This is a genomic window from Streptomyces longispororuber (assembly GCF_024448165.1).
Lineage (GTDB): Bacteria > Actinomycetota > Actinomycetes > Streptomycetales > Streptomycetaceae > Streptomyces > Streptomyces longispororuber_A.
Genome location: NZ_JAMOLN010000067.1, coordinates 1 through 43,139 on the forward strand (window position 1 = coordinate 1; position 43,139 = coordinate 43,139).

The 43,139-nt window shown below is 72.0% G+C and carries 41 protein-coding genes; 28 read left to right on the forward strand and 13 right to left on the reverse strand.

Going from position 1 to position 43,139, the window contains the following annotated elements:
- From M4J07_RS19870 to M4J07_RS19915, 10 genes are all read left to right on the forward strand, one after another.
- Positions 1-1,255: glucarate dehydratase family protein (locus tag M4J07_RS19870; protein ID WP_255973755.1), on the forward strand; the 1,255-nt coding region annotated here is incomplete at its 5' end.
- A 67-nt stretch (positions 1,256-1,322) separates the two neighbouring features.
- Positions 1,323-2,729, forward strand: coding sequence for an MFS transporter (locus M4J07_RS19875; protein ID WP_374215060.1), 1,407 nt, complete (start codon positions 1,323-1,325; stop codon positions 2,727-2,729).
- A gap of 78 nt (positions 2,730-2,807) precedes the next feature.
- Complete coding sequence (locus M4J07_RS19880) at positions 2,808-3,908, forward strand: carbohydrate kinase family protein (protein WP_255973756.1); 1,101 nt, start codon at positions 2,808-2,810, stop codon at positions 3,906-3,908.
- Between the two features lie 82 nt (positions 3,909-3,990).
- Positions 3,991-4,449, forward strand: a complete 459-nt coding sequence (locus M4J07_RS19885; RefSeq protein WP_255973758.1) for a MarR family winged helix-turn-helix transcriptional regulator — start codon at positions 3,991-3,993, stop codon at positions 4,447-4,449.
- 116 nt (positions 4,450-4,565) lie between these two features.
- The gene (locus M4J07_RS19890; protein ID WP_255973760.1) at positions 4,566-5,600 is read left to right on the forward strand and encodes a PhoH family protein; all 1,035 of its coding nucleotides are present in this window, start codon (positions 4,566-4,568) and stop codon (positions 5,598-5,600) included.
- A 15-nt stretch (positions 5,601-5,615) separates the two neighbouring features.
- Positions 5,616-6,113 carry an rRNA maturation RNase YbeY gene (gene ybeY / locus M4J07_RS19895; RefSeq protein WP_255973761.1) on the forward strand — a complete coding sequence of 166 codons (498 nt, stop codon included), beginning with the start codon at positions 5,616-5,618 and terminating at the stop codon, positions 6,111-6,113.
- Positions 6,110-7,396, forward strand: coding sequence for a hemolysin family protein (locus M4J07_RS19900; RefSeq protein ID WP_255973763.1), 1,287 nt, complete (start codon positions 6,110-6,112; stop codon positions 7,394-7,396). Before ybeY ends, M4J07_RS19900 begins: the two co-directional genes overlap by 4 nt.
- Positions 7,393-7,749: an MmcQ/YjbR family DNA-binding protein gene (locus tag M4J07_RS19905; RefSeq protein ID WP_255973765.1), complete on the forward strand. Its 357-nt coding sequence runs from the start codon at positions 7,393-7,395 to the stop codon at positions 7,747-7,749. Before M4J07_RS19900 ends, M4J07_RS19905 begins: the two co-directional genes overlap by 4 nt.
- Before the next feature lie 144 nt (positions 7,750-7,893).
- Positions 7,894-8,247, forward strand: a complete 354-nt coding sequence (locus tag M4J07_RS19910) for a cytidine deaminase (protein WP_255973767.1) — start codon at positions 7,894-7,896, stop codon at positions 8,245-8,247.
- Between the two features lie 363 nt (positions 8,248-8,610).
- A complete protein-coding gene (locus tag M4J07_RS19915; RefSeq protein WP_374215061.1) occupies positions 8,611-8,979 on the forward strand; it encodes a transglycosylase family protein in 369 nt (122 codons plus the stop codon).
- Between the two features lie 10 nt (positions 8,980-8,989).
- On the opposite strand, the gene M4J07_RS19920 is transcribed toward M4J07_RS19915, so the two are convergent.
- Both M4J07_RS19920 and M4J07_RS19925 read right to left on the reverse strand, forming a co-directional pair.
- A complete protein-coding gene (locus tag M4J07_RS19920) occupies positions 8,990-9,328 on the reverse strand; it encodes a P-II family nitrogen regulator (RefSeq protein ID WP_255973769.1) in 339 nt (112 codons plus the stop codon).
- Positions 9,325-10,656, reverse strand: a complete 1,332-nt coding sequence (locus M4J07_RS19925; protein WP_255973771.1) for an ammonium transporter — start codon at positions 10,654-10,656, stop codon at positions 9,325-9,327. The genes M4J07_RS19920 and M4J07_RS19925 overlap by 4 nt, the downstream gene beginning before the upstream one ends.
- Positions 10,657-10,776: 120 nt before the next feature.
- On the opposite strand from M4J07_RS19925, the gene era reads away from it, so the two are divergent.
- On the forward strand, positions 10,777-11,727 hold the full coding sequence (era, locus tag M4J07_RS19930) for a GTPase Era (protein WP_255973773.1): 951 nt from the start codon (positions 10,777-10,779) through the stop codon (positions 11,725-11,727).
- Here the strand turns inward: era and M4J07_RS19935 are convergent.
- Positions 11,724-12,560, reverse strand: coding sequence for a helix-turn-helix transcriptional regulator (locus M4J07_RS19935; protein ID WP_255973775.1), 837 nt, complete (start codon positions 12,558-12,560; stop codon positions 11,724-11,726). The genes era and M4J07_RS19935 overlap by 4 nt on opposite strands.
- 127 nt (positions 12,561-12,687) lie before the next feature.
- On the opposite strand from M4J07_RS19935, the gene M4J07_RS19940 reads away from it, so the two are divergent.
- Positions 12,688-13,542 carry an NAD-dependent epimerase/dehydratase family protein gene (locus M4J07_RS19940; protein WP_305127928.1) on the forward strand — a complete coding sequence of 285 codons (855 nt, stop codon included), beginning with the start codon at positions 12,688-12,690 and terminating at the stop codon, positions 13,540-13,542.
- A gap of 287 nt (positions 13,543-13,829) precedes the next feature.
- On the opposite strand, the gene M4J07_RS19945 is transcribed toward M4J07_RS19940, so the two are convergent.
- From M4J07_RS19945 to M4J07_RS19965, 5 genes are all read right to left on the reverse strand, one after another.
- On the reverse strand, positions 13,830-14,636 hold the full coding sequence (locus M4J07_RS19945; protein WP_255973777.1) for a GNAT family N-acetyltransferase: 807 nt from the start codon (positions 14,634-14,636) through the stop codon (positions 13,830-13,832).
- A gap of 10 nt (positions 14,637-14,646) precedes the next feature.
- Positions 14,647-15,888, reverse strand: a complete 1,242-nt coding sequence (locus tag M4J07_RS19950) for an MFS transporter (protein WP_255973779.1) — start codon at positions 15,886-15,888, stop codon at positions 14,647-14,649.
- Positions 15,885-17,204: a GH1 family beta-glucosidase gene (locus M4J07_RS19955; protein WP_255973781.1), complete on the reverse strand. Its 1,320-nt coding sequence runs from the start codon at positions 17,202-17,204 to the stop codon at positions 15,885-15,887. Before M4J07_RS19955 ends, M4J07_RS19950 begins: the two co-directional genes overlap by 4 nt.
- Positions 17,205-17,290: 86 nt before the next feature.
- Entirely contained in the window at positions 17,291-17,557 is a 267-nt protein-coding gene (locus M4J07_RS19960) for a protealysin inhibitor emfourin (RefSeq protein ID WP_255973782.1), read from the reverse strand.
- A 33-nt stretch (positions 17,558-17,590) separates the two neighbouring features.
- A complete protein-coding gene (locus M4J07_RS19965; RefSeq protein WP_255973784.1) occupies positions 17,591-18,676 on the reverse strand; it encodes a M4 family metallopeptidase in 1,086 nt (361 codons plus the stop codon).
- 288 nt (positions 18,677-18,964) lie between these two features.
- On the opposite strand from M4J07_RS19965, the gene leuA reads away from it, so the two are divergent.
- From leuA to M4J07_RS20000, 7 genes are all read left to right on the forward strand, one after another.
- A complete protein-coding gene (gene leuA, locus M4J07_RS19970; RefSeq protein ID WP_255973786.1) occupies positions 18,965-20,686 on the forward strand; it encodes a 2-isopropylmalate synthase in 1,722 nt (573 codons plus the stop codon).
- Between the two features lie 207 nt (positions 20,687-20,893).
- Complete coding sequence (locus M4J07_RS19975) at positions 20,894-21,571, forward strand: TerB family tellurite resistance protein (protein WP_255973787.1); 678 nt, start codon at positions 20,894-20,896, stop codon at positions 21,569-21,571.
- A 386-nt stretch (positions 21,572-21,957) separates the two neighbouring features.
- Positions 21,958-24,063, forward strand: coding sequence for an MMPL family transporter (locus M4J07_RS19980; RefSeq protein ID WP_255973789.1), 2,106 nt, complete (start codon positions 21,958-21,960; stop codon positions 24,061-24,063).
- A 58-nt stretch (positions 24,064-24,121) separates the two neighbouring features.
- Entirely contained in the window at positions 24,122-25,501 is a 1,380-nt protein-coding gene (locus tag M4J07_RS19985) for a sensor histidine kinase (RefSeq protein ID WP_255973790.1), read from the forward strand.
- Positions 25,498-26,172: a response regulator gene (locus tag M4J07_RS19990; protein WP_255973792.1), complete on the forward strand. Its 675-nt coding sequence runs from the start codon at positions 25,498-25,500 to the stop codon at positions 26,170-26,172. The genes M4J07_RS19985 and M4J07_RS19990 overlap by 4 nt, the downstream gene beginning before the upstream one ends.
- Positions 26,173-26,254: 82 nt before the next feature.
- Positions 26,255-27,505: a sialidase family protein gene (locus tag M4J07_RS19995; protein ID WP_255973794.1), complete on the forward strand. Its 1,251-nt coding sequence runs from the start codon at positions 26,255-26,257 to the stop codon at positions 27,503-27,505.
- A 70-nt stretch (positions 27,506-27,575) separates the two neighbouring features.
- On the forward strand, positions 27,576-28,109 hold the full coding sequence (locus M4J07_RS20000) for an isochorismatase family protein (protein WP_255973795.1): 534 nt from the start codon (positions 27,576-27,578) through the stop codon (positions 28,107-28,109).
- Positions 28,110-28,116: 7 nt separating this feature from the next.
- On the opposite strand, the gene M4J07_RS20005 is transcribed toward M4J07_RS20000, so the two are convergent.
- From M4J07_RS20005 to M4J07_RS20025, 5 genes are all read right to left on the reverse strand, one after another.
- Positions 28,117-28,464 (reverse strand): VOC family protein, encoded by a 348-nt coding sequence (locus M4J07_RS20005; protein WP_255973797.1) that lies wholly within the window; start codon positions 28,462-28,464, stop codon positions 28,117-28,119.
- On the reverse strand, positions 28,461-29,480 hold the full coding sequence (locus M4J07_RS20010) for an oligopeptide/dipeptide ABC transporter ATP-binding protein (RefSeq protein WP_255973799.1): 1,020 nt from the start codon (positions 29,478-29,480) through the stop codon (positions 28,461-28,463). The genes M4J07_RS20005 and M4J07_RS20010 overlap by 4 nt, the downstream gene beginning before the upstream one ends.
- Positions 29,477-31,507, reverse strand: coding sequence for a dipeptide/oligopeptide/nickel ABC transporter permease/ATP-binding protein (locus tag M4J07_RS20015; RefSeq protein ID WP_255973801.1), 2,031 nt, complete (start codon positions 31,505-31,507; stop codon positions 29,477-29,479). Before M4J07_RS20015 ends, M4J07_RS20010 begins: the two co-directional genes overlap by 4 nt.
- Before the next feature lie 85 nt (positions 31,508-31,592).
- Complete coding sequence (locus M4J07_RS20020; protein WP_255973803.1) at positions 31,593-32,552, reverse strand: ABC transporter permease; 960 nt, start codon at positions 32,550-32,552, stop codon at positions 31,593-31,595.
- Positions 32,553-32,591: 39 nt separating this feature from the next.
- A complete protein-coding gene (locus M4J07_RS20025; RefSeq protein ID WP_255973805.1) occupies positions 32,592-34,217 on the reverse strand; it encodes an ABC transporter substrate-binding protein in 1,626 nt (541 codons plus the stop codon).
- Between the two features lie 186 nt (positions 34,218-34,403).
- Here M4J07_RS20025 and M4J07_RS20030 point away from each other — a divergent pair, with 186 nt between their 5' ends.
- From M4J07_RS20030 to M4J07_RS20075, 9 genes are all read left to right on the forward strand, one after another.
- The gene (locus M4J07_RS20030) at positions 34,404-35,150 is read left to right on the forward strand and encodes a FadR/GntR family transcriptional regulator (RefSeq protein ID WP_374215062.1); all 747 of its coding nucleotides are present in this window, start codon (positions 34,404-34,406) and stop codon (positions 35,148-35,150) included.
- Positions 35,147-37,057 carry a beta-galactosidase gene (locus M4J07_RS20035; RefSeq protein ID WP_255973809.1) on the forward strand — a complete coding sequence of 637 codons (1,911 nt, stop codon included), beginning with the start codon at positions 35,147-35,149 and terminating at the stop codon, positions 37,055-37,057. The genes M4J07_RS20030 and M4J07_RS20035 overlap by 4 nt, the downstream gene beginning before the upstream one ends.
- An 81-nt stretch (positions 37,058-37,138) precedes the next feature.
- Entirely contained in the window at positions 37,139-37,594 is a 456-nt protein-coding gene (locus M4J07_RS20040; RefSeq protein WP_255973811.1) for a MarR family winged helix-turn-helix transcriptional regulator, read from the forward strand.
- A 27-nt stretch (positions 37,595-37,621) separates the two neighbouring features.
- On the forward strand, positions 37,622-38,080 hold the full coding sequence (locus M4J07_RS20045) for a MarR family winged helix-turn-helix transcriptional regulator (protein ID WP_255973813.1): 459 nt from the start codon (positions 37,622-37,624) through the stop codon (positions 38,078-38,080).
- Positions 38,081-38,154: 74 nt separating this feature from the next.
- Positions 38,155-38,961: a dienelactone hydrolase family protein gene (locus M4J07_RS20050; RefSeq protein WP_255973815.1), complete on the forward strand. Its 807-nt coding sequence runs from the start codon at positions 38,155-38,157 to the stop codon at positions 38,959-38,961.
- A 372-nt stretch (positions 38,962-39,333) separates the two neighbouring features.
- The gene (locus tag M4J07_RS20055; RefSeq protein ID WP_255973817.1) at positions 39,334-40,464 is read left to right on the forward strand and encodes a PP2C family protein-serine/threonine phosphatase; all 1,131 of its coding nucleotides are present in this window, start codon (positions 39,334-39,336) and stop codon (positions 40,462-40,464) included.
- Between the two features lie 501 nt (positions 40,465-40,965).
- The gene (locus M4J07_RS20065) at positions 40,966-41,181 is read left to right on the forward strand and encodes a hypothetical protein (protein WP_255973819.1); all 216 of its coding nucleotides are present in this window, start codon (positions 40,966-40,968) and stop codon (positions 41,179-41,181) included.
- 135 nt (positions 41,182-41,316) lie between these two features.
- Complete coding sequence (gene recO, locus M4J07_RS20070; RefSeq protein WP_255973821.1) at positions 41,317-42,066, forward strand: DNA repair protein RecO; 750 nt, start codon at positions 41,317-41,319, stop codon at positions 42,064-42,066.
- A 43-nt stretch (positions 42,067-42,109) separates the two neighbouring features.
- On the forward strand, positions 42,110-42,961 hold the full coding sequence (locus M4J07_RS20075; protein ID WP_255973823.1) for an isoprenyl transferase: 852 nt from the start codon (positions 42,110-42,112) through the stop codon (positions 42,959-42,961).
- Positions 42,962-43,139: the final 178 nt, after the last annotated feature.

The following is a 43,139-nucleotide window of genomic DNA, read 5'->3' on the forward strand; positions in this document are numbered from 1 at the left end:
CCTCGTCGCCGACCCGCCGCTGCTGAACACCCAGGGCGTCCATCAGCCGTACACGCCCCGGCTCATCGTCGAGGTCGTCACGGCGGACGGCGTCACGGGCGTCGGCGAGACGTACGGCGACGCCAAGTACCTGGAGCTGGCGCGGCCCTTCGCCGAGAAGCTGATAGGCCGTCAGGTGTCGGACCTGAACGGCCTGTTCGTGGTCGCCGACGAGGTGGCCGTGGACGACGCCCGGGTCGACGACCAGGTCGACGTCGGCGGCCTGCGCGGCGTGCAGACCGCCGACAAGCTGCGGCTCTCGGTCGTCTCCGGGTTCGAGGTCGCCTGCCTCGACGCGCTCGGCAAGGCGCTGGGTCTTCCGGTGCACGCCCTGCTGGGCGGCAAGCTGCGCGACTCCGTGGAGTACAGCGCGTACCTCTTCTACAAGTACGCCGACCACCCCGAGGGCGTCGCGAGCGAGAAGGACGACTGGGGCGCCGCCCTCGACCCGGCCGGCGTCGTCGCGCAGGCCCGCCTCTTCAACGAGCGGTACGGCTTCGAGTCCTTCAAGCTCAAAGGCGGCTGCTTCGCCCCCGACGAGGAGATCGCCGCGATCCGCGCCCTCGCCGAGGCCTTCCCCGGCAAGCCGCTGCGCCTCGACCCGAACGGCGCCTGGTCCGTGGAGACCTCGCTGAAGGTCGCCGACGAGCTCCGTGACGTACTGGAGTACCTGGAGGACCCCGCGCTCGGCACGCCCGCCATGGCCGAGGTCGCCGCCCGCGCCGGGGTGCCCCTCGCCACCAACATGTGCGTGACGACGTTCGCGGAGATCGAGGAGGCCTTCACCAGCGGGGCGGTACAGGTCGTGCTCTCCGACCACCACTACTGGGGCGGCCTGCGCAACACCCAGCAACTGGCCGCCATCTGCCGCACGTTCGGCGTCGGCGTCTCCATGCACTCCAACACCCACCTCGGGATCAGCCTCGCCGCCATGACGCACGTCGCGGCCACCGTGCCGAACCTGCACCACGCCTGCGACTCCCACTACCCGTGGCAGTCCGAGGACGTCCTCACCGAGCGCCTCACCTTCCAGGACGGCCGCGTCACCGTCTCCGACGCGCCCGGCCTCGGCGTCGAACTCGACCGCGACCGCCTCGCCGAACTGCACCAGCGGTGGCTCGACGACTCCTACGCCGCGATGCGCGACCGCGACGACGCGGCCGCGATGCGGGTCCTCGACCCGGAGTGGGTGACACCGCCCGTGCCCCGCTGGTAGCCCGCCGCCCCCGGTCCGGCCGGTCCAGCGGGTCCGGCCGGTTCAGCCGCACGAAGGAGTGCCGCTCGTGTCCCCAGCAGTCCCCGCTTCCGTCGAACATCCCCCCGCCGTGCAGTCGGCCGTCCACAAGATCTTCCGGCGGGTCGTCCCGCTCTTCTTCGTCATGTTCGTCGCCAACTACATGGACCGGGTCAACCTGGGCTTCGCCCAGGACCAGCTCCGGGCCGACGTAGGGCTCTCCGCCGCCGCCTTCGGACTCGGCGCCGGCATCTTCTTCATCGCGTACGCGCTCTTCGAAGTGCCCAGCAACATGCTGATGGAGCGCTTCGGGGCGAAGGTCTGGCTCACCCGCATCATGATCAGCTGGGGCGTCGTCGCCACCGCCATGGCCTTCGTGGACAGCGCCGGCATGTTCTACGCGCTGCGCTTCCTGCTGGGCGTGGCGGAGGCCGGGTTCTTCCCCGCCGTCATCTACTACTTCTCCCGCTGGCTGCCCGACTCGCACCGCGGCCGCGCGACCTCGGTCTTCCTCATGGGATCGGGCACCGCGACCGTCATCGTCGGACCGATCTCCGGCGCGCTCCTGGAGATGCACGGCATCTGGGGCCACTCCGGCTGGCAGTGGATGTTCTTCATCGAGGGCGTCGTGTCCGTGGTGCTCGGCTTCGTCGTGTACCGGTTCCTCGACTCCAGTGTCGAGAGCGCCACCTGGCTCACCCAGGACGAGAAGGACGGCCTCGTCGCCGTCATCGACGCCGAGCAGCAGGAGCGGCAGTCCGGCCGCGGGACCGCGCGCGTCTCCCGGTGGAAACTGCTCGCCGACCCGCAGATGCTGCTGTTCCTGTGGATCTACTTCGCGATCAACGTGGCCCTGTACGCGGTGACGTTCTGGCTGCCCTCGATCGTCGACGACATCGGCGGCCTCAGCGAGTTCCAGGTGGGGCTGCTCACCGCCGTGCCGTGGCTGTTCGCCATCGCCGCCGTCTACGTGTCCGGGCGGCTGTCCGACCGGCTCGGCAAGCGGCGGCCCGTCCTGGTGGCGCTGCTGCTCGTCGGCGGCACCGGGACCCTGCTCGCCGTGCTGGTGTCGCCGTGGGCCGGACTCGGGGCGCTGTGCGTCGCCGCGGTCGGGTTCAAGCCCGCGTCGCCGATCTTCTGGACCATCCCGCAGAGCTACCTCGACGCGCGGGCCGCGGCGCCCGGCATCGCCCTCATCAACTCCATCGGGAACCTGGGCGGGTTCGTCGCCCCGACCGCGTTCGGGATCATCGAGGACGCGACCGGGTCGACGAAGGGCGGACTCCTCGGGCTCACCGTGATCGGGTTCCTCGCCGCGCTGAGCGTGCTCCTCGTCCGGGGCGGCGGCCGCAACGACACCGTTCGCGGGGCGCGGCGCCGGGCGGCACGCCCCGCGCGCGGCGCGACCGGCACCGTCGCGCGGACCGCCGCGGGACCGGAGGGCGCCGGCGCGTGACGGGCTGATGTCACCTGCCGTGGTACGGGCCCCCTTCGTGCACACTGTCCGGACCCGTACCACTGCAGGGAGCGTGATGTGACTTCCCCGGAACCGGCCCACACGGACCCCCTCGCGGCGCTGCGCACGCCCGACGACCCGGCCTGCGACGTGTACCTCACCGGCACCGTCTTCCTCGACATCGTCTTCACGGGCCTGGACAGCGCGCCGGTGCGCGGCACGGAGTCCTGGGCGCGGGGCATGGGATCGAGCCCCGGCGGCGTGGCGAACATGGCCACCGCGCTGGCCCGGCTCGGGCTGCGGACGTCGCTGGCCGCCGCGTTCGGCGACGACCACTACGGGGAGTACTGCTGGGACACGCTGGAGCGGGGCGAGGGCATCGACCTGGGCTACTCGCGGACCGTGGCCGGCTGGCACTCGCCGGTCACCGTCTCCATGGCGTACGAGGGCGAGCGCACCATGGTCAGCCACGGCCACGAGCCGCCGCCCGCCGAAACCGCCCCGAAGTGCCCGCCGAGAGCCCGGGCGGCCGTCGCCTCCCTGACGCCGGGCATCGCGGCGCCGTGGGTCGGCGAGGCCGCGCGGAAGGGCACCAGGATCTTCGCCGACGTCGGCTGGGACGAGACCGGCCGCTGGGACCTGGCCGCGCTCGGCGACCTCGGGCAGTGCGAGGCGTTCCTGCCGAACGCGGAGGAGGCGATGCGCTACACCGGCACGTCCTGTCCGCGGGCCGCCGCGCACGCGCTGACCGACCACGTGCCGGTGGCCGTGGTGACGCTCGGCGCCGACGGGGCGTACGCGGTGGACGGCAGGACCGGGGAGACCGCGTCGGTCCCGGCCATCGAGGTGGCGGCGCTCGACCCGACCGGGGCCGGTGACGTGTTCGTGGCGGGCTTCGTCACGGGCACCCTCGCGGGCTGGCCGCTGGCGGACCGGCTTGCGTTCGCCGGACTCACGGCGGCGCTCTCCGTCCAGGAGTTCGGCGGCTCGCTGTCGGCGCCCGGCTGGTCGGAGGTCGCCGCGTGGTGGCGGCAGATCCAGGCGTACGAGGAGCGCGGGGCGCAGGACCCGGCGGCCCTGGAGCGGTACGCGTTCCTCGGCCCCCTGCTGCCGGAGACGTCCCGGCCGTGGCCGCTGCGCAGGGCCGTGCCGACGATCGGGTTCGGCGGCGCCGCCTGAGGCGCGCGCCCGGCCCGGGGCATGGTGGAATCTCCGTTCGGGTACGGGCGGGCCGGGCCTTGGGCGAGGGGTGCGATGCGTGATGGCCGGATCGGGTGACGTGGACGCGGTGGTGCGGGAGCTGCTCCTGCTCATGCCGCGGATGGCCGGGCGCGTGAAGCGGATCCCCGTACCGGAGGCGCTGCGCTCGCAGGCGCTGGCGCCCCGCCACCTGTCCCTGCTGGCCTGCCTGCTGTTCGACGGCCCCATGACCGTCAACGAGCTGGCCGCGCGCCTGGAGGTGGCGCCCACCACCGTGAGCCTGATGGCCGGCGACCTGAGCGGCAAGGGAATCCTGGAGCGCCGCGAGGACCCGGCCGACCGGCGGCGCAGGATCGTCGCCATCGCCCCGGACCAGCACGAGGCGATCGCGGCGTGGCTGGCGCCCGGCGCGACGGCCTGGCAGCGCGTCCTGACGCCCCTGACGCCCGAACAGCGCCGGTTCTTCGTGGACACCCTGCGGGCGTACGAGGAGGCCGTGACGCAGGAGGGCACGGGCTGACGGCCCCGGTCGGACCGCGTCCGGAAAAGCCTTCGGACCTGTCAGTGGCGCGACGTAGGCTGGAACGCATCAGACCACGGCTGTCACAAGGAGACTGCGGCCCTCAGAGCCCGCCCATGACGCAGACACCATCCAGCGCCCGCGCACGGTTCACGGTTCCGGCGAAGCACCCCATGGTCGAGGTGCTCGGATCGGGTGACGCGCTGCTGCAAGTGATCGAGAAGGCCTTCCCGGAAGCCGACATCCACGTCCGGGGCAATGAGATCAGTGCGACCGGAGAGCCCGCCGAAGTGGCCCTCATCCAGCGCCTGTTCGACGAGATGATGCTGGTCCTGAGGACAGGGGCACCGATGACAGAGGACGCCGTGGAGCGCTCCATCGCCATGCTGAAGGCGACGCAGAACGGGGAGGGCGCGGGTCAGGAGACCCCCGCCGAGGTGCTCACACAGAACATCCTGTCGTCGCGCGGCCGCACCATCCGCCCCAAGACGCTGAACCAGAAGCGGTACGTCGACGCGATCGACAAGCACACGATCGTCTTCGGCATCGGCCCGGCCGGCACCGGCAAGACCTATCTGGCCATGGCCAAGGCGGTCCAGGCCCTGCAGTCCAAGCAGGTCAACCGGATCATCCTGACCCGGCCGGCCGTGGAGGCGGGCGAGCGCCTCGGGTTCCTGCCCGGCACGCTGTACGAGAAGATCGACCCGTACCTGCGCCCGTTGTACGACGCGCTGCACGACATGCTCGACCCCGACTCGATCCCGCGGCTGATGGCGGCGGGCACCATCGAGGTCGCCCCGCTGGCGTACATGCGCGGCCGCACGCTCAACGACGCGTTCATCATCCTGGACGAGGCGCAGAACACGAGCCCCGAGCAGATGAAGATGTTCCTGACCCGGCTCGGCTTCGAGTCGAAGATCGTGATCACGGGCGACGTGACGCAGGTCGACCTGCCGAACGGCACGAAGTCCGGTCTGCGCCAGGTGCAGGACATCCTGGAGGGCCTCGACGACGTGCACTTCTCGCGCCTGTCGTCCCAGGATGTCGTCCGGCACAAGCTGGTCGGCCGTATCGTCGACGCGTACGAGAAGTACGACACCGAGCACGGTACGGAGAACGGCTCGCACAAGGGCCGCCCCAGAGGGAAGTAGAGAACCAACAGCGCCATGTCGATCGACGTCAACAACGAGTCAGGAACCGAGGTCGACGAGCAGGCGATCCTCGACATCGCCCGCTACGCCCTCGCGCGGATGCGCATCCACCCGCTCTCCGAGCTCTCGGTGATCGTCGTGGACGCCGACGCCATGGAGCAGCTGCACGTCCAGTGGATGGACCTGCCGGGGCCCACCGACGTCATGTCCTTCCCGATGGACGAGCTGCGGCCGCCCACGAAGGACGACGAGGAGCCCGTCCAGGGGCTCCTCGGCGACATCGTCCTGTGCCCCGAGGTCGCCAAGAAGCAGGGCGAGGACGCGCCCACGCAGCACTCCATGGACGAGGAGCTCCAGCTCCTCACCGTCCACGGCGTGCTGCACCTGCTCGGGTACGACCACGAGGAGCCCGACGAGAAGGCCGAGATGTTCGGGCTCCAGGCCGCCATCGTGGACGGCTGGCGTGCGGAGCAGGGACACACGGGGCCGTCGCCGGCGCCGACCGTGTCATGAGCCTCTCGCTGATCGCGGGCGCCGTCGCGCTGGTCGTGGTGGCATGGCTCGCCGCGTGCGCCGAGGCCGGCATCGCCCGCACGTCCAGCTTCCGCGCCGAGGAGGCCGTCCGGTCCGGGCGGCGCGGCAGCGCCAAGCTCGCGCAGGTCGCCGCCGACCCGACGCGCTATCTGAACGTCGCGCTCCTGGTGCGCGTGGCCTGCGAGATGGCGGCCGCCGCGCTCGTCACGTACGCCTGCCTGGAGGAGTTCACCGCGACCTGGCAGGCGCTGCTCGTCGCCATCGGCGTGATGGTCCTCGTCTCGTACGTGGCCGTCGGCGTCTCGCCGCGCACCATCGGCCGGCAGCACCCGCTGAACACGGCCACCGCCGCCGCGTACGTGCTGCTGCCGCTGGCCCGCATCATGGGGCCGATCCCGCCGCTGCTGATCCTCATCGGCAACGCGCTGACGCCGGGCAAGGGCTTCCGGCGCGGCCCGTTCGCCTCCGAGGCCGAGCTGCGCGCCATGGTCGACCTCGCCGAGAAGGAGTCCCTGATCGAGGACGAGGAGCGCCGCATGGTGCACTCCGTCTTCGAGCTCGGCGACACGCTGGTGCGCGAGGTCATGGTGCCGCGCACCGACCTGATCGTCATCGAGCGGTCAAAGACCATCCGGCAGGCGCTCACGCTCGCGCTGCGCTCCGGGTTCTCGCGGATCCCCGTGGTGGGGGAGAGCGAGGACGACGTCGTCGGCATCGTGTACCTGAAGGACCTGGTCCGCAAGACGCACATCAACCGCGACTCCGAGGCCGAGCTGGTGTCGACCGCCATGCGCCCCGCGGCCTTCGTGCCCGACACGAAGAACGCCGGGGACCTGCTGCGCGAGATGCAGCAGCTGCGCAACCACGTCGCCGTCGTCATCGACGAGTACGGCGGCACGGCGGGCATCGTCACCATCGAGGACATCCTGGAGGAGATCGTCGGTGAGATCACCGACGAGTACGACCGGGAGCTGCCGCCCGTGGAGGAGCTCGGCGACGACCGGTTCCGGGTCACCGCGCGCCTCGACATCGGCGACCTCGGCGAGCTGTACGGCATCGAGGAGTTCGACGACGAGGACGTGGAGACCGTCGGCGGACTGCTCGCCAAGGCGCTCGGCCGGGTCCCCATCGCCGGGGCCTCGTCGGTGGTGACCCTGCCCGACGGGCGGGTGCTGCGGCTGACCGCGGAGGCCGCGGCCGGCCGGCGGAACAAGATCGTGACGGTGCTCGTGGAACCCGAGGGGGAGGAGCCGGCGGCATGACACCGCAGGAGCTGCGCACGCTGTGCCTGTCGTTCAACGCGGCGGTGGAGGAGTTCCCGTTCACCCCGGAGGCGTCGGTCTTCAAGGTGCTGGGGAAGATGTTCGCCCTCAGCCACCTGGACGGGCGGCCCCTGACGGTCAACCTGAAGTGCGACCCCGAGGACGCGGTGCGGCTGCGCGCCGAGTACGAGGGCGTCATCGTGCCCGGCTGGCACATGAACAAGCGGCACTGGAACACGGTGACCGTGGGCGGACTCCCCGCGTCCGTCGTCCGTGAGCTGGTCGAGGACTCGTACGACCTGGTGGTGGCGGGGTTGCCGCGGGCGGAGCGGTTGCGGCTCGACCGGCCGTGAGTGGGCCTCCGGCGGGGGGCGGGTCCCGTCTGCGGGCCGGTGGGGCTTCTCGCGCGGTTCCCCGCGCCCCTGGAGCATGCGGCTCCGCCGCGGGGCCGTGCCCCGCCGAGCCGGAGGCCGGTGGGGCTTCCTTATGCTCAGCCCATGACTGAGAGCACCGACCTCGGCCCCGAGGACCGCAAGATCGTCACCCTGGCCCGCTCCGCGCGGGCCCGCAACGGTGTGCCCGAGGGGGCGGCCGTGCGGGACGAGACGGGGCGTACCTACGTCGCGGGGACCGTCGCCCTCGACTCCCTCAAGCTGAGCGCGCTGCAGACGGCCGTCGCGATGGCCGTGGCCTCCGGTGCGCAGTCCCTGGAGGCGGCCGCCGTCGTCTCGGCCGCGGACGCCCTGGCGGGCGAGGACGTCGCCGCCGTGCGTGATCTGGGCGGGGCCGGGACGCCGGTGTTCCTCGCGGCGCCGGACGGCACCGTCCGGGCCGCCGTCGAGGCGGGCTGAGCCGGGAGGCGTGCGTCACAGGGAACCCCGCTTGCCCAGTAATGAGGCGGTTCATGCCTGAACGGCGTGAAGACGGTCACGTCGGCGTCGGGCCGGGACTTTGGTCCCGGCCCGACGTGTCTCGCGAGGGAGGCGTCCTGGCCTTGTGGGGCAAGGGGTGAGGGACCTTCGGCCCGAGTCTTTGGTCCCGCCGCCGCGACGGGCGAAAGAAGGACCAAAGTCCCGTCGGTGGGACTTAGGACCCATGGGGCAAACCCGGACAGGCCGGTCATGGTGGATCCGTTGCCAGGCGCCGAAGCGCTCACAGCGTCCCGTCACCGGGAGGCGCCGGGCACCCCCCGTCCCCGAACGAAGGCTTTCTACGTGTTCACCTCTGCCCGCAAGACCTCGTCCCGCGTCCGTCGTCTCGCCGTCGCCGGTGTGCTCACCGGCGCCGCCGGCGCGATGGTGATCGTCGGCACCGGCTCCGCCTCCGCCGCGACCGCCGCCGCCCCGACCGGCTCCTGGGACTCCGTCGCGCAGTGCGAGGCCGGCGGCAACTGGTCCGCCAACACCGGCAACGGCTTCTACGGCGGCCTGCAGTTCACGCAGTCCACCTGGGCCGCCTACGGCGGCACCCAGTACGCCCCCAGCGCGCACCTCGCCAGCAAGGCCGAGCAGATCACCGTCGGCAACAAGGTCCTCGCCAGCCAGGGCGCCGGCGCCTGGCCGAACTGCGGCGTCAGCCTCTGACCGGGCTGACTCAGACGGCGTCGGGGCCCCGCTCGCCCGTCCGCACCCGCACCACGGTGTCGACGGGCACGGCCCAGACCTTGCCGTCACCGATCTTGCCGGTCCGGGCGGCCCGCACGATCGCCTCCATCGCGGCCTCGGCGTCGTCGTCCCCGACGACGACCTCGATCCGCACCTTGGGCACCAGGTCGACCTGGTACTCCGCGCCCCGGTACACCTCGGTGTGCCCGCGCTGCCGCCCGTAACCGCTGGCCTCGGTCACCGTCAGGCCCTGCACGCCCAGCTCCTGCAGCGCCGTCTTGACCTCGTCGAGACGGAACGGCTTGACGACCGCGGTGATCAGCTTCATGACTGCTTGGCCTTTCCGGCGACGGAGACGGGAGCGTGGGCGGGGTGCGCCGAGGCGCTCAGGACGCCGTGATCGTACGCACTCTCCGCGTGCACCGTCTGGTCCAGGCCCGTCAGCTCCTCCTCGGCCGCGGCCCGGAACCCCAGGAACCGGTCGACGGCCCTGCCGAGCCCGTACGTCACCGCGAACGTGTACGCCGCCACGACCAGCACGGCGACCAGCTGCTTGCCGAGCTGCCCGAACCCGCCGCCGTAGAAGAGGCCCTCCTTCGCGCCCGACCCGGTCATCGCCGACGTCGCGAACAGGCCGATCAGGACCGTGCCCACGACACCGCCGACGAAGTGCACGCCGACCACGTCCAGTGAGTCGTCGTAGTCGAAGCGGAACTTCCAGGCGACGGCGTACGAGCACACGACACCGGCCGCGAGCCCGACGACGGCCGCGCCGGGCACCCCCACGACGCCGCAGGCCGGGGTGATCGCGACCAGCCCCGCCACCGCACCGGACGCCGCGCCGAACGTCGTCGGGTGCCCGTCCCGCCGCTGCTCCACGAACAGCCAGCCCAGCAGTCCCGTGCAGCCCGCGATCAGGGTGTTGAACAGGGAGGCCGCGGCGAGGCCGTTCGCGCCGAGCGCCGAACCGCCGTTGAAGCCGAGCCAGCCGAACCAGAGCAGGCCCGCGCCCATGATCACCATCGGCAGGTTGTGCGGGCGCATCGCGTCCTTCTTGAAGCCGAGGCGCGGCCCGAGCACCAGGCACAGGGCGAGACCCGACGCGCCCGAGGCGATCTCGACGACGAGGCCGCCCGCGAAGTCGAGGGCCCCCAGGTGCTGCGCGATCCAGCCGCCAGGACCCCACACCCAGTGCGCGACGGGAACGTATACGAGCAGCGCCCACAGCGGTACGAAGACCAGCCACGCCCCGAACCTCGTGCGGTCCGCGACGGCTCCGCTGATCAGCGCGGTGGTCAGGATCGCGAAGGTCAGCTGGAACGTCGTGAAGAGGAAGGTGGGGACCGTGCCGGTCACCGAGTCCGGGCCGATCCCCGCCATGCCCGCGTGCTCCAGACCGCCGATCAGGCCCGCGAACGCGTCGTCGCCGAACGCGAGCGAGTACCCCGCGACCAGCCACACCACCGTCACGAGCGCGATGGACACGAAGCTCATCATCAGCATGTTGAGGACGCTCTTCGTGCGGACCATGCCGCCGTAGAACAGGGCGAGGCCCGGCGTCATGAGGAGGACGAGGGCCGTGGCGGCGAGCAGCCAGGCGGTGTCACCGGTGTCGAGGGCGGCTTGCGCGGCGAGGGGCACGGTCGTGGCAGGCATGCGGGCCAGCGTCACCGGCCCGCGTTTCGGAATCCGCACCCCGGCGTTTCCGCCGTGTTTCGTGTTGCCGAGGGGTTACCGGGACCTCACGGTGCTGCGGCGCTTTCCGGATCAGGGACAATGGGCGCCATGAGCGTTCACACCCCCGCACCCGGATCCGCGCACCGCGCCGGCTTCGCCTGCTTCGTCGGCCGCCCCAACGCGGGCAAGTCCACCCTCACGAACGCTCTGGTCGGCAAGAAGGTGGCCATCACCGCCGACCAGCCGCAGACCACGCGGCACACCGTGCGCGGCATCGTCCACCGCGACGACGCGCAGCTGATCCTGGTGGACACCCCCGGTCTGCACAAGCCGCGCACCCTGCTCGGCGAGCGGCTGAACGACGTCGTGCGCACCACGTGGGCCGAGGTCGACGTCATCGGCTTCTGCCTGCCCGCGAACGAGAAGCTCGGCCCCGGCGACCGGTTCATCGCCAAGGAACTCGCGTCCATCAAGAAGACGCCGAAGATCGCCATCGTCACCAAGACCGACCTCGTCGACAGCAAGCAGCTCGCCGAGCAGCTCATCGCCATCGACCAGCTCGGCAAGGAGCTCGGCTTCGAGTGGGCCGAGATCATCCCGGTCTCCGCCGTCGGCGACAAGCAGGTCGACCTGCTGGCCGACCTCATCGTCCCGCTGCTCCCCGAGGGCCCCGCGCTCTACCCGGAGGGCGACCTCACCGACGAGCCCGAGCAGGTCATGGTCGCCGAGCTGATCCGCGAGGCCGCGCTCGAAGGCGTCCGGGACGAGCTGCCGCACTCCATCGCCGTCGTCGTCGAGGAGATGCTGCCGCGCGAGGACCGCCCCGCCGACAAGCCGCTCCTCGACATCCACGCCTTCGTCTACATCGAGCGGCCCAGCCAGAAGGGCATCATCATCGGCCCCAAGGGCAAGCGCCTCAAGGACGTCGGCATCAAGTCCCGCAAGCAGATCGAGGCGCTGCTCGGTACGCCCGTCTACCTCGACCTGCACGTCAAGGTCGCCAAGGACTGGCAGCGCGACCCGCGCCAGCTGCGCAAGCTCGGCTTCTAGGCGCTGTCGCTGGGGGACAGGTCCTGGACGCCGATCACCCGCAGCAGTTCGAGGCGCTCGTACGTCTCCGTGCCCGGCCGTGCCGAGTGCACGACGAGCATCTGGCCGTGCCCGTCGCCGGTCAGCACCTCGCAGTCGAGGTCGAGGACGCCGACCACCGGGTGCACGAAACGCTTCGTCGCCGCGCGCCGCACCAGCACCTCGTGCTCCTGCCAGAGCGCCTCGAACTCGCCCGATCCCGCCCGCAGTTCGGCCACCAGGGCGGCCGGGCCCGGATCGTCCGGGCGGGCGCCGGTGACCGCCCGCAGCGTCGCCACGTGGGTGCGGGCGTGCTGCTCGTGGCTCTCGGCCGGGAGCAGGGTGCGGCTCGCCGGTTCCAGGAAGAACCGGCGGATCATGTTCACCCCGGCGTTGTCGCCGGACAGGGCCACCGCCATGGCGTTCTGCGCGAGCACCTCGCCCCAGTCGCTCAGCACCTGGGCCGGCAGATCGTGCAGCCGGTCCAGGATCATCAGCAGGCCCGGCCGCACATGGCCCGACGACGTGCCGGGCCGCGGCGGCTCCTCGCCCGCCAGATGGAACAGGTGGTCCCGCTCGTCCGCCGTCAGCCGCAGCGCGCGGGCCAGGGCGGTCAGCATCTGGCGCGACGGATGCGAGCCGCGGCGCTGCTCGAGCCGCGTGTAGTAGTCCGTGGACATCCCGGCCAGCTGCGCCACCTCCTCACGGCGCAGGCCCGGCGTACGGCGGCGCAGTCCCTCGGCGAGGCCCACGTCCGCGGGGGACAGGCGGGTGCGGGAGCGGCGCAGGAAGTCGGCGAGTTCGGCTCGGTTCACGCTTCCAGCATCACGCGGATCCCGGGCCGTATCCAGGGAGTGCCGCTCCCTGGATAACCGCGTCTCTCCCGCCGCGACCGCAGAGCATCCAGGCTCTGAGCATGGCTACGACGACGAGGAGGCGGCCATGCTGATTCTGGTGACCGGAGCGACAGGGCAGGTCGGACGGCGCTTCGTGCCGAGGCTGCTGCAGAACACGGCGCCCGGCGACGAGGTGCGGGTGCTCGTACGGGACGCGGCGCGCGGTGAACGGTTCGCCGAGCTCGGCGCGCAGGTGCAGGTCGGCGATCTGCGCGACACGGATGTGCTCGGCAAGGCGACGGCCGGGGTGGAAGCGGTGGTGAACGTCGCGGCGGCGTTCCGCGGGGTGCCCGACGAGGAGGCGCAGGCCGTCAACCGGGACGCCGCGATCGAGCTCGGCCGGGCCGCGGTGGCCTCCGGCGTGCGGCGGTTCGTGCAGGTCAGTACGGGGCTCGTGTACGGGGCGGGGCGGGGCCGGCCGCTGGTCGAGGGTGACGAGACGGTGCCCGGTGGTCATCTCTGGGGCGCCTACCCGCAGTCGAAGTGGGAGGCGGAGCGTGCGCTGGGCGCCATGGACGGGCTCGACGACCTGCGTATCGGGCGGCTCCCGTTCGTGTACGGCGACGGGGATCCGCATCTGGACAACGTGATGGACTGGGCGCCGAACTGGCCCGCCATGCAGCGGTTGCACATGGGTCACCACGCGGATGTCGCGCAGGGTCTGCAGCGCCTTCTCTACGCGCCGGGCGCGACCGGCGTCTACAACATCGCCGACGACGCGCCCGTCACCACGGTCGATCTCTTCCAGCTCAATGGGGTGCCGGTGCCGCGGGAGGCGTACGACAAGGATGCGGCGGACCCGTGGCACAGCGTGATGTCGACGACTCGCATCCGCCACGAGCTGGGCTACCGCCCGCTGTTCCCGTCCGTGTGGACGGCCCGGGATGCGGGTGCCCTTTAGGGGTGCGGGGAACTGCGCGACCAGCCCCCACCGGCGGCCACCCGGGGAACGGCCTCGGGGCGCCGCCCCGGACCCCGCTCCTCAAGCGCCAGCGGGGCTTGATCCGGCTCGCCCAGGGGCGCGGGGAACTGCGCGACCAGCCCCCACCGGCGGCCACCCGGGGAACGGCCTCGGGGCGCTGCCCCGGACCCCGCTCCTCAAGCGCCGGAGGGGCTTGATCCGGCTCGCCCAGGGGCGCGGGGAACTGCGCGACCAGCCCCCACCGGCGCTCAGCCGGGGAACGGCCTTCATGGGCCGGAGGCGATCAGCGCCGTGCCCACCGGGCGGAAACCCAAGCGGGCGTACAGGCGCGCCACATCGTCATCCCCGGCCGAGAGGAACACCGTCCCCACGCCGGAGGCCACCGCGTGAGCGACCAGCGCCGACGTCACCGCGAGACCCAGCCCCCGCCGCCTCGCCGCGGGCAACGTACCGACGCCCGCCACCTCGGTGACGTCACCGACGGGCAGGTGCAGGCCGGAGCTGAGCACCACCCCGTTCTCCACCGCCGCCGCGACGACGACCTGCCCTGCCCGGATCCGGTCCTGGTATCCGGGCAGGGCGCCGTCCGTCGCCCGCGCCGCGATCTCCGCGGTCAGTTCGGCGGCCCCCGCCGTGCCGACCGCGGTCCCGGGATGCGCGAAGGCCACATGGGGCAGGGCCAACGCCCCGGCCAGGAAAGGGTCCTGGGCGGACAGGATCCGGACCAGCGGGTGCGGTTCACCCAGGGCCCCGCCCTCCCGCGCCATCAGTGGATGCGCGTGCACCACGAGTCCCGAGGCCTCCACGGCCTCCCGCAGCCCCGGCGTCGTCTCCGCCACCCACTCGAACGCCTCGGGAGCCCCCAGCTCCCGCTGCCGGGCCCGGACGGCGAGCACGTCGGAGACGGTGGGCGGCGGAGCGTCCGCACGGAGCGCGGGCCGGGCGTAGTAGGGCCAGCCGGCGCCCTCCCGGACGAACAGGGTGAGGGAGCCGAAGTCCTCCACCCGGGCGGCGGCCCGCGGCACCGTGTCGTAGTACCGCTCCAGCTGGTCCAGAAGATGTTCCGCAGACATGGCGCGGACCCTATGCGACGCCCTTGATCCGCCGCACCAGAATTGCCCCGGCGAGCCCGATCCCCGCCGCCACCAGGTACAGCACCCGGTATCCGCCGAGGTGGTTGACGAGCGGGGCGGCCAGCACCGGGGCCGCCACCTGCGGCAGCGAGTTGGCGATGTTGATGACGCCGAGGTCCTTGCCGCGGTCGAGGGCCTTCGGCAGGACGTCCGTCATCAGCGCGAAGTCGACCGAGGTGAAGACGCCGAAGCCGACCCCGAGGACGGCCGCCGCGACGAGCGCCCCGGTCCAGGTCTGCCAGCCGGACAGCACACCCGTGGCCACCGCCATGAGCACGCCCGACCAGAGCACGAACGGTTTGCGGCGGCCGATCCGGTCCGACCAGGCCCCGCCCACCACCACCGTGGCGAGCAGCGTCACCCCGTTCACCGCGGTCAGGATCAGCACCCCGGTGTCGGGGTCGTCGTAGTGCAGCCGGTCGCGCAGGTAGTAGAAGAGGTAGAGAAGGACCAGGGCGTTGCCGAGGTTGATGAGGAAGCGGGTCAGCCACGCCCACGCCAGGTCCGGATGCCTGCGCGGGCTCAGCCAGAAGCCCGCCGCGAACCGGCGCCAGGACCAGGCCGGACGGGCGGCCGGGTCGAGCCGCAGGTCCGGGTGGCGCAGTACGTACGGGGCCACGCCCAGCAGGGTGAAGGCCGCGCACGCCACGTACCCGGCCCCGATCCCGCCCGCCGCCGTCGCCAGCCCGGTCCCGGCGACCACGCCGAGGATCTGCGCGACCCCCAACCAGCCGCCCACGGCGCCCCGTTGGAGCCGTGGCACCCGGTCGGGCACGGCCGCGGTGACCGCCGCGAACGATGCGTTCAGGGTCAGCTGCGCCAGGCACCAGCCCGCGAAGAGCACCCACAGGGTGTCGGCGCCCGCCAGCACCAGCAGGGACAGCGCGCCGCCCGCCGCGCCCGCCACGATCCACGGCGTCCGCCGCCCGTACCGGGACACCGTGCGGTCGGAGAGCGCGCCGAACAGCGGGTTGGCGGCGAGCGAGACCACCGCCCCGACGCCCGTCACCCAGGCGAGCAGCGACTCCTTCGACAGGCCGGTGCCGGGCGCGAACTGCTCGGCCTGCTTCGCGAGGAGGATCTGCAGCGGGCCGTACCAGCCCACCCAGATCGCCCCGTTGGCCAGCGCGAGGGCCGCCGTCCAGCCCCGCCCGACCCGGTCGACGGGCTCGTCGAGGGCGAGGGCCGTCATGCCCGCTGCGCCCGCAGCGCGTCGCGCAGCCAGCCGTACGACGCCTTCGGCGTGCGCACCTGCGTCGCGTAGTCGACGTGGACGAGCCCGAAGCGTTTCGTGTAGCCCTCCGCCCACTCGAAGTTGTCCATCAGTGACCAGACGAAGTAGCCCCGCACGTCGACGCCCGCCGCCAACGCCCGGTGCAGCGCCCGCAGATGGCCGTCCAGGTACGCGATCCGCTCCTGGTCGTCGACCCCCTCGTACGCGCAGCCGTTCTCGGTCACGACGAGCGGCGGCAGCCGGTCGCCGTAGCGGTCGCGGAAGCCGGTGAGGAGTTCGGTGAGTGCGTCCGGCACCACCGGCCAGTCGAAGTCCGTCACCGGATGCCCCTCGATCCTCCTGACGGAGAAGGGGAGTTCGGCGGGGAGGGTGAGGCCGGAGAACTCCACGTCGGCGGCGCCGGGCGCGCCCACCTTCGTCGGCTGGTAGAAGTTGATCCCGTACCAGTCGAGGGTCCCGTCGGAGATCAGCTTCAGATCGGCCGCGACGTCGTCGCCCGGCATCAGCTCGGCGAATCCGTCGGGGTACCGGCCGAGCAGCAGCGGGTCGGCGAAGAGCCGGTTCAGGATCACGTCGTACAGGTCCGCCGCGGCCACGTCGGCCGGGTCCTGCGACGCGGCCCAGGTCGGGCCGTGGGAGTTGGCGATCCCGATGTCGGTCGCGCCGGCCGCGCGCAGCGCCCGCGCCGCCAGACCGTGCGCGAGGAGCTGGTGGTGGGCCACCGGCAGCGCGTCGAACAGCAGCTTCTTGCCGGGCGCGTGCTCACCGAGGGCGTGGCCCAGCACGGTGTGCTCGGCCGGTTCGTTGAGGGTGATCCACTTGTCGACCCGGTCGCCGATGCGCCCGGCGACCGTCGCCGTGTACTCGGCGAGGCGCGACGCGGTGTCCCGGTCGAGCCAGTCGAGCCCGGCGGGCAGGTCCCAGTGGAAGAGCGTCGGCACCGGGCGGACGCCCTGCGCGCACAGCTCGTCGACGAGCCGGTCGTAGAAGTCGAGGCCACCGGGGGCGAGCACCCGTGGCCAGGAGACCGAGAAGCGGTACGCGTCCACGCCCAGGTCGCGGACGAGCGCCACGTCCTCGCGGTAGCGGGCCACGTGGTCGCAGGCCACCGCCGCCGTCGAGCCGTCCCTGACCCGGCCGGGCTCCGCGGTGAAGGCGTCCCAGATCGAAGGCGTCCGTCCGTCGACGGCGCCCTCGATCTGGTGGGCCGATGTGGCGACGCCCCACAGAAAACCGGGCGGGAACGTCGGAAGCGCGTCCTGGGTGGCTGTCATGGGCGCGATCATCCGTACCGGTCAGTACGAAGTCAACGCCCATGCAGCGAACAGGAGTTGTGCCCTCGTTTCCCTCAGGGCTTCCCTCAGGCCCCTTCCTTCAGGACCCGGCTGATCAGCTTGCGCTGTTCGTCGGTGAGCCGGGGGTCCGCGCAGTACACGGTCCGCCCGTCCACGGTGATGGTGTAGCTGAATCCGTCCGGCACCCCTATGGGGGGCGTGCCCCGGCCCGCGGCCAGCGCCTTCTCGGCCAGGACCTGCCACTCGTGGGCGTCGGCCCGGCCCGCCGTGTCGACCTCGGCGTGCCGGTCGATGCCGGCGAATCCGCCCGTGCGCGTGACGTGGATACGCATGGGTCCCTGTCTACCCCGAAAACGGCGTGCCGGTCAGTGCGTGGGCACCCCGACCTGTTCCCACGCCTTCAGGACGGCCTGGTGCTCCTCGGCGCCGCCGTAGCGGGCCTGCGCGGCCTTGACCGTCGCCTTGGCGAAGTCCGCGAACGAGCAGTCCTGCTTCAGCTCGCCGCCGGTCAGCGTGTCGTACCAGATCTGCCCGGCCCGCTCCCACGCGTGCCCGCCGAGCGACTCGGCCAGGATGTAGAACGCGTGGTTGGGGATGCCGGAGTTGATGTGCACGCCGCCGTTGTCCCGGCCGGTGCGCACGTAGTGGTCCATGTCGGCGGGCTGCGGGTCCTTGCCGAGCACGTCGTCGTCGAACGCCGTCCCCGGGGCCTTCATGGAGCGCAGGGCCACGCCTGTGACGCGCGGCGCGAGCAGCCCGGCGCCGATCAGCCAGTCGGCCTCGGCGGCGGTCTGGCCCAGCGTGTACTGCTTGATGAGCGAGCCGAAGACGTCGGACATCGACTCGTTCAGGGCACCCGGCTGGCCGAAGTACGTCAGGTTCGCCGTGTACTGGGTGACGCCGTGGGTGAGCTCGTGGCCGATGACGTCGACGGGGATGGTGAAGTCGAGGAAGATCTCGCCGTCACCGTCGCCGAACACCATCTGCTCGCCGTTCCAGAAGGCGTTGTTGTAGTCCTCGGAGTAGTGCACCGTCGCGTTCAGCGGCAGGCCGTTGCCGTCGATCGAGTAGCGGGCGAACTTCTCCAGGTACAGCTCGAAGGTGGCGCCGAGACCGGCGTACGCGCGGTTGACGGTCGCGTCCTTGCCGGGCTTGTCGCCCTCGCCGCGCACCTTGCGGCCGGGCAGGTTGGTGCCGTGCTTGGCGTCGTAGACGGTGCGGTGCGGCTTCTGCGCGGCGGCTTCGGGCGGCGGCGCCACGGAGGGTGCGCCGATGACGGTCGTCATACGGCGGTGGGTGCGCTCGAACGCGTCGCGCTCCAGGGTCCTGCGGGCGCGGGCGGCGATCGCGGAGTCCTCGGCCTGGGCGGCCTTGTCGAGGACGTGAGGCGGCACGATGGTGCAGAACACGGGCTCGAACCCCGTCGGGTTCCCCGTTGGGTTGGCGGTCATGCGAGGCAATGTGGCACTGGGTCATGCCGCTGTCACTACCTGCAACCATGATTACTGAAATAGAGGTATTGATCACCTCTTACCCGTTACCTGTCGGCGGTCCCGCATACTGATACGGGCCTCCGCATCCGGAGCGGCTGGGCTAAGGTGCTGAGCATCATGCGATTCGGGCTGCTTCTCCTTAGCTGCCGCGGCGAGGGCCTGTAGTCGAGGCCGACCCCCTCCCCGCGGAGTTTGGCGTTGCGCCGTCGGCCGCCTTACCGGCCACCTCTGAGGAGCCCCCGCATCATGCCGAACCGCCAGCAGCCCAGCAGCATGCCGATCCGCAAGTACGGCCAGTACGACCAGGTCGACATCGCCGACCGCACCTGGCCGAACCGCCGGATCACCACCGCTCCCCGCTGGCTCTCCACCGACCTGCGTGACGGCAACCAGGCCCTGATCGACCCGATGTCGCCCGAGCGCAAGCGCCGGATGTTCGACCAGCTGGTCAAGATGGGCTACAAGGAGATCGAGGTCGGTTTCCCCGCCTCCGGCCAGACCGACTTCGACTTCGTACGTTCGATCATCGAAGACCCGGCCGCCATCCCGGACGACGTCACGATCTCCGTACTGACCCAGGCCCGCGAGGACCTGATCGAGCGGACCGTCGAGTCCCTGAAGGGCGCGAAGCGCGCGACGGTCCACCTGTACAACGCGACGGCGCCGGTCTTCCGCCGGGTCGTCTTCCGCGGCTCCAAGGACGACATCAAGCAGATCGCCGTCGACGGCACGCGGCTGGTCATGGAGTACGCGGAGAAGCTGCTGGGCCCCGAGACGGAGTTCGGCTACCAGTACTCCCCGGAGATCTTCACCGACACCGAGCTGGACTTCGCCCTGGAGGTCTGCGAGGCCGTCATGGACGTCTACCAGCCGGGTCCGGGCCGCGAGATCATCCTCAACCTGCCCGCCACGGTGGAGCGTTCGACGCCCTCCACGCACGCGGACCGCTTCGAGTGGATGCACCGCAACCTGACCCGCCGCGAGCACGTGGTCCTCTCCGTCCACCCGCACAACGACCGGGGCACCGCCGTCGCCGCCGCCGAGCTGGCCGTGATGGCCGGCGCCGACCGCGTCGAGGGCTGCCTGTTCGGCCAGGGCGAGCGGACCGGCAACGTCGACCTGGTGACGCTGGGCATGAACCTGTTCTCGCAGGGCGTCGACCCGCAGATCGACTTCTCCGACATCGACGAGATCCGTCGCACGTGGGAGTACTGCAACCAGATGGAGGTCCACCCGCGCCACCCGTACGTGGGCGACCTGGTCTACACGTCCTTCTCCGGCTCCCACCAGGACGCCATCAAGAAGGGCTTCGACGCGATGGAGGCCGACGCGGCCGCCAAGGGCGTCACGGTGGACGACATCGAGTGGGCCGTCCCGTACCTGCCGATCGACCCGAAGGACGTCGGCCGCTCCTACGAGGCCGTCATCCGCGTCAACTCGCAGTCCGGCAAGGGCGGCATCGCGTACGTCCTGAAGAACGACCACAGCCTGGACCTGCCGCGCCGGATGCAGGTCGAGTTCTCCAAGGTCATCCAGGCGAAGACGGACGCCGAGGGCGGCGAGGTCACGCCCAAGGAGATCTGGAGCACCTTCCAGGACGAGTACCTGCCCAACCCGGACAACCCGTGGGGCCGCATCCAGGTCAAGACCGGCCAGACCACGACCGACACGGACGGCGTCGACACGCTGACCGTCGAGGCCGAGGTGGACGGCGCCGAGCAGGTCCTGGTGGGCACCGGCAACGGTCCGATCTCCGCGTTCTTCCACGCGCTGCAGGGCATCGGCGTCGACGCCCGGCTGCTGGACTACCAGGAGCACACGATGAGCGAGGGCGCCTCCGCGGTCGCCGCCTCGTACATCGAGGTCGCCATCGAGGACAAGGTTCTCTGGGGCATCGGCATCGACGCGAATACGACACGTGCGTCGCTGAAGGCCGTCGTCTCCGCGGTCAACCGCGCGGCCCGCTGACCCTGGTGAGCTGGTAGTTCCCGGCCCCGTACACCTTTTGTGGGTGTGCGGGGCCGTGTCGTTTCTCGGCCAGCGGGCAGGGGTCCCGTGACCTTGGCGTGACCAAGGTACTGACGTCGCATCAACAATGTGGCTAACATCACGCCAACGCCGCGATGTTGCGGTGCCGTTACGGAGGTGTGCGACGTGCTGCCGATCTGGGGACGTATGCGACGAAACGGGCTCTCGCGGGTTCTGGGCGTGCACACCGCATGGACCACCGTCGGCGACGGGGAGTTCTTCTGCCCCGGCTGCGGTGGCGACCGCAACTACCAGCGCCGTACCGGCCGTCGGCGTTTCACCGTGCTCGGGGTGCCCGTCGTGCCGCGCGGTGAGGCGGGGCCCGTCGTCCAATGCGCGGCGTGCGAGGGGCGGTTCGGGATGGACGCGCTCGACCACCCGACCACGCACCGGTTCTCCGCGATGCTCAGGGACGCCGTCCACACGGTGGTCCTCGCCGTCCTCTCGGTGGGCGGCTCCGCCACCCGGCCGTCCCTCGAATGTGCGGTGGGTACGCTGCGGGGGGCCGGGTTCGAGGACTGTTCCGAGGCCCAACTCGCGGCGCTCGTCGAGGCGTTGGTGAACGATGCGGGGCGGATGCCGGAGCACGTCGGGCCGGGGGCCGGGCTCGCGATCGAGCTCCACGAGGCGCTCGATCCGCTCGCGCCTCATCTTGCGCCGGCCGGGCGGGAGTCGTTGCTGCTGCAAGGGGCGCGGATCGCGTTGGCGGACGGGCCGTACTCGGCGGGGGAGCGGGATGTTCTCGGCACGGTGGGCGCTGCGCTGACCATGTGTGTCGACGAGGTCAACCAGTTGCTGGTCGCCGCGGCGCGTACGCCCAGCTAGGCGCTGCCGCGTCGCCGTCGGTCCGTTGCCGGGCGCCGGTTGCGTCTGCCGTGCGGGGCTGTCGTTGCGGGCTGCGGCCCGGTGGGGCTTCTCGCGCAGTTCCCCGCGCCCCTGGAAGGCATGCGCTGCGCGCAGCCTTCCCCTCCTGAGCGAGCGGAGCTCGCTTCAGGGGCGCGGGGAACTGCGCGACCAGCCCCCGCCGGGTCGCAGATCGTGATGAGAGGGGACCCCCGCGGCGGTATCGGCCGCTACTCCCGGGGGAGTAGTCGGGCGGGCGGGTCGCCCTGCGCAGTAGCTCTCAACTCGATCCGTCGGGCGACGAAGCACGGGGCTTCCGGTCGGAGTCTGGTCGTAGCCGATTCCGATCGAGAGAGGGAGGCCCACCCATGGGGGGACCGCCTGGAACAACCGCGCGGCGCCGCAGGCACGCCGTGCCCTGGACGTTGCTGGCGCTGTGGGTCGCCGTGCTCGCCCTCGCGGGACCGTTCGCCGGCAAACTCGGCGACGTACAGAAGGACCGGGCCGTCGACTACCTGCCGGCGAGCGCCGACTCGACGCAGGTCGCGAAGATCCAGGACCGGCTGCCGGGCGGGGAGACGACCGAGCTGGTGCTCGTGTACCACCGGGACGGTGGGCTGACCGCGGCGGACCGGGAGGCGGCCGGTGGTCAAGTTGCCTCCATTGAGAGGGAGTTCGAGCTCGCCGCGGCGCCGGAGGGAGTGCCGTCGAAGAGTGGTGACACCCTCATGTACCCCGTCGCCAGCAACGCGCCCGGCCAGGACGAGAAGCTCCGCGACGCCTTCGTGAACGACGTGCGGGACATCGCCCACGACACCGACGCCGGGATGAGCGTGGAGGTCGGCGGGCCGGGGGCGCTGGCCACCGACGCCAGTGAGGTCTACCAGTCCCTCGACGGGCCGCTGCTCTACACGACCGTCGCCGTCGTCGCCCTGCTGCTGATCCTGATCTACCGCAGCCCGTTCCTGTGGCTCGTCCCGCTCGCCGTCGCCGGGGTCGCCGACTTCCTGTCGATGGGCGTCTCGTACGGGCTGCACCAGGCCTTCGGCACCACCATCAGCGGCCAGAGCTCCGGCGTCATGACCATCCTCGTGTTCGGGGCCGGTACCGACTACGCGCTGCTCATCGTGTCCCGGTACCGGGAGGAGCTGCGCCGCGTCGAGCGCCCGTACGACGCCATGCGCGCCGCCCTGCGCGGCTGCGGGCCCGCCGTGCTCGCCTCGTCGGGAACGGTCGCCGCGGGCCTGCTGTGCCTGCTCGCCGCCGACCTCAACTCCTCGCGCGGCATGGGCCCGCTGGGCGCCGTGGGCGTGCTGTGCGCGCTCGTCGCCATGCTGACCCTGCTGCCGGCCGTCCTCGTGCTGCTCGGCCGGCGCGTGTTCTGGCCGCTCGTCCCGGCGTTCGGCTCGCAGCCGAAGGAACGCAAGTCGCTGTTCTCCGCGATGGGCTCGTCGGCGGGCCGCAGGCCGCTCACCGTCCTCGGCGTCGGGGCCGTGCTGCTGGGCGCCCTGGCCCTGGGCGCGCTCAACCTGCCCGGCGCCGTCAAGCAGGAGGACTCCTTCACCAACACCCCGGACTCCGTCGCCGCGATGAAGACCCTCGCCGCCGCCTACCCGGAGACCGGCACCCAGCCGATCACCGTCATCGCCCCGACCGGCGGCGCCGACGAGGCGGTGCGGACCGCACGCGACACCGCGGGCGTCACCGACGCCCGGCGCGGCCGCAGCGGCGACGGCTGGACCGAGATCAGCGTCGTCGCCGAGGCCGCGCCGCAGAGCGCCGCCGAGACCGCCACCATCGAGGCGCTGCGCGACGGCCTCGACGGACAGGGCGCCTACGTCGGCGGGCCCAGCGCCGAACAGCTCGACCTGAAGGACACCAACGCCCGCGACCGGCTCGTCGTCGTGCCGATCGTGCTCGCCGCCGTGCTGCTGGTCCTGGTCGCCCTGCTGCGCAGTCTGGTCGCGCCGCTGCTACTGCTCGTCGCCGTGGTCGCCGTGTGGGGCGCCGCGCTCGGCATCGGCGGGCTCGTCTTCGGGCCGGTGTTCGGCTTCGAGGGGACGGACCCCGGACTCGGGCTGCTCTCCTTCGTCTTCCTCGTCGCCCTGGGCGTCGACTACGGGATCTTCCTGATGCACCGGATGCGGGAGGAGGTGAAGGCGGGCGCCGAGACGGGGGCCGCGGCCCTCACGGCGCTGCGCACCACCGGAGGGGTGATCGCCTCCGCCGGACTCGTGCTGGCCGCGACGTTCGCCGTGCTCACCAACATGCCGCTGGTCCAACTCGTCGAGCTGGGCTTCGTCATCGCGGTCGGCGTCCTCCTGGACACCTTCCTCGTACGGACCTATCTGGTGACGTCGGCGAGTCTCGCGCTCGGCCGCACGGTGTGGTGGCCGGGACCGCTGGCCCGGCGACGGCCGCAGACGCCCGCCGCTCCGCCCGCCGAGGAACCCGCCCTCACCCCTGCCCCCTGAACGGAACCCGGGCGCCCCTCCCTGCCGGAGGGGCGCCCTCCTGACGGAAGATGAACCGGTGGACGTCAAACGACTGCTCCTGATGCCCGGAGCCACTCCAGGGCCCGCACGTCGCGCCGGGCCGCCGGACCCGGGCCGGGTACTGCGCGGTGACGCGACACTGACCGCCGTGCTGGCGTCCGCCGCCGTACTGATCGCCCTGTTCCTGCACAACAACGGGAGCCGGCCGACCGCTCTGGGCTGGGTGCTGCTGCTCACCGCGCACATCCCCGCGCTGTGGCGGCGGCGCGCCCCGCTCCCCGTGTTCCTCTGTGTGTTCGCCGTCACCGTGCCGTACCACACGATGGAGTTCAACCACACGGCCCCGCTGCCCGTCGCCGGCCTCTGCCTGTTCACGGTCACCATGACCGAACGGCCGCGCCGTTCCCTCGTCGTGGGCGCGGTCGTCATCGGACTGGAACTCGTCGTCAAGTTCAGCCAGGGAGTGGCCGAGGGCGCGCAGGCGCTCCGGATCTCCGGCTGGATCGTCGCCATCATCCTGCTCGGCCTGTACGCGCGCATCCAGCGCCAGTACGTCGACTCCGTCATCGAGCGCGCCGAACGCGCCGAACGCACCCGCGAGGAGGAGGCCAGGCGCCGCGTCGCCGAGGAACGCCTGCGCGTCGCCCGCGACCTGCACGACCTCCTCGCCCACAGCATCACCCTGGTCGGCGTCCAGACGGCCGTCGCCGCCCACGTCCTGAACGCCACGCCCGACCGCCTGGACCGGGCCGCCGTCGCCAAAGCCCTCGACGACATCGCCGACACGTGCCGGTCGGCGCGCGGCGAACTCCGCGCCACGCTGGAGGTGCTGCGCTCCATGCCGGACGAGACGCGGGGGCCGCTGCCGGACCTCGACGGCCTGCCGGAACTGGTCTCGGCGGCCCGCACGGCCGGCGCCGAGGTGGTCGCGGACCTCGACACGGCGGACGTACCGCCCGCCGTCGGCGCGGCCGCGTACCGGATCGTGCAGGAGGCACTGACCAACGCCGTGCGGCACGGCGGGTCCGGGCTCACGGTGCGGGTGACCGTCCGGGCGGCGCCCGCCGGACTGAGCGTCTCGGTGGTGGACGACGGGCGCGGGGCGGCATCGCAGCCTTCCGAGGCCCCGGGGTTCGGGCTGATCGGCATGCGGGAGCGGGCGCGCAGTGTGCTGGGCGTGCTGGAGGCCGGGCCCCGGGAGGCCGGCGGATGGGAGGTGGCGGCGACGCTGCCCTTCCCCGGGGCGCCGGATGCACGGGACGCGCAGGGTGCGCGGGACGCAGGGGATGAACGGGACGGCGCCGATCAGCAGCCCTGCGGCGCGACGCCCGCGGCCACGACGACCGCGCAGCCGCCGACGGAACCACCACCACACCTGACGACGGTGCGGCGGCCGTCCCCCGAGGAGGCGTCATGACGCGCATCCGCGTCCTCCTCGCCGACGACCAGACCCTGGTCCGCGCGGCCTTCGCCATGCTCGTGGACTCCGCCGACGACATGGAGGTCGTCGGCCAGGCGGCCACCGGCCGCGAAGCCGTCGAGCTGGCCAGGTCGGCCCGCGCCGACCTGGTCGTCATGGACATCCGCATGCCCGACCTCGACGGCATCGAGGCCACCCGGCTGCTCGCCGCCGACGAGGACCTCGCCGGGGTGAAGGTCCTGATGCTGACCACGTACGACACCGACGAGCACGTCGTCGACGCACTGCGCGCGGGCGCCTCGGGCTTCCTCGTGAAGGACACCAGACCGGCCGAACTCCTCGACGCCGTCCGCACGGTGGCGGCCGGCGACGCGCTTCTGTCGCCCGGCCCCACGGCCCGCCTCATCGCCCGCGTGCTGCGCGCCCCGGCGGTCCCCGAACCGCCGGACGGCACCCTCGACCACCTCTCCGACCGCGAACGCCAGGTGCTCACGCTCGTCGCGCGCGGCCTCACCAACACGGAGATCGCCGACACGCTGGGGCTCAGCCCGCTCACCGCGAAGACCCATGTCAGCCGGATCATCGGCAAGTTGGCGGTGCGGGACCGCGCGCAGCTGGTCATCACGGCCTACGAGTCCGGTCTCGTGACGCCGCTCAACTCCCCGTAGCCGCACGGGTATTGCCCCGTCCCACGGCGCCCCCTTACGGTCACAGGACGTCCTACGTCCCATGTCCGGATCTGGGGGAGCGATGCCAGCTGTCAAGCACCGTGCGAGTCGAGAGGGCCGTCCGGACCGCAGGGGGTGCCTGGCCGGGGCCGCCCTCACCGCCGCCGTCGCCGCCGCGGCCCTCACCCTGCCCGGCACCGCGGCCGCGGCACCGGTGACCGGGCCCGCCCGCTGCACCTCCTCGGTCCCGTTCACCGCGGGCGCCGGCGGCTACGACACCTACCGCATCCCGGCCGTCGTCCGCACCGCCCGCGGCACGCTCCTCGCCTTCGCCGAGGGCAGACACAGCAGCGCCGCCGACACCGGGAACATCGACGTCGTCCTCAGACGCTCGGCCGACGGCGGCTGCACCTGGGGCCCGCAGACCGTCGTCGCCGCAGGCAACGGCGACACCCGCGGCAACCCGGCCCCCGTCGTGGACCCGAGAACCGGCCGGATCACCCTCCTCACCTCCTACAACAGCGGCCAGGCCACCGAGGCCCAGATCATGCGCGGCGAGGTGACGCCCGAGCAGAGCCGCCGGGTCTTCGTGCAGTCCAGCCGCGACGACGGCCGCACCTTCACGCCGCCCCGCGACCTCACGGACACCGTCAAACGCCCCGGCTGGCGCTGGTACGCGACCGGCCCCGGCCACGCCGTCGCGCTCACCCGCGGCCCGCACGCCGGCCGCCTCGTCGTCCCCGCCAACCACTCGGCCGCCCCGCCCGCGGGCTCAGCCGACACCGGCCAGGAGGCCAAGTACTACGGCGCGCACGCCCTCTACAGCGACGACGGCGGCCGCACCTGGCGGATCGGCTTCGTCGACGACTCCTACGACGGCGAGAACAACTCCAACGAGTCCACGGCCGCCCAACTCCCCGACGGACGCCTCTACTTCAGTGCCCGCGACCAGAACGGCAGCAACGCGGGGAACCGCCTCGACAGCTACTCGGGCGACGGCGCCGAGACCCTCGACCGCCCCTACGCGGTGCAGCCCGCGCTGTCCGACGTCCCGGTCGTCCAGGGCAGCGTCCTGCAGACGGCGGGAGGCAAGGGCAAGCCCCTGCTGTTCTCCGGCCCGTCCGTGCCGACCGCCCGCCAGGCCATGGCGATATGGCGCAGCGACGACGCGGGCGCGACCTTCACCAGGTCCGTCACCCTCTCCCCGCTCAAGGCCGCCTACTCGGACCTGGTCCAGCCCGACCGGCGAACCGTCGGCATCCTGTACGAGACCGGCGCGACGGGCACGTACGAGACGATCGAGTTCCGCCGCATCCCCCTGGGCGATCTCTAGGGCCTGTCGTCACACTCCCGTCTGCCCCGCGGCGTCTGGCACGCACGCTCGCGGCGGCTACGGTGGGCCCATGCCGCCACGCCCGCCGCACCGCCCCGCGCTCCTCGTCATCGACATGCAGGCCGCCCTGGTGCCGATCATGCACCGCCCGGGGCCGACCGTCGGGGCCATCGCGGGACTGCGCTCCCGGGCCCGGGCGGCGGGCGTCCCCGTCGTCACGGTGAGCCAGCGCGGCGGCGGCCCCGTGGTTCCCGAACTCGCCCCGGGTGAGGAGGAGTCGGCGGTGGAGAAGAGCACCGCCGACGCCTTCCTGCACACCCCGCTCGACACGGTGCTGCACGACCTCGGCGCGACCGAGCTCCTGGTCACCGGGTTCGCCACGGAGAACTGTGTGGAGACCACGGCGCGCCAGGCCCTCAGCCGCGGCTACGACCTGGTGCTCGTGGCGGACGGCCACACGACGTCCGTCCGCCCCGACACGACGGATTTCGCTCCACCGGCCCAGTCGATCGCCCACCACAACGAGATCTACCGCCACATCGACTTCCCCGACCGCAGCGTCCGGGTGCTGCCGGCGGCCGCCGTGGACTTCTCGGCGCCCTGAGCCGTGCCTAGCCGTGCGCCAGGGGGTGCAGTGGCTCGTACAGGCCGACCTCGCCGCCGCCCGGCAGTCGCAATGCCGTGAGCCGGCCCCACCGCAGCTCCTCCACCGGCTTCGTGAACTCGACGCCCTTCGCGGTCAGTTCGGCGACCGTCGCCGTCACGTCGTCGCACATCAGCATCAGCTCGTGCGAGGGCGCGCCGTCGGCCGGATGGACGGCGACCTCGGCGGGCGGCGCCGCGAAGATCAGCCATCCGCCCCCGGCGTCGACGTGCGGCCAGCCCAGCACGTCCCGGAAGAAGGCCCGGTCGGCGTCGGCGTCGGCGGAGTACAGGATGGTGTGGGTACCGGTGATCATGCGGGGAGGGTAGCGCCGGACTGCTCCCGCACCAGGTCGCGCGTCGACTGGTCGCCGCGCACGGGATGGTGGCACCGGAACCGGTGCCCGGCCTCCCCCTCCGGCTCCGGCATCGCCGAGGCGCACACGTCGTCCGCCCGCCAGCACCGCGTGCGGAACGGGCAGCCGGACGGCGGATGCGTCGCCGACGGCACCGGGCCGATCAGCGGGATCGGGTCGATCGGGGCGAGCAGACCGGGCGTCGCCGAGAACAGCGCGCGGGTGTACGGGTGCCGGGACCGGTCGAGGACGTCGGCGGCCGGGGACTCCTCCACGATCCGGCCCAGGTACATGGTGATGACCCGGTCGCTCATCCGGCGCACCGTCTGGATGTCGTGCGAGACGAAGACCAGGGCGAGGCCGAGGCGTTCCTTCAGGTCCAGGAGGAGATTGAGGATCTGGGCGCGGACCGACACGTCGAGCGCGCTCGTCGGCTCGTCCGCCACGACCAGATCGGGTTCGAGGGCCAGCGCCCTGGCGATCGCCACGCGCTGGCGCTGGCCGCCGGAGAGCTGCCCGGGCAGCACGTCGGCGAGCGCCTTCGGCAGCCCGACCAGACTCATCAACTCCCGGACCCGGTCGTCCCGTTCGGCGGGCCGCCCGCGCCCGTGCACGTCCATGGGGTCGCGCACGATCTGCCGTACGGGCAGCCGCCGGTTCAGGGCCGTCGACGGGTCCTGGAAGATCATGCCGACGCCGGTGCCGAGCGCCGCGCGGCGCTGCGCCGGGGGCGTGGTCCACAGGTCGGCGCCCCGGTAGGTCACCGTGCCCGACGTGGGGCGCTGCACGCCCACGAGGACCTTGGCCAGGGTCGACTTGCCGCAGCCCGACTCGCCGACGACGCCGACGGTCTCGCCGGGGGCGACGGTCAGATCGGCGGCGGTGAGGGCGTGCACCTGGTCCCGGCTGAACAGGCCGCCTGAGCGGGCCTTGTGCACGACGTGCACATCGGTCAACTCCACGATGGGGGTGGTCATTTCGGCTCCCTGTCGAGGGTGGAGCTCCGCGCGGTGGGGACCTTCGCGGGCTGCGCGGGCACGGGTGCGTCGCCGCCCGCGCCCCTGGCGGCAGCGGGATGGTGGCAGGCCGTCGCGTGCGCCCGGTCGCCCAGCAGGGCCGGCGCCTCCCGCTCGCAGACCTCCGACGCCAGCGGGCAGCGGTCCGCGAAGCGGCAGCCCGCGGGGAAGTCGGCCGGGGACGGGACCACGCCCTTGATCTGCGTGAGCCGCTCGGCCGCCGCCTCCAGCGACAGCACGGAACCGAGCAGACCGCGCGTGTAGTGGTGGGCGGGCGCCTCCACCAGGTCGGCCGTCACGCCCGTCTCCACGATCTGGCCGCCGTACATGACGACGACCCGGTCGGTGACGTCGGCGACGAGCGCCAGGTCGTGCGAGACGAGGACGAGCGCGAAGCCCAGCTCCGCGCGCAGCCGCAGCAGCAACTCGATGACCTGCGCCTGGACCGTCACGTCGAGCGCCGTCGTCGGCTCGTCGGCGACGATCAGCTTCGGCTCGCGGGACAGCGCCATGGCGATGAGGACGCGCTGACGCTGGCCGCCGGAGAGTTCGTGCGGGTAGCTGCTCAGGGTGCGGGCCGGGTCGAGGCCGACCAGGTCGAGGAGTTCGGCCGGTGATCTGCGCCCGCCCCGCCGCACGACCTGCTTGAGCTGGGCGCGGACGGTCATCGCCGGGTTCAGCGACGACAGCGCGTCCTGGTAGATCATCGCCATGTCGTGCCCGAGGAGGCGGCGGCGCGCGCCCATCGGCAGGCCGGTCAGCTCCCGCCCGTCGAAGGTGACCTCGCCCTTGATCCGGGCGCCCTTCGGGTGCAGTCCCATCACCGTCAGCGCGGTCAGCGACTTGCCGCAGCCGGACTCGCCGACCAGGCCGAGGACTTCACCGGGGCGCACGTCGAAGCTGATGCCGTCCACGATGTCGACGCCGCCGTGCCGTTCGTCGAAGCCGATGGCCAGGTCCCGTACGGACAGGACCGGCGGCGCGTCCGGCAGGGGCCTGGCGCGGGCCCGCAGCCGGGCCGCCGCCTCGGTGAGGCCGGGGAGTTCGAGGACCTGGCCGCTGCCGGGGGCCGGCGCCTCCAGGCGGTCCTTCTCCTGCGTGGTCACCTCGCGGGCGGTGGGCGCGGCCCACGCGTCGGAGACGCCCTCGCTGAGGATGTTCAGGGAGAGGACCGTGAGCAGCATCAGCAGGCCGGGGAAGACCGTCGCCCACCAGCCGCCGATGAGCACCATGTTCTTGCCGTCGGCGATGACGCTGCCCCAGGACGGGTCCGGCGGCCGGACGCCCGCGCCGATGAAGGACAGCGACGCCTCGAAGACGATGGCCTCGGCGACCTGCACCGTGCAGAAGACGAGGATCGGCGCCGCGCAGTTGATGGCGACGTGCTTCAGCACGATGTGCGGGGTGCGGGCCCCGATGACGTGTTCCGCCGTGACGTAGTCCTCGCCGTACTGGGCGAGGACGTTGGCCCGCACGACGCGGGCGATCGGAGGAGTGAACAGGAACGCGATCGCGCAGATCAGGACCGGGATGCCGCCGCCGAAGACCGCGACGAGGACCGCCGCGAGGGCGATGCCGGGGAACGCCATGACGACGTCGAGGCAGCGCATCAGCGTCTCGTCGACGGCCTTGCGGGACGTCGCAGCGACCGCGCCGATGACCGCGCCCACGACGAGCGCGAGCAGGGTCGCGCCGAGGCCGATGGCCAGGGACCAGCGGGCGCCGTACATCAGCCGGCTCAGGATGTCCCGGCCGAGGCTGTCCTGGCCCATCCAGTGGCTGCCGGAGGGATGGCCGGTGCCGTCCGTCTGCGGCTGCTGGTCCAGGGGGTCGTGGGGAGCGAGGAGCGGGGCGAGGACGGCGGTGAGGACGACGACCGTGATGATGCCGAGGGCGATCCGGGAGAGGAGCGGGAGGCGGCGGAGGCCGCGCAGGCGGATGCCGGGGCGGGCGAGGGTCTCGGTGAGCTGCTTGCGGGTCGTGATCACGGGTGGCCCCCTGTCGCGGTGCGCGCGTCCGGTGTGGCTGAGGTCGTGGGGGCCGCCCCGGTGCGGCCCTGGCGGGGCGGGCGTCTCACGAGGCACCCCGCAGCCTCGGGTTCACCAGCAGGTACAGGACGTCGATCACCAGGTTCACCACCACGAATCCGACCGCCGTCGTGAGCACCACGCCCTGGACCACCGCCGGGTCGCCGTTCTTGACCGCGTCGATCATCAGCTTGCCCATGCCCGGCAGCGAGAAGATGGTCTCCACCACGACGGCCCCGCCCAGCAGGTACCCGACCCGGAGCCCGAGCACGGTCAGCGGGTTGATGAGGGCGTTGCGCAGCACGTTGCGGCCGACCACGACCACCGGCGGGAGCCCGCTGCCGACGGCCGTCCGCACGTAGTCCTTGTCCAGCTCCTCCACCACGGCCGTCCGCACGATCCGGGTGAGCTGGGCGGCGACGGGCAGGGAGAGGGCGAGGGCCGGCAGCGTCATCGACTTCAGCCAGCCGGTCAGCGAGTCGGCCGGGTTGACGTATCCGCCGGTCGGGAACCAGCCCTGGTCCACCGCCAGGTACTGGATCATCAGGAGCGCCAGCCAGAACCCGGGCGCCGCCACCCCGGTCAGCGACACGACCCGGACGGCCTGGTCCCAAACCCGGTCCCGGTAGATCGCCGCGCTGATGCCGAGCACCAGCGAGACGACGACCGCGATGCCGAGCCCCAGGAACGTCAGCTGCATGGTCAGCGGCAGCGCCGTGGTGACCTGCTCCACCACGGGCTGCCGGGTCAGCACGCTGATGCCCATGTCGCCCCGGACCAGCTCCCCGACGAAGTGGACGTAGCGCAGCGGCAGCGGGTCGAGCAGTCCGTTGCTCTCGCGGAAGTCGTGCAGCTGCTGCGGCGTCGGGTTGGCCCCCTGGAAGTAGGCGGAGGCCGGGTCGATGTCCGCGAACCGCATCACGAGGAACACGAACAGGACGATGCCGAGCAGCAGCGGCACGAGCAGCACGAGCCGCCGGGCGAGGATTCTGGCGATCACGGCCACGGGCGTGAACTCCCTTACGTAGCGCGGGTGGTGCGGGACTTACGCCGGTTCGGCCTTCAGGACGTTGATGCCGGGGTACGGCTGCGCCTGGATGCCCGTGATCTTCTTCGGGTCCCACGCCGTCATCAGCTCGTTGTGCACGACGGGGTAGATGACCGCCTGTTCGGCGACGAGGTCGAGGTAGTCCTGGATCATCGTCTTCTTGCGGGCGGCGTCCGGCTCCCGGGTGGCCTGGTCCATCTGCTTGAAGAGCTGCTTGGCCGTGGAGTTGTCGGCCCACCGGGCGTAGCCCATCCAGAGATTGGTGGGCCCGTAGTTGTAGTGCATGATCAGGTCGGCGTCGAGGCCGAACTGGTTCGGGTTCGAGGCGGCCGCCACCACCTGGTAGTCCTTCTTCTGGTCCATCTTCGTGAAGACGGCGGTGGTCTCCTGCACGTCGAGCGTGGTCTTCACGCCGATCGCGTCCCACGATGCCTTGATGGTGGGCAGGCAGTCCGCGATCCAGGACACGTTCACGGCCATCAGGCTGATGCTGAGGCCGCTCACGCCCGCCTCCTTCAGCAGCTTCTTCGCCTTGGCCGGGTCGTAGTCGTAGACCGTCTTCGCGGCGCGGTGCGTCGGGTTGTCCTCGTTGAGGAACGAACTCGCCGCCTTCCCGTGGCCCTTGAGCGCGACGTCGATCATCTTCTTCTTGTCGATCGCGTAGTGCAGGGCCTGGCGCACCCGGACGTCGTCGAACGGCTTGTGCGCGGTGTTGAACATCAGGAACAGGTTGTTCATCCCGGCGCCGCCCTCGACGGTGAGCCCGCCCTTCTCCAGGGTCTGGATGTTGGCGTACGGGATGTTGTCGGCGATCTGCGCGTCGGCGCTGCCGCCGGAGATCTTCGCGACGCGGGGCGCCGCGTCGACGATGGTCAGCCAGTTCATCTTCCGGAAGGCGGGCTTGCGCGGGCCGTTGTAGTCGTCGAACGCCTCGAAGGTGGTGTTCGTCTTCGGCTGGTGCGAGGTCTGCCGGTACGGGCCCGAGCCGACCGCCTTGCCCTTCATCGCCTCGTCCCACGCGCCCGGCTTCGAGAAGACGTGCTTCGGCATGATCTTGGCGAGGGTGAGGCGGGCGACGCCGTCCGGGAAGGGGAACTTCAGGACCAGCTCGACCGAGGAGGCGTCGACCTTCCTGACCTCCTTCAGCCAGCTCTCGAAGAAGCCCTTGGCCAGCGACGGGGTCTTCGGGTCGAGGATCCGGTCGAAGACGAACACCACGTCGTCGGCGGTGACCGGCTTGCCGTCGTGCCACTTCGCGCCCGAGCGCAGCGTGAACTTCCAGGACGTGGACTTGAGCTGGGCCGCGTCCGGGGCCGCCGTCGCGAGCGCCGGGTAGGGGGCGCGGGTGATCGGGTCGGTGTCGACCAGCCCCTCGTAGATGTGGTGGTTGCCGGCCATCGCGAACGCGGACGCGGTCTGCGTGGGGTCCCAGCTGCCGTCGTTCCCGTAGCCGATCACGGCGGTCAGGGAGGCGGACCCGCCCTTGCCCCCGTCGTCGCCCGTGTCGTTCGTGGACTTGGGTCCCGACGAACAGGCCGACAGGGACGTGGAGATGGCGGCGGCCGCGCCGAGGGCGCCGGTGTACCTGAGGAAGGAGCGGCGGCCGGTGTCGTGGTCGCTCATGGTGCCTCCAGTAAGGGAGAGCCCCCGTAAGGGAGTTCCAGAGATCCAACGTCCTACGTCTTGGTAGCGACGTGACCATAAGAGGGGGCGCGGGGCCGGTCAAGAGATCGCGCAGCAACCCGCACACAAGTCCTCCGGCAGATCTTTCTGCCCGAGGTGGGACGTGGGACGTCCACAGCCCTTACGATGCGGCGCATGTCAGACGAGCCCAGCAGCCGCCCGGCCGTGCGGCACCCCCGCGTCGGCCACCAGGTCCAGCGTGCGGTGATGCAACTGATCCTGGACACGGGACTGCGTCCAGGTGAACTGCTCCCCACCGAAGCCGAGTTGATGGAATCGCTCGGCGTGAGCAGAAACTCCGTGCGCGAGGCGCTCAAGGCGCTGCAGGCGCTCGACATCGTGGAGATCAGACACGGCTACGGCACCTACGTCGGCCAGGCCTCGCTGACCCCGCTCGCCGACGGCCTCACCTTCCGCACCCTGCTGCGCCCCGCCGACGACGCGCACGCGCTCGCCGAGATCCTCCAGGTCCGCGAGGTGCTGGAGGAGGGGCTGATCCGGCGGCTCGCCGCGCGTCCGCTGCCCGTCGAGGTGCTCGACCAACTCGACGTCATCGTCGGCAAGATGGGCGCGGCGGGCGAGGCGGACGAGCCCTTCGCCGATCTCGACCGGGAGTTCCACGAGACGCTCTACAGCCCGCTCGGCAACGAGCTGATCCCGCAACTGCTCGGCGCCTTCTGGAACGTCTTCGACCGGGTCGCCGGCGTCCGCCAGTGGTCCAGCGACCCCGCCCCCGAAGTCACCGTCGACCGGCACCGCGCCATCGTCACGGCGCTGCGCGCGCAGGACGCGGCCCGCGCGCAGGAGGCCATGGCCACCCACTTCCGCGGCATCGAGAAACGCGCGGAGCAGGAGACGAGGGGGGTGCAGTGACCCCACGGGACGAGGCGGGGGACCGGCTGCGGCACTTCTACGACCGGCTCGGCTCGCTCGGCTTCGGCGGCGACTACAACCCCGAGCAGTGGGGCCCCGAAGTCCACGCGGAGGACCGCGAGTTGATGGCGCGGGCGGGCGTCAATCTCGTCACCCTGGGCATCTTCGGCTGGGCCACGGCCGAGCCGTCCCCCGGTGCGTACGACTTCGGCTGGCTCGACCCGCACCTGGACCGGCTCGCCGACGCCGGCATCGCCGTCAGCCTCGCCACGATGACCGCCTCGCCGCCGCCGTGGCTGGCGAGGCTGCATCCCGAGACGCTCCCCGTGCTCGCCGACGGCACGCGGCTGCACCCCGGCTCGCGCCAGCACTGGTGCCCCTCCAGCCCCGTCTTCCGTACGTACGCGACGCGCCTGGTCGAGCAGGTGGCGACGCGGTACGCCGGCCACCCGGCCCTCGCTCTGTGGCACGTCGGGAACGAGTTCGGCTGCCACGTCTCCCGGCACTGCCACTGCGAGGTGTCCGCTGCGGCGTTCCGCACCTGGCTGCGCGCCCGCTACGACGGATCGCTCGACGCCCTCAACTCGGCCTGGTCCACCGACTTCTGGTCGCAGCGCTACGGCGACTGGGAGGAGATCGGGACACCGCGCACGGCGCCCTCCTTCCGCAACCCGGGACAGCGCCTGGACTACCTGCGCTTCTCCTCCGACGAACTCCTCGACTGCTACCGGGCGGAGAAGGCCGTCCTCGACCGGATCACCCCCGACGTACCGGTCACGACGAACTTCGTGCCGATCGCGCCGACCCTCGACCTGTTCGGGTGGGCCGCCGAGATGGACGTCGTGTCGTACGACTCCTATCCCGACCCGCACGATCCGGACTCCTTCCACCGCACCGCGTTCTCCTACGACGTGATCCGCGGCCTGCGCGGCGGGCAGCCGTGGCTGTTGCTGGAGCAGGCGCCGGGCGCGGTCAACTGGCGCGAGCGCAACGGCCGCAAGCCGGCCGGGCGGATGGAGCTGGACAGCTGGCAGGCGGTCGCCCACGGCGCCGACTCGGTCCTCTTCTTCCAGTGGCGGGCCTCGCGCGGTGGCGCGGAGAAGTTCCACTCGGCGATGGTTCCGCACGGCGGCGGCGAGACCCGGACCTTCCGCGACGTGACCCGGCTCGGCGCCGAACTGGCCGCCACCCCCGGCCTGTTGGGCTCCCGGCCGGAGCGCGCCGACGCCGCGCTCCTGATGGACTGGCCCAACTGGTGGGCGCTGGAGCAGGAGGCCCACCCCAGCGCCGACGTCACGTTCCTGGACGCCGCGCTCGCCCATCACCGGCCGCTGTACGACGCGTCGGTGGCCTGCGACGTCGTCCCGGTGGACGCCGACCTCGCCCCGTACCGGCTGCTCCTCGTCCCCAACCTCTACTCGGTGTCGGAGGCGACCGCGGCCCGCGTCCGGGAGTACGTGCACGGCGGCGGCACCCTCGTCATGTCGTACTTCTCCGGGATCGTCGACGAGCACGACCGCGTGCACCTCGGCGGATACCCGGCGCCCTTCCGGGAGTTGCTCGGCCTGCGCGTCGAGGAGTTCGACCCGCGCCCGGACGGCGGCTGGGCCGAGGACATCGTCCTGGAGGGCGCCCAGCAGGTCCTGTCGTTCAAGGACGGCAGCCCGGCCGTCACCCGGCACGCCTATGGCGACGGCACCGCCTGGTACCTCGGCATGCGGCCCGAACCGGCCGCGATGCGGGACCTGGTGGACCGGATCCGCGCCGAGGCGGGCGTCCGCCCGGTGCTGCCCGACCTGCCGGACGGCATGCAGGCACGGCGCCGCGTCGGCGCCGACGGGACGCGCTACACGATCGTCATCGACGAAGCGGCGCGCACGGTCGACGTGCTGGTCAAGGCTCCTTAGGCGGGGGCGGCCGCCCTGATCGGGCGGCCGCATCGGCCTATTTAGTAGCCATGGCTACTATCGCCATGTACATTATTCGGTATGAGCAACTCGGCTTCCGGTCCGACGCCCGGCTACCTCGTCTGGCGCCTGTCCACGAAGGTGCGCGTCGCCATCGACCGCGAACTGGCCCCGCTGGGCCTGACCCACGCCAAGTACGCCCTGCTGTCCTCCCTGCACGGCCTGCGGCAGGCCGGCGAGACGCCCAGCCAGCGTCGACTCGCCGACCACACCGGGCTCGAGGCCCTGTACGTGTCCAAGCTCGCCCGCTCCCTGGAGCGTGACGGGCTGATCGAGCGGCCGCGCGACGTGGCGGACAGCCGCGCCGTGCGGCTCGCGCTCACGGACGAGGGGCAGGCCGTGGCGGAGCGGGCCATCGGGGTCGTACAGCGCCTGATCGCCCGGCTCTTCGAACCGCTGGGCGGCCCGGACAGCGAGCGCACCCGGGTCCTCACCGCCGAGCTGACGGCACTGCTGGACGTCCCCCTGACGACCTGAACACCCGACCAGGTGAAGGAGTACGACGTGACCACCACCGCACCCCGCCTCAACGGCCAGATCATCGGCCAGGCCTTCTACGCCACCCGCGCCCTCCTCGACCGCCGCCTCACCCGCGAAGGCGTCACCTTCAACCAGTCCCTCGTCCTCAACGTCCTCGCGCAGCACGGCGGTTCGTGGGGCCGCCAGGCGCTCGTCGAGCGGATGACCGGCACCACGAAGGTCACCGCCGAGGTGGCGCACGCCGCCTTCGCGGAGCTCGTCGCGGCCGGACTCGTCGAGACGGGCCCCGGCGACCGGCCCGACCTGCTGCTCACGGAGACCGGCCGTGCCCTCCAGGAGCGGCTCGCCGAGGCCGTCGCGGGGATCGCCGAGCAGGTCTACGCGAACATCCCCGACGACGAACTCGCCGCCGCGGCCCAGGTGTTGATCCGCCTCACCGAGCAGGCGAACGCGGCGCTGGCGGCGGACGAGGCCGCCGCCTGACGGGACACCGCCCGCCGAGGTCCGTATCCGGTCAAATCCCTGCGCGTCGGGGCGTGTCGTGGCACAGTCCGGCCGTGACGTACGAACGCGAACTCGATGCCACCGGATTCAGCGAAGTCATCGTCGAACGACGGGACGTGTCCGTCCCCGGATCGATCACCCGCATGACCGTCTGCCTGGCCCGCCCGAGCACCCCCGGAAACCATCCGGTGGTGCTCGTGGGACCGGAACTGTGGGGCGTGAACGAGGACGCGCGGACCGTCGCCCGCCGCCTCGCCGCCCACGGACACGTGGCGGTCGTCCCGAACCTCTACCACCGCGCCGACCCCGACTCGGCCCGCGGCTTCCCGCGCTCCGACGCCAACCGCACGCACGCCTTCAACCTCGTCGCACGCCTCACCCGCGACGAGGTCGAGGCGGACCTGCGGGCGGCGGCCGCCCACGCCCGCAGGCACGCGGGCGCCGCCGACCGCACCGGCATGCTCGGCTTCTCCCTCGGCGGCCACATCGCCTACTTCGCGGCGACCCGCCTCGACCTGGCCGCCGTCGCCGTCTACTACCCCGGGTGGCTGACGACGCCCGGCACCGCGCTGAGCCGCCCCGGCCCCCTGGTCGACCAGACCCACCGGATCGCCGCCGCCGGCACGGCGCTCGCCCTGTTCTACGCCGAACACGACCACGTCATCGACGCCGCGCAGGTGGCGGAGGTCCGCCGGGCGCTCGCCGACTCCGGCGTACGCCACGAGGTCACCGTCCACCCGGGCGCCGCGCACGCCTTCTTCTTCCCCGGCCACACCGGCTACGACAAGGTCGCGGCGGACGCGTCGTGGGAGCGGGTCGTCGCCCTGTTCCGCACCGAACTGCGGGGCGGCACCGGCTGACCACGCCGCGCGCTCAGCCGGGTCCTACCGGCGCCGCCCGCCCCGGTGCGCGTGAGCAGCCGGGCATCGGTCAACTCGCTCGCCGGATACGCCAGTTAGGCCTTCCGTCCGATGGATCTGGTCGTCTCCACGGGAAGGCCTACCCCGCCCCATGCCTGCGACGGCGCTCCGCCTGTCCCGCGGCTGCCTCGGTGCATGGCGCAAGGTGAGCGAGTGCACCGGCGCGTTCCCGGCAGGCCGGACGGAAACGGACGTCCGCGGATCAATAGCGGTCGACACCGGGCCTGGGCGGTCAACGGGTCGAGCCACCAGTGCCGTTGGGGTCATAGTGGCTGTTCACCATGGCGGGGCGCACAGGACGGAGGGCCCGGCATGGGCGGACGGAAGGACCGGAAGGGCGACCGGGGCCGACGGCGGGGCGGCGGCTCCGGATCCTCGAACACGGCGGGCGCACTCGGCGCCGTCCTGTGTCTGTGCACCGCGCTCGCCGCACTCGCCGACGCCTGGCGGGCCGCGGTCGCGGTGCTGCTCATCGGCCCCCTCCTGGCCTGCGCCTGGCTGGGCGTGCGCGCCACGGCCGCGGCGGTGCTGTGGAGCGTGGCCCTGGCCGGGGTGGCGGGCACTGTCAGACACCACGCGGCGTACCCGGCGCTCGCCCTCGAGTACCTCGTCCTGCTCGCCGGCGGCTGGGTCGCGATCCGGATCGCCGACCTGACCGCGACCCGCGCGGCCGCCCTGGCCCGGGCCACCGAGGTCGCCGAGGTGGCGCAGGGGGCGCTGCTGCGCCCGGTGTCCGCGCGGATCGGCGACGTCGACGTGTCCACCCGCCACCACTGCCCCCTGAGCCCCGAGACGGTGGGCGGCGACGTCTACGACATCGCCAACACGCCCTACGGGCTACGGGTGTTCATCGGCGACGTGCGCGGTCACGGCCTCGACGCGGTGCGCACGGCGGCGGCGGTCGCCGGCGGCTTCCGCGACCTCGCCTACGTCACCCCGCGCCTCACGGACCTCGCCGTGCACCTCGACGCCCGCATCGCGCCGGACCTGGGCCCCGAGGACTTCGTCACCGGGATCTTCGCCGAGTTCGCGCCCGGTGAGGTGCGCCTGGTCAACTGCGGTCATCCGGCGCCCCTGCGGGTCGGCGTGGGCCGGCCCACCCTCCTCGAACCGGTCGCCCCGGCCCGCCCGCTGGGCCTCGGCACCCGCCCGGGCCAGCGCCGCTGCTGGCTGCAGCGGGGCGACCGCGTCCTCCTCTACACGGACGGCTTGACCGAGGCCAAGGACGCCGGCGGCACCGACTTCCCGCTCCTGCGCAGCGGCGCGTCGGCCCTGGCGGAACTGAGGCTGCCCGAAGCCCTGGACGCCCTGTACGCGGCGCTCACCACCCACACGGGCGGCGGCCCGCTGCACGACGACGTGGCGCTCGTCCTGTGTGAACAGTCGGCATCCGTATCAGCGGAACACGGCACTTCGTCAATCATCCGGGCGACGGTCAACTGATGCTTACGAATTAGCTGTTCGAACCGGAAGTCACGATCGGTCCGTCCGAAACGAAAACGCCTATTCCCCGTTCGACTTGTGCGGGACCGGCCTCCGGACGGAATCGATTCAGCCCGATTCCGGAAAACTCCCGGGCCGCCCCGCCGCAGCCAACTCACCGCTACCGCACCCACCTTGTAGTGCACAGACCTCCCCCCACTCTAGAGATGTGACGCCGCCGCCGAGGTGCGAAGCGTGAAATCGAATCGGGCAGGGGAACCACGTGAGGGGCACCGAGAACCATGCCGTGCTGCGCGTGGAGAAAGCCGAGGAAATGGTGGAGAAATTGCGAGCCGCACTCGCGAGGGCGGGAATTGTGCTGCCTTCGCCCGGACCGGACCGGGAGTCAATCGCGCGGACGGCCCCGTGTCCATCGGTGGAATCCGGGCGTTGTTCGGTTGACGCGGCGGACCGGCTCGCCGCCGTACTCCTCCCAGGTCCCGACGACAGGAGCGCCACCCGATGAAGCCACCGATCGGTTCGTATGCGGTCGACACGAGCACCGGTCAGGTGGGGCGGGTCATGGGGCACGAGGGCCCGTACGTGCAGCTGCGCCCCTTCGGCGGCGGCCGGGAGTGGGACTGTCCCCCCGAGGAGCTGCGCGAGGCGACGACCACGGAGCGGCTGCGCGCCGCGACGGCGTACGCCAACAGACGCAGCCGGGGCGAGGTGCCGTAGCGCCGGTGTGGCGCAGGTCATGGCCGGAGCGGGCCGCAAGCCCCGGCCGCGCCCCTGCCGCCTCCCCGGGTGAGGGAGAATGGGAGGCATGAGCCTGGACCGGGAAGACGACGACGCTGCCCCCGGGGGTGTGCGATGAGTCTCTTCAGGGACGACGGGATCGTCCTGCGGACCCAGAAGCTCGGCGAGGCCGACCGCATCATCACCCTCCTCACGCGCGGCCACGGCCGGGTCCGCGCCGTGGCCCGGGGCGTGCGCCGCACCAAGTCCAAGTTCGGGGCGAGGCTCGAACCGTTCTCCCACGTCGACGTGCAGTTCTTCGCTCGGGGCAGCGAACTGATCGGACGCGGGCTCCCGTTGTGCACGCAGAGCGAGACCATCGCCGCGTACGGCGGCGGGATCGTCACCGACTACGGCCGCTACACCGCGGGCACGGCCATGCTGGAGACGGCGGAACGGTTCACCGACCACGAGGGCGAACCGGCCGTCCAGCAGTACCTGCTGCTCGTCGGAGCCCTGCGCACACTCGCCCGCGGCGAGCACGAGCCGCACCTCATCCTCGACGCGTTCCTGCTCCGCTCCCTCGCCGTGAACGGCTACGCGCCCACCTTCGGCGACTGCGCGAAGTGCGGAATGCCCGGTCCGAACCGGTTCTTCTCGGTCGGCGCGGGCGGCTCGGTTTGCGTCGACTGCCGGGTACCGGGCAGCGTCGTACCCTCACCGCAGGCCCTCACCCTGCTCGGCGCGCTGCTGACCGGTGACTGGGAGACGGCGGACGCGTGCGAGGCACGGTTCGTCCGGGAGGGCAGTGGGCTGGTGTCGGCGTACCTGCACTGGCATCTGGAGCGCGGCCTGCGCTCGCTGCGGTACGTAGAGAAGAGCTAGCGCGAGCTGGCAGCTGAGACTGAGCTAGGGGAGAGGCCGGAACATGGCACGTCGCGGAATCCTCGGACGGAACCGCCGTGAGTACACAGCGCCCGAACCGCACCCGTCGGGCGCGCGGCCGCCGAAGATCCCGGGCGAGCTGGTGCCCGAGCACGTGGCCATCGTGATGGACGGCAACGGACGCTGGGCGAAGGAGCGCGGACTGCCGCGCACCGAGGGCCACAAGGTCGGCGCCGAGCGGGTCCTCGACGTCCTCCAGGGCGCCATCGAGATGGGCGTGGGGGCCATCTCCCTGTACGCGTTCTCGACGGAGAACTGGAAGCGCTCGCCCGACGAGGTCCGCTTCCTCATGAACTTCAACCGGGACTTCATCCGCAAGACCCGAGACCAGCTCGACGAGCTCGGTGTGCGCGTGCGCTGGGTGGGCCGGATGCCCAAGCTGTGGAAGTCGGTCGCCAAGGAGCTGGAGATCTCCCAGGAGCAGACCAAGGACAACGACAAGCTGACCCTGTACTTCTGCATGAACTACGGCGGCCGCGCCGAGATCGCCGACGCCGCGCAGGCCATCGCCGAGGACGTGAAGGCGGGCCGCCTCGACCCGTCCAAGGTCGGCGAGAAGACCTTCGCGAAGTACCTCTACTACCCGGACATGCCGGACGTGGACCTGTTCCTGCGCCCCAGCGGCGAGCAGCGCACCTCCAACTACCTGCTGTGGCAGAGCGCCTACGCGGAGATGGTCTTCCAGGACGTGCTGTGGCCGGACTTCGACCGCCGCGACCTGTGGCGCGCCTGCCTCGAGTACGCCTCCCGCGACCGGCGCTTCGGCGGCGCGATCCCGAACGAGGAGCTCCTCGCCATGCAGGGCAGGCAGGAACCCGAGGACCCGCAGGGCTAGGGCCTGTCTCCCAGGTCCCTCCGTCCGCCCGAAGGGCGGGCCCCGCGGCGTCTGGTGCGTGCTCTCGGTGTGCCGGGCTCAAGGCCTCGTACTGGATGTACTTGGCCTTGTGCCCGGTGCGGCGAGAGCGCGTGCCAGGCGTCGCGGGGCAGGAGGGATCTGGGAGACAGGCCCTAGC

What these genes read in the sequence shown, in the direction of transcription:
- M4J07_RS19885 (WP_255973758.1), top strand. Translation starts at nt 3,991, where the DNA reads ATGGCCGGATCGGGTGACGTGGACGCGGTGGTGCGGGAGCTGCTCCTG.
- M4J07_RS19890 (WP_255973760.1), top strand. Translation starts at nt 4,566, where the DNA reads ATGACGCAGACACCATCCAGCGCCCGCGCACGGTTCACGGTTCCGGCG.
- ybeY (WP_255973761.1), top strand. Translation starts at nt 5,616, where the DNA reads ATGTCGATCGACGTCAACAACGAGTCAGGAACCGAGGTCGACGAGCAG.
- M4J07_RS19900 (WP_255973763.1), top strand. Translation starts at nt 6,110, where the DNA reads ATGAGCCTCTCGCTGATCGCGGGCGCCGTCGCGCTGGTCGTGGTGGCA.
- M4J07_RS19905 (WP_255973765.1), top strand. Translation starts at nt 7,393, where the DNA reads ATGACACCGCAGGAGCTGCGCACGCTGTGCCTGTCGTTCAACGCGGCG.
- M4J07_RS19910 (WP_255973767.1), top strand. Translation starts at nt 7,894, where the DNA reads ATGACTGAGAGCACCGACCTCGGCCCCGAGGACCGCAAGATCGTCACC.
- M4J07_RS19920 (WP_255973769.1), bottom strand. Translation starts at nt 9,328, where the DNA reads ATGAAGCTGATCACCGCGGTCGTCAAGCCGTTCCGTCTCGACGAGGTC.
- M4J07_RS19925 (WP_255973771.1), bottom strand. Translation starts at nt 10,656, where the DNA reads ATGCCTGCCACGACCGTGCCCCTCGCCGCGCAAGCCGCCCTCGACACC.
- era (WP_255973773.1), top strand. Translation starts at nt 10,777, where the DNA reads ATGGGCGCCATGAGCGTTCACACCCCCGCACCCGGATCCGCGCACCGC.
- M4J07_RS19940 (WP_305127928.1), top strand. Translation starts at nt 12,688, where the DNA reads ATGCTGATTCTGGTGACCGGAGCGACAGGGCAGGTCGGACGGCGCTTC.
- M4J07_RS19945 (WP_255973777.1), bottom strand. Translation starts at nt 14,636, where the DNA reads ATGTCTGCGGAACATCTTCTGGACCAGCTGGAGCGGTACTACGACACG.
- M4J07_RS19950 (WP_255973779.1), bottom strand. Translation starts at nt 15,888, where the DNA reads ATGACGGCCCTCGCCCTCGACGAGCCCGTCGACCGGGTCGGGCGGGGC.
- M4J07_RS19955 (WP_255973781.1), bottom strand. Translation starts at nt 17,204, where the DNA reads ATGACAGCCACCCAGGACGCGCTTCCGACGTTCCCGCCCGGTTTTCTG.
- M4J07_RS19960 (WP_255973782.1), bottom strand. Translation starts at nt 17,557, where the DNA reads ATGCGTATCCACGTCACGCGCACGGGCGGATTCGCCGGCATCGACCGG.
- M4J07_RS19965 (WP_255973784.1), bottom strand. Translation starts at nt 18,676, where the DNA reads ATGACCGCCAACCCAACGGGGAACCCGACGGGGTTCGAGCCCGTGTTC.
- leuA (WP_255973786.1), top strand. Translation starts at nt 18,965, where the DNA reads ATGCCGAACCGCCAGCAGCCCAGCAGCATGCCGATCCGCAAGTACGGC.
- M4J07_RS19975 (WP_255973787.1), top strand. Translation starts at nt 20,894, where the DNA reads ATGCGACGAAACGGGCTCTCGCGGGTTCTGGGCGTGCACACCGCATGG.
- M4J07_RS19980 (WP_255973789.1), top strand. Translation starts at nt 21,958, where the DNA reads ATGGGGGGACCGCCTGGAACAACCGCGCGGCGCCGCAGGCACGCCGTG.
- M4J07_RS19990 (WP_255973792.1), top strand. Translation starts at nt 25,498, where the DNA reads ATGACGCGCATCCGCGTCCTCCTCGCCGACGACCAGACCCTGGTCCGC.
- M4J07_RS19995 (WP_255973794.1), top strand. Translation starts at nt 26,255, where the DNA reads ATGCCAGCTGTCAAGCACCGTGCGAGTCGAGAGGGCCGTCCGGACCGC.
- M4J07_RS20000 (WP_255973795.1), top strand. Translation starts at nt 27,576, where the DNA reads ATGCCGCCACGCCCGCCGCACCGCCCCGCGCTCCTCGTCATCGACATG.
- M4J07_RS20005 (WP_255973797.1), bottom strand. Translation starts at nt 28,464, where the DNA reads ATGATCACCGGTACCCACACCATCCTGTACTCCGCCGACGCCGACGCC.
- M4J07_RS20010 (WP_255973799.1), bottom strand. Translation starts at nt 29,480, where the DNA reads ATGACCACCCCCATCGTGGAGTTGACCGATGTGCACGTCGTGCACAAG.
- M4J07_RS20025 (WP_255973805.1), bottom strand. Translation starts at nt 34,217, where the DNA reads ATGAGCGACCACGACACCGGCCGCCGCTCCTTCCTCAGGTACACCGGC.
- M4J07_RS20030 (WP_374215062.1), top strand. Translation starts at nt 34,404, where the DNA reads ATGCGGCGCATGTCAGACGAGCCCAGCAGCCGCCCGGCCGTGCGGCAC.
- M4J07_RS20040 (WP_255973811.1), top strand. Translation starts at nt 37,139, where the DNA reads ATGAGCAACTCGGCTTCCGGTCCGACGCCCGGCTACCTCGTCTGGCGC.
- M4J07_RS20055 (WP_255973817.1), top strand. Translation starts at nt 39,334, where the DNA reads ATGGGCGGACGGAAGGACCGGAAGGGCGACCGGGGCCGACGGCGGGGC.
- M4J07_RS20065 (WP_255973819.1), top strand. Translation starts at nt 40,966, where the DNA reads ATGAAGCCACCGATCGGTTCGTATGCGGTCGACACGAGCACCGGTCAG.
- recO (WP_255973821.1), top strand. Translation starts at nt 41,317, where the DNA reads ATGAGTCTCTTCAGGGACGACGGGATCGTCCTGCGGACCCAGAAGCTC.
- M4J07_RS20075 (WP_255973823.1), top strand. Translation starts at nt 42,110, where the DNA reads ATGGCACGTCGCGGAATCCTCGGACGGAACCGCCGTGAGTACACAGCG.